The 57,671-nt window shown below is 44.3% G+C and carries 52 protein-coding genes (2 of these 52 cut by a window edge); 19 read left to right on the forward strand and 33 right to left on the reverse strand.

Annotated elements, in window-relative coordinates; genetic code table 11:
* Positions 1 to 440, forward strand: partial view of a PDR/VanB family oxidoreductase gene (locus tag ACXAGV_RS14690; protein ID WP_474873899.1) — the end only. Its footprint begins 514 nt before the window's first position; 440 of the gene's 954 nt are visible here — the last part of the coding sequence; its start codon lies off the left edge, out of view; the stop codon is at positions 438 to 440.
* Positions 441 to 525: 85 nt separating this feature from the next.
* On the opposite strand, the gene ACXAGV_RS14695 is transcribed toward ACXAGV_RS14690, so the two are convergent.
* From ACXAGV_RS14695 to ACXAGV_RS14720, 6 genes are read right to left on the reverse strand one after another with little or no spacing between them, the layout of a single operon-like run.
* Positions 526 to 1,659 carry an FAD-dependent oxidoreductase gene (locus tag ACXAGV_RS14695; protein ID WP_474873900.1) on the reverse strand — a complete coding sequence of 378 codons (1,134 nt, stop codon included), beginning with the start codon at positions 1,657 to 1,659 and terminating at the stop codon, positions 526 to 528.
* Positions 1,656 to 2,018, reverse strand: coding sequence for a Rieske (2Fe-2S) protein (locus ACXAGV_RS14700; protein WP_474828753.1), 363 nt, complete (start codon positions 2,016 to 2,018; stop codon positions 1,656 to 1,658). The genes ACXAGV_RS14695 and ACXAGV_RS14700 overlap by 4 nt, the downstream gene beginning before the upstream one ends.
* A 9-nt stretch (positions 2,019 to 2,027) precedes the next feature.
* Entirely contained in the window at positions 2,028 to 2,951 is a 924-nt protein-coding gene (locus ACXAGV_RS14705) for a VOC family protein (protein ID WP_474805522.1), read from the reverse strand.
* A 12-nt stretch (positions 2,952 to 2,963) separates the two neighbouring features.
* The gene (locus tag ACXAGV_RS14710; RefSeq protein WP_474834257.1) at positions 2,964 to 4,121 is read right to left on the reverse strand and encodes an alpha/beta hydrolase family protein; all 1,158 of its coding nucleotides are present in this window, start codon (positions 4,119 to 4,121) and stop codon (positions 2,964 to 2,966) included.
* A 53-nt stretch (positions 4,122 to 4,174) separates the two neighbouring features.
* Positions 4,175 to 4,963 (reverse strand): cyclase family protein, encoded by a 789-nt coding sequence (locus ACXAGV_RS14715; RefSeq protein ID WP_474834255.1) that lies wholly within the window; start codon positions 4,961 to 4,963, stop codon positions 4,175 to 4,177.
* Positions 4,956 to 5,945 carry a fumarylacetoacetate hydrolase family protein gene (locus ACXAGV_RS14720; RefSeq protein WP_474873901.1) on the reverse strand — a complete coding sequence of 330 codons (990 nt, stop codon included), beginning with the start codon at positions 5,943 to 5,945 and terminating at the stop codon, positions 4,956 to 4,958. Before ACXAGV_RS14720 ends, ACXAGV_RS14715 begins: the two co-directional genes overlap by 8 nt.
* 150 nt (positions 5,946 to 6,095) lie before the next feature.
* Between ACXAGV_RS14720 and ACXAGV_RS14725 the strand changes: the two genes are divergently transcribed.
* The 3 genes from ACXAGV_RS14725 (at position 6,096) to ACXAGV_RS14735 (ending at position 8,476) form a co-directional block, all read left to right on the forward strand.
* The gene (locus ACXAGV_RS14725; protein WP_474803097.1) at positions 6,096 to 6,995 is read left to right on the forward strand and encodes a LysR family transcriptional regulator; all 900 of its coding nucleotides are present in this window, start codon (positions 6,096 to 6,098) and stop codon (positions 6,993 to 6,995) included.
* 247 nt (positions 6,996 to 7,242) lie between these two features.
* Positions 7,243 to 7,644, forward strand: a complete 402-nt coding sequence (locus tag ACXAGV_RS14730; protein WP_474803094.1) for a protocatechuate 4,5-dioxygenase subunit alpha — start codon at positions 7,243 to 7,245, stop codon at positions 7,642 to 7,644.
* The gene (locus ACXAGV_RS14735; protein WP_474803091.1) at positions 7,637 to 8,476 is read left to right on the forward strand and encodes a class III extradiol dioxygenase family protein; all 840 of its coding nucleotides are present in this window, start codon (positions 7,637 to 7,639) and stop codon (positions 8,474 to 8,476) included. The genes ACXAGV_RS14730 and ACXAGV_RS14735 overlap by 8 nt, the downstream gene beginning before the upstream one ends.
* Positions 8,477 to 8,567: 91 nt before the next feature.
* Here the strand turns inward: ACXAGV_RS14735 and ACXAGV_RS14740 are convergent, their stop codons facing one another.
* Genes ACXAGV_RS14740 through ACXAGV_RS14765 form a run of 6 tightly spaced genes read right to left on the reverse strand, consistent with a single transcriptional unit; the run spans position 8,568 to position 14,279 of the window.
* Complete coding sequence (locus ACXAGV_RS14740; protein ID WP_474873902.1) at positions 8,568 to 9,536, reverse strand: aldo/keto reductase; 969 nt, start codon at positions 9,534 to 9,536, stop codon at positions 8,568 to 8,570.
* A gap of 30 nt (positions 9,537 to 9,566) precedes the next feature.
* Positions 9,567 to 10,505, reverse strand: coding sequence for a Gfo/Idh/MocA family oxidoreductase (locus ACXAGV_RS14745; protein ID WP_474803085.1), 939 nt, complete (start codon positions 10,503 to 10,505; stop codon positions 9,567 to 9,569).
* Between the two features lie 35 nt (positions 10,506 to 10,540).
* Positions 10,541 to 11,431, reverse strand: coding sequence for an amidohydrolase family protein (locus ACXAGV_RS14750; RefSeq protein ID WP_474803082.1), 891 nt, complete (start codon positions 11,429 to 11,431; stop codon positions 10,541 to 10,543).
* Entirely contained in the window at positions 11,428 to 12,447 is a 1,020-nt protein-coding gene (locus ACXAGV_RS14755; RefSeq protein ID WP_474857220.1) for an amidohydrolase family protein, read from the reverse strand. The genes ACXAGV_RS14750 and ACXAGV_RS14755 overlap by 4 nt, the downstream gene beginning before the upstream one ends.
* 21 nt (positions 12,448 to 12,468) lie before the next feature.
* The gene (locus ACXAGV_RS14760) at positions 12,469 to 13,587 is read right to left on the reverse strand and encodes a 4-oxalomesaconate tautomerase (protein ID WP_474834244.1); all 1,119 of its coding nucleotides are present in this window, start codon (positions 13,585 to 13,587) and stop codon (positions 12,469 to 12,471) included.
* Between the two features lie 5 nt (positions 13,588 to 13,592).
* Complete coding sequence (locus tag ACXAGV_RS14765; protein ID WP_474803073.1) at positions 13,593 to 14,279, reverse strand: 4-carboxy-4-hydroxy-2-oxoadipate aldolase/oxaloacetate decarboxylase; 687 nt, start codon at positions 14,277 to 14,279, stop codon at positions 13,593 to 13,595.
* 124 nt (positions 14,280 to 14,403) lie between these two features.
* Here ACXAGV_RS14765 and ACXAGV_RS14770 point away from each other — a divergent pair, with 124 nt between their 5' ends.
* Entirely contained in the window at positions 14,404 to 15,600 is a 1,197-nt protein-coding gene (locus tag ACXAGV_RS14770; RefSeq protein WP_474873903.1) for a LysR family transcriptional regulator, read from the forward strand.
* Positions 15,601 to 15,610: 10 nt separating this feature from the next.
* On the opposite strand, the gene pobA is transcribed toward ACXAGV_RS14770, so the two are convergent.
* Positions 15,611 to 16,825 carry a 4-hydroxybenzoate 3-monooxygenase gene (pobA, locus tag ACXAGV_RS14775; RefSeq protein WP_474873904.1) on the reverse strand — a complete coding sequence of 405 codons (1,215 nt, stop codon included), beginning with the start codon at positions 16,823 to 16,825 and terminating at the stop codon, positions 15,611 to 15,613.
* 127 nt (positions 16,826 to 16,952) lie between these two features.
* Between pobA and ACXAGV_RS14780 the strand changes: the two genes are divergently transcribed.
* Positions 16,953 to 17,864 (forward strand): helix-turn-helix domain-containing protein, encoded by a 912-nt coding sequence (locus ACXAGV_RS14780; protein WP_474873905.1) that lies wholly within the window; start codon positions 16,953 to 16,955, stop codon positions 17,862 to 17,864.
* 334 nt (positions 17,865 to 18,198) lie between these two features.
* Here ACXAGV_RS14780 and ACXAGV_RS14785 read toward each other — a convergent pair whose 3' ends face one another.
* Together ACXAGV_RS14785 and ACXAGV_RS14790 are read right to left on the reverse strand one after the other, a co-directional pair.
* Positions 18,199 to 18,618 (reverse strand): DUF6691 family protein, encoded by a 420-nt coding sequence (locus tag ACXAGV_RS14785; protein WP_474873906.1) that lies wholly within the window; start codon positions 18,616 to 18,618, stop codon positions 18,199 to 18,201.
* A gap of 20 nt (positions 18,619 to 18,638) precedes the next feature.
* The gene (locus tag ACXAGV_RS14790; protein WP_474873907.1) at positions 18,639 to 19,067 is read right to left on the reverse strand and encodes a YeeE/YedE family protein; all 429 of its coding nucleotides are present in this window, start codon (positions 19,065 to 19,067) and stop codon (positions 18,639 to 18,641) included.
* Positions 19,068 to 19,347: 280 nt separating this feature from the next.
* On the opposite strand from ACXAGV_RS14790, the gene ACXAGV_RS14795 reads away from it, so the two are divergent.
* Together ACXAGV_RS14795 and ACXAGV_RS14800 are read left to right on the forward strand one after the other, a co-directional pair.
* Positions 19,348 to 21,108 (forward strand): BCCT family transporter, encoded by a 1,761-nt coding sequence (locus ACXAGV_RS14795; protein WP_474873908.1) that lies wholly within the window; start codon positions 19,348 to 19,350, stop codon positions 21,106 to 21,108.
* Between the two features lie 177 nt (positions 21,109 to 21,285).
* Positions 21,286 to 21,915 carry a hypothetical protein gene (locus ACXAGV_RS14800; protein WP_474873909.1) on the forward strand — a complete coding sequence of 210 codons (630 nt, stop codon included), beginning with the start codon at positions 21,286 to 21,288 and terminating at the stop codon, positions 21,913 to 21,915.
* A gap of 59 nt (positions 21,916 to 21,974) precedes the next feature.
* On the opposite strand, the gene ACXAGV_RS14805 is transcribed toward ACXAGV_RS14800, so the two are convergent.
* On the reverse strand, positions 21,975 to 22,223 hold the full coding sequence (locus tag ACXAGV_RS14805; RefSeq protein WP_474857235.1) for a DUF2960 family protein: 249 nt from the start codon (positions 22,221 to 22,223) through the stop codon (positions 21,975 to 21,977).
* 353 nt (positions 22,224 to 22,576) lie between these two features.
* On the opposite strand from ACXAGV_RS14805, the gene ACXAGV_RS14810 reads away from it, so the two are divergent.
* The 3 genes from ACXAGV_RS14810 (at position 22,577) to ACXAGV_RS14820 (ending at position 24,312) form a co-directional block, all read left to right on the forward strand.
* Positions 22,577 to 23,458 (forward strand): DUF6731 family protein, encoded by an 882-nt coding sequence (locus tag ACXAGV_RS14810; RefSeq protein WP_474857236.1) that lies wholly within the window; start codon positions 22,577 to 22,579, stop codon positions 23,456 to 23,458.
* A gap of 2 nt (positions 23,459 to 23,460) precedes the next feature.
* Positions 23,461 to 23,904, forward strand: a complete 444-nt coding sequence (locus ACXAGV_RS14815; RefSeq protein ID WP_474857237.1) for a hypothetical protein — start codon at positions 23,461 to 23,463, stop codon at positions 23,902 to 23,904.
* Positions 23,905 to 24,102: 198 nt separating this feature from the next.
* Positions 24,103 to 24,312 carry a hypothetical protein gene (locus ACXAGV_RS14820; RefSeq protein ID WP_474857238.1) on the forward strand — a complete coding sequence of 70 codons (210 nt, stop codon included), beginning with the start codon at positions 24,103 to 24,105 and terminating at the stop codon, positions 24,310 to 24,312.
* Between the two features lie 80 nt (positions 24,313 to 24,392).
* Here the strand turns inward: ACXAGV_RS14820 and ACXAGV_RS14825 are convergent, their stop codons facing one another.
* The 6 genes from ACXAGV_RS14825 to dcm all read right to left on the reverse strand — a co-directional run bounded on the left by ACXAGV_RS14825 (position 24,393) and on the right by dcm (position 36,041).
* A complete protein-coding gene (locus ACXAGV_RS14825; RefSeq protein ID WP_474857239.1) occupies positions 24,393 to 26,522 on the reverse strand; it encodes a 3'-5' exonuclease in 2,130 nt (709 codons plus the stop codon).
* A gap of 98 nt (positions 26,523 to 26,620) precedes the next feature.
* Complete coding sequence (locus tag ACXAGV_RS14830; protein ID WP_474873910.1) at positions 26,621 to 28,084, reverse strand: hypothetical protein; 1,464 nt, start codon at positions 28,082 to 28,084, stop codon at positions 26,621 to 26,623.
* Positions 28,085 to 28,106: 22 nt separating this feature from the next.
* Complete coding sequence (locus ACXAGV_RS14835; RefSeq protein ID WP_474873911.1) at positions 28,107 to 29,633, reverse strand: DUF5710 domain-containing protein; 1,527 nt, start codon at positions 29,631 to 29,633, stop codon at positions 28,107 to 28,109.
* Positions 29,633 to 31,447, reverse strand: a complete 1,815-nt coding sequence (drmB, locus tag ACXAGV_RS14840; protein WP_474857242.1) for a DrmB family protein — start codon at positions 31,445 to 31,447, stop codon at positions 29,633 to 29,635. The genes ACXAGV_RS14835 and drmB overlap by 1 nt, the downstream gene beginning before the upstream one ends.
* A complete protein-coding gene (locus ACXAGV_RS14845) occupies positions 31,440 to 34,565 on the reverse strand; it encodes a helicase-related protein (protein WP_474857243.1) in 3,126 nt (1,041 codons plus the stop codon). The genes drmB and ACXAGV_RS14845 overlap by 8 nt, the downstream gene beginning before the upstream one ends.
* A 192-nt stretch (positions 34,566 to 34,757) precedes the next feature.
* Positions 34,758 to 36,041, reverse strand: a complete 1,284-nt coding sequence (gene dcm, locus ACXAGV_RS14850; protein ID WP_474857244.1) for a DNA (cytosine-5-)-methyltransferase — start codon at positions 36,039 to 36,041, stop codon at positions 34,758 to 34,760.
* A gap of 144 nt (positions 36,042 to 36,185) precedes the next feature.
* Here dcm and ACXAGV_RS14855 point away from each other — a divergent pair, with 144 nt between their 5' ends.
* Positions 36,186 to 37,076 carry a type II restriction endonuclease gene (locus ACXAGV_RS14855; RefSeq protein ID WP_474857245.1) on the forward strand — a complete coding sequence of 297 codons (891 nt, stop codon included), beginning with the start codon at positions 36,186 to 36,188 and terminating at the stop codon, positions 37,074 to 37,076.
* A gap of 22 nt (positions 37,077 to 37,098) precedes the next feature.
* Here ACXAGV_RS14855 and ACXAGV_RS14860 read toward each other — a convergent pair whose 3' ends face one another.
* The 3 genes from ACXAGV_RS14860 to ACXAGV_RS14870 form a co-directional block, all read right to left on the reverse strand.
* Positions 37,099 to 38,124 (reverse strand): HNH endonuclease family protein, encoded by a 1,026-nt coding sequence (locus tag ACXAGV_RS14860; RefSeq protein WP_474857246.1) that lies wholly within the window; start codon positions 38,122 to 38,124, stop codon positions 37,099 to 37,101.
* A complete protein-coding gene (locus ACXAGV_RS14865; protein WP_474857247.1) occupies positions 38,117 to 38,725 on the reverse strand; it encodes a hypothetical protein in 609 nt (202 codons plus the stop codon). The genes ACXAGV_RS14860 and ACXAGV_RS14865 overlap by 8 nt, the downstream gene beginning before the upstream one ends.
* 105 nt (positions 38,726 to 38,830) lie before the next feature.
* On the reverse strand, positions 38,831 to 39,523 hold the full coding sequence (locus ACXAGV_RS14870) for a class I SAM-dependent methyltransferase (protein ID WP_474873912.1): 693 nt from the start codon (positions 39,521 to 39,523) through the stop codon (positions 38,831 to 38,833).
* Between the two features lie 111 nt (positions 39,524 to 39,634).
* Here ACXAGV_RS14870 and ACXAGV_RS14875 point away from each other — a divergent pair, with 111 nt between their 5' ends.
* The 3 genes from ACXAGV_RS14875 to ACXAGV_RS14885 all read left to right on the forward strand — a co-directional run bounded on the left by ACXAGV_RS14875 (position 39,635) and on the right by ACXAGV_RS14885 (position 45,547).
* Positions 39,635 to 41,728 (forward strand): TonB-dependent siderophore receptor, encoded by a 2,094-nt coding sequence (locus ACXAGV_RS14875; RefSeq protein WP_474873913.1) that lies wholly within the window; start codon positions 39,635 to 39,637, stop codon positions 41,726 to 41,728.
* Positions 41,729 to 42,151: 423 nt separating this feature from the next.
* Positions 42,152 to 44,878 carry a TonB-dependent receptor plug domain-containing protein gene (locus ACXAGV_RS14880; protein ID WP_474873914.1) on the forward strand — a complete coding sequence of 909 codons (2,727 nt, stop codon included), beginning with the start codon at positions 42,152 to 42,154 and terminating at the stop codon, positions 44,876 to 44,878.
* 141 nt (positions 44,879 to 45,019) lie between these two features.
* Positions 45,020 to 45,547: a hypothetical protein gene (locus ACXAGV_RS14885; protein WP_474873915.1), complete on the forward strand. Its 528-nt coding sequence runs from the start codon at positions 45,020 to 45,022 to the stop codon at positions 45,545 to 45,547.
* A gap of 65 nt (positions 45,548 to 45,612) precedes the next feature.
* Here ACXAGV_RS14885 and ACXAGV_RS14890 read toward each other — a convergent pair whose 3' ends face one another.
* On the reverse strand, positions 45,613 to 46,833 hold the full coding sequence (locus ACXAGV_RS14890; RefSeq protein WP_474873916.1) for an acyl-CoA dehydrogenase family protein: 1,221 nt from the start codon (positions 46,831 to 46,833) through the stop codon (positions 45,613 to 45,615).
* Between the two features lie 222 nt (positions 46,834 to 47,055).
* Between ACXAGV_RS14890 and ACXAGV_RS14895 the strand changes: the two genes are divergently transcribed.
* From ACXAGV_RS14895 to ACXAGV_RS14910, 4 genes are all read left to right on the forward strand, one after another.
* Entirely contained in the window at positions 47,056 to 47,991 is a 936-nt protein-coding gene (locus ACXAGV_RS14895) for a LysR family transcriptional regulator (protein ID WP_474873917.1), read from the forward strand.
* A 167-nt stretch (positions 47,992 to 48,158) separates the two neighbouring features.
* The gene (locus tag ACXAGV_RS14900) at positions 48,159 to 48,920 is read left to right on the forward strand and encodes an MBL fold metallo-hydrolase (protein WP_474873918.1); all 762 of its coding nucleotides are present in this window, start codon (positions 48,159 to 48,161) and stop codon (positions 48,918 to 48,920) included.
* 201 nt (positions 48,921 to 49,121) lie between these two features.
* Positions 49,122 to 50,507, forward strand: coding sequence for a YcjX family protein (locus ACXAGV_RS14905; RefSeq protein ID WP_474873919.1), 1,386 nt, complete (start codon positions 49,122 to 49,124; stop codon positions 50,505 to 50,507).
* A gap of 2 nt (positions 50,508 to 50,509) precedes the next feature.
* Positions 50,510 to 51,604, forward strand: a complete 1,095-nt coding sequence (locus tag ACXAGV_RS14910; protein ID WP_474873920.1) for a DUF697 domain-containing protein — start codon at positions 50,510 to 50,512, stop codon at positions 51,602 to 51,604.
* Positions 51,605 to 51,702: 98 nt separating this feature from the next.
* Here ACXAGV_RS14910 and ACXAGV_RS14915 read toward each other — a convergent pair whose 3' ends face one another.
* The 7 genes from ACXAGV_RS14915 to thiC all read right to left on the reverse strand — a co-directional run.
* Complete coding sequence (locus ACXAGV_RS14915) at positions 51,703 to 52,929, reverse strand: threonine/serine exporter family protein (protein ID WP_474873921.1); 1,227 nt, start codon at positions 52,927 to 52,929, stop codon at positions 51,703 to 51,705.
* 229 nt (positions 52,930 to 53,158) lie between these two features.
* Positions 53,159 to 54,292: a 2-iminoacetate synthase ThiH gene (gene thiH / locus ACXAGV_RS14920; protein WP_474873922.1), complete on the reverse strand. Its 1,134-nt coding sequence runs from the start codon at positions 54,290 to 54,292 to the stop codon at positions 53,159 to 53,161.
* A complete protein-coding gene (locus tag ACXAGV_RS14925; RefSeq protein WP_474873923.1) occupies positions 54,289 to 55,059 on the reverse strand; it encodes a thiazole synthase in 771 nt (256 codons plus the stop codon). Before ACXAGV_RS14925 ends, thiH begins: the two co-directional genes overlap by 4 nt.
* 1 nt (position 55,060) lies before the next feature.
* Positions 55,061 to 55,270, reverse strand: coding sequence for a sulfur carrier protein ThiS (thiS, locus tag ACXAGV_RS14930; protein WP_474802998.1), 210 nt, complete (start codon positions 55,268 to 55,270; stop codon positions 55,061 to 55,063).
* Entirely contained in the window at positions 55,257 to 56,012 is a 756-nt protein-coding gene (locus ACXAGV_RS14935) for a HesA/MoeB/ThiF family protein (protein ID WP_474873924.1), read from the reverse strand. The genes thiS and ACXAGV_RS14935 overlap by 14 nt, the downstream gene beginning before the upstream one ends.
* On the reverse strand, positions 56,005 to 57,627 hold the full coding sequence (gene thiE, locus ACXAGV_RS14940) for a thiamine phosphate synthase (RefSeq protein WP_474873925.1): 1,623 nt from the start codon (positions 57,625 to 57,627) through the stop codon (positions 56,005 to 56,007). Before thiE ends, ACXAGV_RS14935 begins: the two co-directional genes overlap by 8 nt.
* Positions 57,624 to 57,671, reverse strand: the 3' portion of a protein-coding gene (gene thiC / locus ACXAGV_RS14945; RefSeq protein ID WP_474873926.1) for a phosphomethylpyrimidine synthase ThiC. The gene runs 1,863 nt beyond the window's last position; the window shows 48 of its 1,911 coding nt (coding positions 1,864-1,911); its start codon lies off the right edge, out of view; it ends in the stop codon at positions 57,624 to 57,626. Before thiC ends, thiE begins: the two co-directional genes overlap by 4 nt.

The following is a 57,671-nucleotide window of genomic DNA, read 5'->3' on the forward strand; positions in this document are numbered from 1 at the left end:
GCGTAAAGGACTATTTGAAAAGTAAATCTACCCATATGCCTATTTATGTGTGCGGCCCTCAGCGATTTATTGACGATGTTATAGAAAGTGCACTTGCGCTTGGTTGGAATGACACGCTAATAAACCGAGAGTACTTTTCAATCGATAAAAGCAGTCTTGAAAGTGACGAAGATAAAGCTTTTGATGTCGAGATAAAAAGTACCGGTCAAATAATTCATGTTCCTGCAGATGAAACCATTCTTACCACATTAGAAGACAGCGGCATTTTTCTTCCTGTTGCGTGTGAAGAAGGGGTCTGCGGAACCTGCGTAACTAAAGTTCTGGAAGGTGACGTCGAGCATCGTGATGTGTTTTTAAACGAAGAAGAAAGAGCGGATGGCGCCTTGATGACACCGTGTTGTTCGCGAGCAAAAGGCACAAAGCTGGTATTGGATCTTTAACTTTAACAGGTTTTAGTTTTTTATATTTAAAGCAAAAAAGCTAGCAGTGAACTGCTAGCTTTTATTTTATAAGCACTTTAAAGGTTTAGATAGGCTGTGCTAATGCAATGATAGACTCGCGCATAATTTGTGTGTGTTCGGCTTTATCGCCACCTTCGATTTCTATCTGACATAAGCGAGCAGAATTTTCGACAACCATTCTACAGCGCTCCCAGCGTCTTTCTAAGAAGGAAGTGAGTGCCTGTTCAACTGTAACATCCTTTGCTAACTCTTCAGCTAAAACGATGGCACTTTCAATGCCTATGCACGCCCCTGAAGCTAAATGCGGAGTGGTTGCGGCCACAGTATCACCAATCAGCACCACTCTTTTTCTATGCCAGGGGGCAGGTACTAAAAGATTTCCCAGAGCTCGAAAATCGATAAGTGAATTTTCATTCAGCATATCTTTAAACTGATTAACCATGGGGGCAGGGAAGGTACCCATTAATTCTTTCAGTTTTTCAACGTAAGTGGCAGGGTCGTATTTAGGTCTTTCCTTTTTGTCTTCTGTCAAAAACAAGTACATTTCATCTTTAGACATAGGGTTAACACCAACTTTCAAGTGCGGACCTACCCACATCATCGTATTTTTTACTTCAGGAAGTTTTGGCAGCACAGCGCGCCACACACCTTGGCCGATATATTTTGGTGCTTCAACTTCAGGAAATACATCTTTACGTACTTGCGAGTGCACGCCGTCTGCACCGATAACTAGGTCGTAGGTTTTGGTCGTACCGTCGGTAAAACTGACTTCTACTCCCTTATCGGTATTAACCATTTCTTTATAGGTACAGCCTAAGCGCACATTCGCGCCAGACGCCAGGGTTTTCTCGGCAAGGATCTTCGCAAGGGTGGGGCGCATAATTGCGCCTGCGCCTGGTATGCCCTCAGCGTTGGCAACAGAGGGAGTAGGGACATGCGCTAAGTGCAAGCCGTGCGGCGCAAATACATCTAATCCGTTATGTGCATGGCCTTGCTCTAAAAACTCATCCAATATCCCAATCGTTTTGAATGCTCGTAAAGTTGCACCGCCAATGCTGATACCCGCGCCGTCTGTACGCCAGTTTTCATCTATCTCTACTAAGTCTGTTTCTATATTGCGCTTTCTTAATTCGATAGCGGCGGTCATACCTGAAAAACCGCCCCCAATTATTAAAACATTGCTCACACTTGATTTCATAATTTAAAGGCCTTTATTGTTTTTTTTGAAATCCAAATTTGTTGGTTCGATTCAATCCGTATTGGTATTTTTTGAATTCGCTGATGTTTACAAGGTCCTTGAATACAAACACCCGTCGCTATGTCGAACAGCGCGCCATGTGCAGCACAAACAATATGCTCGCCTTTTACATCAGTGTACTCATGTCGTTTCCATGGAAGTGTAGTACTGTTGTAATGAGGGCAAACATCCAAATAAGCGAAAAATTGGTTGTTTTTTCGAGTAACGAAAAACGTATCTTTTCCATTTTCGCTTATTTTAAACCCTTTTGCCTTCCCCTCCGGGATCTCTTGGGTACTGCACACTAAGTGTTCGTCCATAACGGCAGTCTATTTAGCAGGTGGTCCACCTGAAGGTGCCCACTTCTCTCTATGTTCTAACAAAAAGATTTGAGAGTAGTCTGGCCCCATGTTCGCTGCGCGCTCCTGCCACGTGTCGTCATGTTGATCCATATCGGCATCAAATTCCATATTGCAACCAAACGGACTTTTGAAATACCAAAACCAATTCGACCCATAAATGTGGCGACCGGGCCCCCAAAAGCTCTGATAACCTTTGTTCACCATGTTTGTGCCCGCCCTAACAACATCTGTCGGGCCGCCAAGGTGGAACGTAAAGTGCTCAATACCCTTCATGTGAGGTGGGGTCTTTATAAAGAACAACGTGTGATGGTCTGTTGTACCTGCTGGGCGCATAAACGCCCCAACACCATTAAATCGGTCAGTGGTTTTAAAGCCCAGGCGCTGCTCGTAAAACTGTTCCATAGCGGCTGAGTCAGGCACAAAATATACAACGTGAGATAATGAGTGGATCTTCGGTGGCGTTGATTCGTCTACTCCGTTCACATTCACACCACGGTTAATATCGCCCGGCGCATTTATTTTTTCTGACCGTAAGTCTGTTGTGTTGCGAAGGGTAATTTGAAAACCTAATACAAAGCCTAAATCGTCGACAGCTTCAATACTTCCGTCAGAAAGTACTTTTACTTCTCTGTCTTTAGACAATTCGGCGTTAATGGCATCTAAACTCGCTTGATCCGGAACACCGTAAACCGTTTTTCTAATGCTAGCGCCGGTTTCTAACGGTGCAGGTAATGAAGGGTCGTCTTTCAACCGAATTTCTAGGCCGGTACCGTCTTGAGCAACAAAATTGTGCTCATCTACTTGTTTAAGCCCATAATCCAAAACGAATTGTGTTGTTGCATTTGTGTCATCTACACCAAAGACTAGCTTGTCTAAGCCAATAATATTCATCGTTTTTTCCTTCTAGGCAGTACGTGCGTTAAAGGTTTCTGCAACCCAGTCCGCAATGTATTGACCCGCGTTAGCACTGTTATCGAAACTCGAGTGTTGAACACCACCTTCTCGCTCGGTAAAAATCTTAAGTTCGCGTTTCGGGCTGTTTACAAGCTGCTCATAGGTTCTTTCTGCCCATTTAAGAGGGATTTGTGAGTCCTTCGAACCATGGGTGACCAAAAATGGCACTTTGATCTTTTCAATTTGCCCGTCTAAGTGAACTTTCTCGGCGATTTCCATGAATTCTTCCATGGTTTCTGCACCCCATACCCATTTCACGTGCGCCCAGTAATGCGGCACTGGGAAATCACCTTCCTTTTCTAAGCGGCGCTTCTGAACATCACGCCAGTCATGGTTTGCACCCCAGCATACACCCAAGGCTAAACGTGGCTCGTTAGCGACTGCGCGGGGGCAGAAATAACCGCCTAACGATACGCCTTCCATGCCAATGCGATTGCTGTCTATCTCTTCGCGCTGTTCAAGCCAATCAACAGCTGGAGACGTCCAGTGCTCGCTGTCGTAACGGGCGTGAAGGCCTTGCAGTCTTAACGCTTCACCTGTTCCAGGCTGATCTAAAATCAACGAAGAAACCCCACGCTTGGCCAGCCAACCCGGTAAGCCAACGCGATATTTCATTTCTTTGGTTGAGTCTAAGCCGTTAACTTGGATTAACACGGGGGCGGGGCCTTCTACATTTTCAGCTCTGACATACAGTGCTGATATGTGTTTGCCTTCATAAGGAATTTCCACACGCTCGCAGTTTTCTTTGCCCAAGGTAATAGATTTTTGAAAAAGCTCGAGCTGATGCTTATACAACTCTAGGCGTCCTGGCGCTTTGTGGGCTTGTAGGCGTTCGCACGTAATTAAGTACGAGGAAGCACGGTTGTATTTTTCAGCCGCTGAAAACAGTCGGCCTCGGCTTTCATCTTCTTCAGCAAGCTCGACGAGTTTATTTGCCATTTTTGCCCAGGTATCACGAAATGCCTGCACACCTTCTTTGTCGGGTTGTTTTGCCGCTTCTTTTAATGGCGCACACATTTCTTCAATTTCGCCAATACGTGCACCCATTTCTATGGCCAGGTCGACTGACAGGTTCCAAACATAGTTTGTCGGGAAATATTTAAACATTGTAGTTTCCTGATTTTTCTGCGGCGCAAATGCGCCAAGTTAGCTCTGATAATTTATTTTTTTATAAATGCAACTGCGCGAACAAAGCCTGCAGAGGCGTGTTTAATTTTGTAAGGAAAACAAGAGATCAAAAATCCAGTTGCGGGCAACGCTTCTAAGTTGCTCAATTTTTCCATTTGACCGTAACCAATATCTCGACCTGCTTTATGGCCTTCCCAAATTAAGGAGGCATCGCCGGTCTCGGCAAAGCGTTCACGTGTGTATTTGAAAGGAGCGTCCCAACTCCAGGCGTCAGTGCCCACCACTTTTACGCCTCTTTCAAGCAAATACATTGTGGCTTCGCGGCCCATGCCGACCCCTGCGTCTAAGTAACCTGGTTCACCAAATATCTTGCCTGCACGGGTGTTAACCACAACAATGTCCAGCGGCTGTAAATCGTGATTAATGCGTTGCAGCTCTTTTTCCACATCGCTGGCAGTAATAATGTAACCGTCTTCAAAGTCGCGAAAGTCCAGCTTTACGCCCGGTTGGAAACACCACTCCAGGGGCAATTCATCAATACCGAATGCAGGCTTACCGCCATCAGTAGTTGAGGCATAGTGCCAGGGTGCATCCATATGGGTGCCGCTATGGGTGGTTATTGCAAGTCTTTCTGCCGCCCATGATTCGTTGCCAGGTAACTGATCGAGGGTCAGCCCCGGAAACATTGACGCCATTTCGGGCCAGCCTTCCTGGTGGTCCATGTAATCGATTTTGGGCAATAAAGGCGGTGGGTCGGTGTGTGGGTTATTGTCTAACGTCACCGACAAATCGATAATTTCGTATTCTCTTGGGTTAAACATTTGAGGTCTCCAACTCTACGTTTTGGATAATGTCGCCAAACAAGCTGAAGCCATTTTTATCTGGCGCTCGCATCGTTATTGTTTCGCCCACTTTTAAGAAAGGCGTATTGGGTTCGCCAAATTGAACAAGCTCTTTCGCGCGGAGTTCTGAAAGGCAGGCTTGGCCTTTGTTAGGTGTGTTATCAGATACCGTGCCCGAACCAACGACTGAGCCAGGTGGAAGGCTTCGTGCTACAGCAATATGTGCGATGAGTTGGTCAAACCCAAAGAACATCTTTGCGCCATCAGGTGCACCAAACCACTCGTTGTTTCGGTGGATTTCTAAAGGTGCACAGACTTTTGAATCTTGCCAATGCTCACCAAGTTCATCTGGCGTAACGGCAATAGGTGCGAAGGCTGTGTCTCCTTTTGCTTGTACAAAGCCGAAACCCGTTTTCATTTCGCGGGGGGCAAGGGCACGGAAACTGACGTCATTTAACATGACGACCAGACGAATGCTCTGCTTGGCCTCTTCTTGTGATGCGCCTACAGGAACATGGCCAGTTATTACGCCGAACTCACCTTCAAAATCGATACCGTGTTCTTCTTTTGCGGCAAAAAGCGGTTCGCGTGGACCCCTAAACGAAATGCCAGAGCCTTGGTAAACCAAAGGGTATTTGTCGGCGCCTTCAATAGGATCTAAGTTGAAGGCTCTTTGCATTAAGTGCCCGTGATTTAAATAGCAAGAGCCGTCAAGCCAGCTCCAAGCGCGGGGTAGGGGCGCTAAACATTGCTCGGGCTTAAAGTGAGACGCATTATTCGCGTTCCCACTATTAAGTAACTGATATCGCTCGTTAAGCTTGTCATAACACGCATCCCAATTATCCAGTGCAAACTGCATAGTTGGGGCAATATCACTAACCTCTGTACACAAACTATGGTCCTTAGAAACAAGTACTAGCTTGCCATCAGGCTCATTGCTTTTGAGTGACGCTAACTTCATTGAATAAAGTCTCTTCGTAATTAAAAGTTTTAATTATTGTTAACAGAAGATGGTAGTATTCAGAGTTACTAAGCAAAAATCGTTTGTGCCGATACGTGATATCTCAAAAACCGTTGGTACAAAATAGGTAGATAAGTTCTCGGGGTAGAAATGCGGTACGAAAAACTAGACTTAAACCTGCTGGTGGCGTTAGAAGTTTTGCTAGAAGAAAAAAACATTACGAAAAGCGCTTATCGACTGCACCTTTCGCAGTCGGCAACAAGTGGTATTTTATCTCGTTTGAGGGACTATTTTGATGATGATTTGCTTGTACAAATGGGTAAGCAAATGCACATCACGCCACTTGCCGCTGAAATGCAGCAGCCAGTCAGCGAAGTGCTAAGCACTATTAGAAACCGCATTATAGATAAGAAAATAAACACACCAGAATTATCAAATCGCAATTTCAAAATTATTGCGTCAGACTATGTAATGCAGGTGGTGCTGGCTGATTTATTGGCCTACGTCACGAAAGTAGCGCCGAACATAACATTTGAATTTATGTCTACTTTTGCTGGTGATTTAGACAGCCTCGCAAAACAAGGCGCTGACCTTATTATTGCCCCTTCTGCTTTCATGCTCGATGGCTATTCATCCCAAGAAGTTTTAGATGATGAGTTCGTTTGTATAGCGGATGAAAACAACAGCAAGCTAAATGGCCATATTACCCTAGAACAATTCTCAGACATTGGCCATGTAACCATTGGCTATGAAAAAGCGAGTCAATTGAGCATAGAGAAATGGATGGTAGACTCAGATGAAGTTAACCGCCGGGTAGAAGTCATCGTCAACGATTTCTCTAGTATGTTTTTTACAGTGATAAATACCGAAAGGGTGGCCCTAGCACCAAAGCGTCTTGCTGAAATTAACGCAAAACATCTCCCTATAAAGATTTATGATATTCCGTTTAAAACGCCACAGTTGAATGAGTCTATGATGTGGCACCCAAGTTTAAATAACGACCCGCTACACAAGTGGCTGCGAGAACAAATTCTTAAACATAGGCCCTAAAAGGTTATAAAAAAGGCTCTACGACCTAGTATTACTGCTGCCTAACTCCCACACAGCCGTTGGGCCTTGCTCAATACAGCGTTAACCGTTGTCCCATAATGGTTAACGCTGTATTTGTACCAAAGCCATGCGTTTACTCACCTTCGACAAAAATCTATGAAATGTACAAATATTGATGCGCTTTCGCCATTATAAAAGCAGGGCGCATTCATATAATAGAGGTACGTTTTAATTTGGAATACGTCTAATGACTTGGCAGAAAAAAGATTACGAGGACATTCCTGGTACCTATGTGTTCGATGGCAAGCGCGCTCACCCTGCTTATGCTCTAAATAAGCTACTGTTTTCTTTTAACAACGAAGAAAACAGAACGGAATTTGATAAAGACCCTGCAGCATATTGTGACAAGTATGGTGTTAAAGGTGAGTATAAAGACGTCGTGGTAAATTCTGATTTTCTACAAATGCTTCGATTAGGCGCCAACATATACTTCATGGCAAAAATGGCTATTCCTCGCGGCGTGTCTGTACAAGACGCAGGTGCAGCTTTTCAAGGTATTACAACGGAAGAATTTAAGCAGAACTTGGTGGCCAAAAGCGACGGTCTTATAGAAAAAATTAAGAAAAAAGGAGACTACTGGAATGGCTAAAATCATTGGTGGAATAACCAGTTCGCACATACCTGCCGTTGGCAACGCTATTACTGAAGGTCTTCAGCAAGAGCCTTATTGGAAAAGATTTTTTGACGGGTATGGACCTGCGAAAGACTGGTTAAATGAAGTAAAGCCAGACCTGGTTATTGTTGTATACAACGACCATGGCTTAAACTTTTTCTTAGATACCGTTCCGACCTTTGCTTTAGGGTGTGCAGATGAGTATCACAATGCTGATGAAGGGTGGGGTTTAAAGCCGGTTAACCCGTTTAAGGGTAATGCACCACTTTCTTGGCATATCGCAGAGTCGCTTATTGAACAAGAAATAGATATCTGCACTTGCCAAGAAATGAAAGTCGATCATGGTTTTGTTAATCCTATTCGCGCGTTGTTTGGCGATTGCGAGGAGTGGCCGGTAGAAGCTATTCCGCTTGCTGTAAATACAGTACAGCACCCAGTACCGACTGCTGCTCGTTGTTTAAAATTGGGCAAGGCGTTGGGTAAAGCACTGGAGTCATATCCTGAAGACCATAAAGTTGTGATATTGGGTACGGGCGGCATGTCGCACCAGCTTCAAGGCGAACGAGCCGGTATTATAGACGTCGACTTTGATCTTGAGTGCATGGATAAGATAGCTGAAGAACCTGAATGGATGACGCAGTTTTCAAATGCTGAAATTATGGAGCGAGCGGGAACAGAAGGTATTGAAACCATCATGTGGCTGGTCATGCGCGGTGCGCTAAAAGACGATGTTAACGTGATACACAAGCACTACCATGCACCTATTTCAAATACGGGCGCAGGTGTGTTGGTTTTAGATAACCGCTAAGATAACGCGGCGTACATAACGCCGTAAGCATAGCGTAAACAAAAAAGCGGCGAGTACATGTGAAGTACCCGCCGCTTTTTATTTAGCAGTATTAAAATTCTTCTGTGTCTATATCAGCCTGTGCAGCGGCTGGATATCTTGGGCCTTGCACCGTTTCTTGATTAATTAACTGACCGGCGCGCACTAATATATTGCTATCAATGGTTAATTCGCTCGCCCGCAAATTCTCCTCTAAATGAGTGATAAAGCGGGTGCCGGGTAAAGCGTGTATATAGTCTGCTTGTTTCAAAACCCAATGAATGGCCAGTTGCGCGGGTGTGCATTCAGCTTCATTTGCTAAGGCTGCAAATTGGGCGAATATACGTCGGTTTTGCACCCAGTTTTCACCTTGGAACCGAGGCATTCCCCGCCTAATATCACCACTATCTAAGTCATCAATATGGGCAAATGTATTACTTAAATATCCACGTGCTAAAGGGCTAAAGCCAACGAAAGCAACGTCTAGTTCTTCGCATTTTTTCAGAACCGCAATTTCTGCATTACGTGTCCACAGTGAATACTCTGTTTGCATCGCGGCTATTGGATGAATGGCGTGCGCTCTAACAAGCGTTTCGGCAGACGCTTCAGACAAACCAATCGCGCCAATCTTGCCTGCTTTAACCGCATTTGCCAACACGCCAACACTGTCTTCTACCGGCACGTTAGGGTCAATCCTGTGCAAATAGTACAAGTCGATAAAGTCGGTTTGTAAGCTTTTTAACGCATTATTAAGCGTAGCCTCTATAGCTTTAGGCGAGCCATCAATAGTGCGCTTGCCGTTCACGCCAGTCATCCCGCACTTACTGGCCAGCAAAATCTTGTCTCTGAAGGGTTTCATCCCTTTTCCGACAATGCGCTCATTTTCTCCGAAGCCATATAATGCCGCAGTATCAAAATGATCGACGCCTAAATCATAAGCCTTGTGTAGTAAATCGATAGCATCATTTTCGCTGAGTTTGCCAGAATAGGCATGGCTAAAGTTCATACAACCAAAGCCAATCTCACCCACCTGTTTACCCAAAAGATTACGCGTTTTGATAATCGCCTCCCACTACGCTAGCTGTTGCTCAAGGTCATGAAGCACTTTATAGCAGCCCAATACGCTCGCCACGCTAGCATTGGGTTGGCGGCCTTCTTTTATCGCGCTAATAAATTCGCGGTCTTGTAGTTCAATACCATTTAATGATACATCAACGGTAGACACATCAATTGGTTCTTCATGGCCGTTAACAAGGTCGTCGTATCTTGCGATATAAGTGCCGTTGTCGCAGATGTATCGGAAGAATGTACCTAACGGTCCGTCATTATTGAAAGATAGTGAAAGGGTACAAATGGCGCCATTTTCAGCTTGAAGCTGAATTGACATATCCATAGCAATACCCAGTTCAGGGTGAATCGGCCCCTGTACGGCGTTCGCTTTTACAATAGGCGAGCCTGCTTGGTAGGCAAATAAATCAACCGTATGAGCAGCGTGGTGCCAAAGCAAATGGTCTGTCCAAGAACGAGGCTCACCTTTCGCATTAATGTTTTTGCGACGAAAGAAATAAGTTTGAACGTCCATTTGCTGAATATTCAATTCACCCTTGCGCAAACGCTTATTTAGCCATTGATGAGACGGGTTAAAGCGGCGAGTATGACCCACCATGCATACCAAATTAGACGCTAGTTGTGCATCCATGACGGCTTGAGAGTCTTCCCAACTGTCGGCGAGTGGTATCTCAACTTGTACGTGTTTGCCCGCCTGCATGCATAAAATAGACTGCTCGGCATGCATCTGGGTGGGGGTGCAAAGAATAACGGCATCGGCATCAGAGGTTAGTGCCTCTTCAAGTGTGGTGTACACATGGGGAATCTTGTACTCATCGGCAACCGCTTGCGTTTTTTGCGGGTTTCGGCCCACTAAACCGACAACCTCAGCATCATCAATTTTGCTCAATGCATCTAAGTGCTTTATGCCAAAAGCGCCAGGACCTACAACTATAATTTTCATAAAATCTTCCTCAATTTCAAAAGCAGTATCGAGCCTTAAGACCAATAAAGCTTCATTGGGTTATCAACCAAAAGTTTGCGCTGTAATCTTTCTGTAGAGGCAATAAGCGGAATGAAATCAACCAGCTTTCCGTCATCCGGCATGTGACTTTTCATATTCGGGTGAGGCCAATCTGTGCCCCAAATAACACGGTCTGGAAAGCGTTCAACCACTTCTCTGGCGAAAGGGATGACATCGTGGTAACCGTTACTCGGTCCAGCCAGTGAGATTCGCTCTGGGCAACTCACCTTCGACCAAAAATTGGTGTTCTCTGTCATTAGTTTTAGAAATAACCCAAACTCTTCACCGTCTACCGGTTTACTCACGTCGGGACGACCCATGTGATCAACAACAACCGTGGTAGGCAGTGCGGTAAAAAACGAATAAAGCTCTGGTAGTTCTTGGGCTTCAAAGTAAATAACAATATGCCAGCCAAGTTCTTTAATGCGGTGCGCTACCGTATTTAATGCATCAAACGGCAGGGCATCGACTAAACGTTTAACAAAGTTAAAGCGCACGCCTCGTACGCCAGCTTCGTGCAGTGCATACAACTCTTCATCTGAAATATCAGGTTTTACGGTGGCAACGCCTCGCGCAAGTCCCTGAGAGTTGTTTAGCGCATCAACTAATGCACGGTTGTCGGCGCCGTGACATGTCGCCTGCACAATAACATTTCGGCTAAAACCTAAATAATCACGCAGCGCCCACAACTGCCACTTAGATGCGTCACATGGCGTGTATTTTCGCTCAGCAGCAAAAGGAAATTGTTCACCAGGGCCAAACACATGGCAGTGCGCATCTACCGCGCCTTGCGGTAATGTAAACTGTGGTTTCGACGGTGATGGGTGCCAGTGTAACCAATCTGGATCAACGGTAAATTTGCTCATAGCCCCATTCCTTTTAGTTTGGCATCTAGTCGAGGGTATACCCTACGAGCATTGCCAGAAAATATTAACTGCTTATCTTCTGTTGGAATATCCAACGCATCAATATAGCGTTTTGTGTCATCAAAATAATTACCCGTTTGAGGGTCAATACCTCGCACTGCGCCAATCATTTCTGAGCCGAATAGAATGTTTTTAATGTCAATAACATCGAATAACAGATCTATCCCGGGTTGATGGTAAACACAGGTGTCAAAATACACGTTTTGCATTACATGTTCATCGAGTGGAGGCTGCTTTAGCATATCAGCTAAGCCACGATAACGCCCCCAGTGATAAGGTACGGCACCGCCGCCGTGTGGAATAATAATGCGCAGTTCGGGGAAGTCCTTAAATAAATTACCCTGTAAAAATTGCATGAATGCCGTGGTATCTGCATTCATATAATGAGCACCCGTAGCGTGGAAGTTCGCGTTACACGAGCCCGACACGTGGATCATGGCTGGTACATCTAGTTCTACCATTTTTTCATAGAATGGATACCAGCTTTTGTCCGTTAAAGGCGCTGATGTCCAATGGCCACCGGATGGGTCTGGATTTAAGTTGCAGCCTACAAAGCCCAGCTCATTAACACAGCGCTCTAGCTCATCTATAGAGTTTTTGATTGGAACACCGGGTGACTGGGGTAATTGGCACACACCAATAAAGTGTTGAGGGTACAAATCGACAACGCGCTTAATCAGGTCATTGCATGCGCTGGTCCACTGCTTTGATACTGCTTCATCGCCAACGTGGTGCGCCATCGCAGATGCGCGCGGCGAAAATATTGTCATGTCTGAACCACGCTCTTTTAGTAACTTAAGCTGGTTTTTCTCAATACTTTCTCGAATTTGGTCATCGCTAATATAAGGAACTTCAGGCAGCGCCTTGCCATCTTTAAACGCTTTAATTTGCGCCTCTCTGAAAAGCTGTAGTGGCTCGGGTGCAGTGGTGTAATGTCCGTGGCAATCAATGATCATGTTCGGTCCTCTTTATCGTTTTTATTCATGAGCTAGTGTAGGGTCAGAGTCGGGAGCAAACACCGTTCCCTGCATGAGCAGTCTGGCTGTGCGCAGTAAAGCGGCGCGCTTCACTTCAAATGTTTCGAATGCATCAGCATTTGCGACCTCCATATCTACCTTGAACGCTCCCGTTGGATGCTCAATTGCAAGGGGCACAGCAGATTGCAATTCGTTATCACGTTTAGCGCAATGGCGGCGATAAAGGTCGTAGGCAACGGTGCCTTTTGCCAAGCAAGCCGTCGCAACGCTAACTGAGCCTAAAACGCCAATAGCGTCGTGTACTCTGTGTGGAATAAAGGTACGAGTATTGATATCTCCGCCATTTAGAGGGGCAGAAATGATCGTCATCTTAGGGACCGTTTTGGCCGTGACATCGCCTAACTGCATCATTTCGCCAGCCTTAAGCCTGATAGCTTCTACTTTTTGTTTTAAGGCGGCATTACTTTCTAATTGTTCTGGTGTTTCGCTTCCCTTAAGTCCCAGCGAGTGAGCATCAATTAGCACGACCGGCATACCATTATCTATACACGTAATGTTAATTTCTTCTACGGTATTTTGAGCGGCTCCAGTAGGGAATAAGCTACCACAGGAAGAGCCTGCAACATCTAAAAAGTCGATATAAACAGGGGCGGCGGTATTAGGTACGCCGTCAATACTCGCACTGCCTTCGTAATTGACCACGCCGTTAGGCGTTTGAACTCTTACTACAGCGAACGTGTTGGTATTTACCATGCGAATACGTACATCGGTTGTCGTATCCTGCGCTTTTACTAGCCCCTGCTCAATAGCAAACGCACCCACGCCGGCAAGGATGTTTCCGCAGTTTTGCGTATCGCTGACCTGGGCTTTATCTACCGCTACCTGTAAAAATAAGTAGTCAACGTCGGCTTCTGGATTAGACGACGGGTTCACAACGGCCACCTTACTTGTTAGCGGGTGACCACCGCCCACACCGTCTATTTGCCGGCTATCGGGGGAGCCCATAACCGACAATAAAAAGGCATTTCTACGATGAACATCAAGGGGTAAATCTTTGGCTAAAAAATAGAGTCCTTTAGAGGTTCCGCCCCTCATTAGGCACGCAGTTACGGCTTTCATAAGTGCTATTGCTCACCGTGCTTTACATAGCGAAGGCCTTTAGCTGCCAGGCGTTCGCGCATATTATAAATATCCAGACCAAGCTCACCTTGTTCAAGGCGTTTGCGTTTGGACTCTTCGTTTTCTACGCGCAGCTTAACCTTTTCAAACGTGTCATCTGCTTCTTCTTGTTTAACCACCACAACGCCATCATCATCAGCAACAACAATATCCCCAGGGTTTATCAAAGCACCTGCACAAACAACAGGTACATTAACACTAGCAATCGTCTCTTTTACGGTGCCTTGTGCAAACACGGCTTTAGACCACACAGGGAACTTCATGTCAGTTAAGGTAGCGATATCGCGAACACCTGCATCAATAATCAGCCCTCTTACCCCTCTTGCTTTTAACGATGTAGCCAACAGGTCACCAAAAAAGCCATCTGAACAAGGGCTGGTTGGCGTAACAACCAATACATCTCCCGGCTGACACTGCTCAACCGCGACATGAATCATCCAGTTGTCTCCCGGCGCTACTTGGCATGTAACCGCAGGGCCGGCTATTTGAGCAGGTCGATAAATAGGGCGCATATCTTGCGCTAAAAGCCCCTTTCTACCCTGCGCTTCGTGAACGGTAGCAACCTCTGACCCCTGATATTTTTCAATGGTTGACAGAGAAGGTCGTGGGCAGTCTGTTACGCAAATAGCCATTAGGGTATTCCTTTAATATTGAAGTCTCTCGATTATGGATAACTCGGCGCTGAAAAGAACGTTAGATTGCTGCCCTTTGCTATTAATTTTTTCTATAATGACTAAAAAACATTAGGGGCATACGTTGATTTTTAATACGCGTCACTTGCTTAGTGCTATGAAAGTTAGAGAGTTCGGTACGCTAACCGAAACGTCTCAGCATATTCATTTATCACAATCGGCCTTAACGCAAGGCATCAACAAGCTGGAGTCTCAGCTTGGCCACACAATTTTCGAACGCACCCAGTCAGGTATGTTTACAACAGATGTAGGCGATGTTTTTTTGAAGCGGGTAACAAGAGCGTTCGACTATTTACTGTCTTTTGCCAATAACGTGTTTGAAAAAAGTGCGAAGAGAAAAGAAGGGTTTTTACGGCTGATTACAACCCGTCAACTTATTGCATTAATTACGGTTGTAGATACCGGAAATTACACCAACGCAGCGACAAAGCTGGGTTTAACGCAGCCAACGCTGGGTAAAACGATTAAAGACCTAGAATTTACGCTTGAACAAAAGTTATTTCGTCGAATTCCCACTGGTGTCGAACCAACGTGGAGAGCAAAGCAGCTTGCTCGTCTTGCTCATTTATTTGTAGCTGAAATTGAACAAGGGCTACAGGAAGTCAACGAGTTCGTTGGGCAGCGCTCTGGCAAAATACGTATAGGCAGTTTGCCGCTGGCAAGGGCAAACATAGTACCTATGGCGGTGTTGCGGTTATTAGAGGAATATCCCCAAGCAGAAGTGAGTATCGTTGACGGCCCATATGAGGAACAACTTGTTGGCTTGCTGCAAGGGCAAGTTGATATCATTGTAGGGGCATTGCGTGCCCCCAACCTTGATAACACAATCACGCAGCACAAATTGTTCGACGATAAACTGCACGTTGTAGCGCGCAAGCACCATCCTTCTTTAGCGACCATAGAAGAGGGGACTTACGCTTCCAACATAAGTAAATGGCAATGGGTTATTCCCAAAGCCGGTACGCCAACGCGAAAGGTTTTTAATCGCATGTTCGAGCTTGAAGCTATGCCGGTACCCAAAGATATTATCGAATGCAGTACTATGATGGCGATCCGCGGGATCTTGTTAAAAAGCGACAGAGTAACCTTGTTATCTGCAAGGCAAGTTCAAGACGAGGTCGATGCTGGTTTGCTTTATGTAAGCCCCAACCCCTTGCCAGATAGCTGTCGAGAAATAGGCTACACACTAAGACGCGATTGGCAGCCAACAGCACTTCAAAGACGCTTCCTTGAAGTGCTAGATGAATATAAACGTAACTGAACGTCTGCGACTAATTACTTAAGTTTTCATAGGGCATGCCTACATACTGGTTGGCAATAACCTTTTTCCCTTCCTCGGTAGACGTGTAGTAATCCAGCTCAGAGTTCATGAATCGCTGAAATGTCTCTGGGCCCATATCGTTGACATGCTCATTATCGAAATTATGCAGCATGTTCGAGAGCCACCACGAAAATCGTTCGCCGTGCCATACCCTTCGTAATGCAATTTTTGAATAGTCTTCAATATGTGAGTTGTCGCCTTCAAGATAAACGCGACAAAGTATTTTGTACAAAGTTGCCACATCGGATGCTGCTAAGTTTAAGCCTTTTGCACCTGTTGGGGGAACAATATGTGCAGCGTCTCCAACAAGAAAAAGTGCACCGTATTGCATAGGTTCGCAAACAAAAGAACGCAAAGGAGCAATACTTTTTTCAATGCTTGGCCCAGTTATGAGTTTTTGGGCAACATCTGCAGGTAAGCGCTTTTTAAGCTCATCCCAGAACCTTTCGTCTGTCCAGTTTTCTACCGCGTCAGTGGCAGGCACCTGAAGGTAATAGCGCGAACGCGTAGAAGAACGTCTGCTTGCTAAAGCGAAGCCCCGTTGGCTTTTGCAATAAATAAGTTCTTCACTAACAGGCGGCGTATCGCTCAGCACTCCTAGCCAGCCAAATGGGTAAACTCGCTCGTGCTCTGTTCTTTCCGACTCAGGAATAGTTTTACGAGAAACACCGTGAAAACCATCACATCCAGCGATATAGTCGCAATTTAGCTTGTAAACATCGTCCCCTTTTTTGAAAACCACATTGGGCGATGCGGTATCAATGTCGTTCAAAGTCACATCTTCAACTTCGTAGAAGCTGGTTAACTTTGCGGCCTCGCGCGCTTCCATAAGATCTTTAGTGATTTCGGTTTGGCCGTAACACATAACAGCTTTGCCGTCTGCCAACGCTTTTAAATCGATATGGACCGTTTTATCGTCAATGGCAATCTCGAAACCATCATGCACTTCACCTTCTTTGTCCATGCGAGCACCAACGCCGGCCTCTCGCACAAGATCGGTAAATCCCTGTTCCAAAATGCCCGCTCTAATACGACTTAAAATATAATCTTTGTTTGCTCTATCTATAACAATGTTATCTATGCCTTGCTTAGCTAAGAGTTGACCAAGTAATAAACCAGAAGGGCCAGAGCCAACAATAGCTACTTGTGTGGTTAATGTTTTCATCTTCACTACCTTTGCGAATATTGTGCAAATAGTGTGAAGTTAAATGCGGTAACAAATTATTAACTTTTCACTCATTTTATTGTACTTTTCAATCAAGTTAATAATTGTGTTTAATATGGTTTTTAGAATGACATCGCAAATTCATCAATATCCAAACTACGACCTATATGGGGAAAGTGGGCTTATAGAAAGGCCGGGGGCGGTGCATTTGGAAGATATCTCCACGCGAAGTGAAAGCCTGGACTGGGTAATAAAACCGCACAGACATGCACATTTATTTCAAGTGTTGTACATTTTAGATGGGCAGGCAAACGTTACGTTAAACAAAAAAACATTCAGCATAAGGGGGAAATGCGCAGTAGCTATTCCTATGGGGGTAGTACATGGCTTTACATTTCAGCCAAACATTAAAGGTTTTGTACTGTCTGTTACAAGCGCTATCTTGAGCGAAGAAATGCAAAGTGCGCAAGACACCGCCATAAACAACCTTTTCCATTCTGCTCATGTGTTTCAAGAAGACAGTCCGCAGTTTAATAGGTTAACGCGATACTTCATTGATATTCGCGACGAGCTAAAGCGTGCCTTACAAAATCAAGACCAATCATTGCTGTTGTTAACAAAGCTTGTGTTGTTAACCCTTCAACGACTAGCAGATGAGCAGCAGCTTGAATACAGTGCTGGGCCACACGAAGCGCGCATATTGACCAAATTTAAAAGGCTAATAGAAGAGCACTACCTAGAGCACTGGCCCTTATCCAAATATGCCAGCGAACTATTTGTTTCTATGTCTAGCTTAAATCGCCTATGTAATAAAAATTTAGGAGAGTCACCCAAAAACATTATTCAAAGGCGATTAATTGACGAAGCGAAGCGGAAATTGGTTTACACCCAACAACCAATACAAGATCTATGCTACAGCCTTGGCTTTAAGGATTACCCCTACTTCTCAAGGTTTTTCAAAAAACACATAGGCATGACGGCGGGTTGTTATCGACAATCTTTTCAAAATGCTCCTCGGCAGAAAGGCAAACCTGAATAGGTAATGACTAACGCTGCTTTTTTCTTGATCACAACACATCGCAAAATCGTTATACTGAAATTCACTACTTCACTTTTAAGCGTACCCACGTGTCACTAACGTCGCCTCAATCTTTACCTAGCCCCAGTTTTGCTCAGTCACTGCTTTGTTTTGGCGTTATTGTCGTTATCATGGCTGCATGGGGGAGAGGTTTATTAAAAGCGAAAGCCGCAAATCGTTAAGTGAACTATTTGCACGTTTTGTTAGTGGTTGCCACGGTTTATCCTCTAGAGGGGATAATTACGACTTTACCCCCTCTAGAGGATAAAGCCGCAAGGAAAGAAGCAGTTATGTTTTAAGCCGATTTAGGCTTCAACCAATGCTGCGCCAACATGCCAATAATCATCGCGCCAACAAACATCAGCACATCAGTTTGAAGCGAGGCAATAGCAACCACGGCAGGACCTGGGCAAAAACCACTAATACCCCAGCCAATGCCAAAAGCGGCAGAGCCTAATATCAACTTAGCGTCGATAGTTTTGCTGGTTGGTATATCGAACTTATTCGCAAACATCGGCTTGCTGCGCTTGCGCACCCAGTACATACCTGGCGCCGCCACTAAAATAGCGCCGCCCATTACGAACGCTAACGTGGCATCCCAGTTGGCGCTTAAATCTAAAAAGTTAAGCACGCGGGCAGGGTTACTCATACCTGAAATTAGCAGGCCTAAGCCAAACAGCAGCCCACAAAGTAGCGAGGCGATAATTGCTCTCATAATATTCTCTCCTCGGTTAATTACAGGTGCCTGATAATTGTGGTGGTAAGTACGGCCGCACCCATAAACGTGAGCGTGGCAACAATAGAGCGGGGAGATAATCGAGATAAGCCTGCAACACCATGGCCCGATGTACACCCAGAGCCAAGGCGTGTGCCAAAGCCTACGAGTAAGCCAGCTACAATCAACCATGCCGAGCTCATTTGCGTTTGAACCTGCAAATCGCCAACAAACACCATGTAAAGCACGGCAGATAAAACAACCCCTATTAAAAACGCAAGCCGCCAGTAGCGTTCAATGCCGCGCTGTGTCATCGCGCCTGCAGCAATACCTGAAATACCTGCAATACGGCCTAGGGTAAGCAGTAATAAAACCACCGATGAACCAATAAGCAGCCCGCCTGCTAAACCGGCAAGCGGCTCGAAGGGAGTTGATGTCCAGTTTTCCAATGTGCTCTCCTTTAACCTTCTACAACTAAAAAACGTAAAGCCTGAATTTTAATATAGCAATATTCTAATATGTGTAATTCTACGGCTAACTCACAAAAAAGTCTGTTAATTCAATCGTGCAAATACACCAATCTGCCCCGTCTTAGTATTTAACGCTTTATCTCACTAATAGCTGCAATAAAACAAGCAAGTCGTTAATCTGTTAAACTATTTTAAAAGATTGCCCGTTTAAAGCGGTACAGCATAATGGCGTCTATAAAAATAAAACAAAGGATCGTGTATGAGTAGTAATACCCGAGATGCAGCCTCATCAAAGGCTGGTACTGAACAGGAAACCGCGTTTAGCGTAATCGATAAGCCTACGTTTTTTGGCTCTCTTATTCTTCTTCTTTCCGTCACCATCCCCCTTATCATTTGGCCCGACCAAGGCGCACAGTGGGTAGCCACGGCCAAAGAGTTCGTTACAAGTAAACTTGGCGTTTTATACCTATTACTCGGTGTGGGCGCAGGTGGCTTCATGGTGTACATCATGTTCAGCGATATCGGCCAAATAAAACTGGGCGAGCCTGAAGAAAAGCCTGAGTTCTCGCCCGTATCCTGGGCTGCTATGCTGTTTTGCGCCGGCATTGGGGCGTCTATCTTGTACTGGTCAATGATCGAGTGGGTGTATTACTACCAAGCGCCGCCGTTTCACATAGAAGGCGAAACCCCTGAAGCCGCAAAATGGGCCGCGGCCTACGGTATATTCCACTGGGGGCCGTTAGCCTGGGCTATCTACCTTATTCCTGCGGTACCCATTGCTTACTTCTACTACGTGCGTAACCACAGCGTACTTAAAATATCCGAAGCCCTAATGCCGGTAATAGGCGAGAAAATGGCTCACGGCTGGCTAGGTAAAATTATCGATATCAGCTTTATCTTCGGCATGCTAGGCGGCGGGGCAACTACGCTTGGCTTAGCGGCACCTATGATAAACGAAGGGGTGCACGAACTATTCGGTGTACCTAAGTCGCTAACTACGCAGGTGGTGGTGCTAATAACCTGTACCGCCATATTCGGCTACAGCGCGTATGTAGGCCTTAAAAAAGGCATTAAACTGCTGTCAGACATTAACTTTTGGCTGGCCGTAGGGTTACTGCTATTTATCTTCATTGTTGGGCCCACGCTATTTATGGCCAATACCGGCCTAGACGCCCTTGGCCGAGTAATGAGTAACATCATTAAAATGGCCACATGGCTAGAGCCCTTCGCTGAATTTAACGGCTTTGAAGACACGCACTTCCCACAAGACTGGACCATTTTCTACTGGGCCTGGTGGCTGGTGTTTGCGCCAAGCGTAGGATTGTTCATTGCCCGTATTTCAAGGGGCCGTACTATTCGCGCTATGGTGGCAGGCTCTATGTTCTTCGGCACCATGGGCTGCTTCCTATTCTTCATGGTAATGGGGAACTACGGCCTGTATTTACAGCTATCGGGTGAACTAGACGTAGTTACCATACTGAATCAAGAAAGCCCAACAGCCGCTATTTTTGCCATGCTGCATACGCTGCCGCTCGACTATTTAGTTATTTCTGTGTTCACGCTACTGGCGCTAATATTCACCGCTACCACGTTCGATTCCATTTCTTACATCTTGGCGGCCGTAGTACAAAAAGAGGTAGACGAAGAGCCATTGCGCTGGAACCGTTTATTCTGGGCCTTTGCGCTATCTTTCATGCCTATTGTGCTTATGTTTGTGGGCGGGTTAGAAACGCTGCAAACCGCATCGATAATAGGGGGCGTACCGCTATTAGCCGTAGCCTTTATGTTGTGTATTGCCATAGTGAGGGCCGCAAACTACGACATGCGTTACCAGCCCGACTATTCGGTAAAAGAAATCAACATTGGCGAGTTCCCAGACGACGACCCGTGGAGCGAAGAGGGCAGCTGGGATCTTGAAGAGGAAGCCGAAGAAGATGTGCCCATAGCTGCAAAACCCAAACCGCGTGGGCCGAAAGACCACATTGAAGGCGACCCGCACAGCAGTCCGTCGAGGCTTTAGCTTTTAGCCGTTAACTAATAGATAGTGATCAAGTTCTGAAGCAGAGCGCTGCCAAAAGGCGGCGCTTTTTTTTCATTTTAACGCCGCACAATTAACTTTCACAAAAAGCGTGCTGTGTTAACGTAGCCACCATAAATAGCCTAATTTTTTAGCAACACCTTTCAAGCAAATAGCAGCATGTCAGTAAAGAATTACCAAAAATTCTACCAGCCACTAAGAGCCGTGAACTCAGAAGACTTCGGGCGCTGTTTTTATTGCGGCTGCGAAACTGCACGCCAAGATTTTATCCCGCCCATAAAATTCATTCACGACTGGCAAAGTGGCCATCTACAGGCCGACTTCATCGCTGTACCTTCATGCAACGAATGCTTCGACCTATTAAAAAACGAAAACAACGGCACCCTAGAACCCAGAATAAACACCTTAAAAAAGCGATTGGCTGAAAAGTACAAAAAGGCAATTAGGGTGTATAACCACTGGAGCATGGAAGAAATTGAAGAAATGGACGCCGCATTTCAAATAAGCCTAAAAGGCGGTATGCGACTAGGCAAAGAAACCCTTTCACGCCTTCAATTTTCTGGGTTTGACTATGAAGTGAACGGCAACATAACGCGGGTGGCCAAACCCCAGCACCAAGTGTTTAACGTGTTCGACGAAGAGTTTAACAGTTTTAGAGAAGCACTAGCCTTTGCCAGCGCTACTTACAAAATAAAGAAGAGCCGACTAAGTCAGTTATATTTCGACAACGATGAAAGCTTTGATAGGGCGATTGAGGCTTTTCATGAGTTGGTTGAGGGTAGACCCTGACAATTTAACTGATGGTTTTGTGCTCCGTAGTCAGAGGTTCGAACCCTATCGGCCCACCATTATTCTTGAACGTTCTTTAAGAAGTACAAATCAGAAAACCCCATCTTTGCAAATTCGGTATCTCTGAAGTTTCTTACGGTTTTTTTGTCTTTGCTGATAGCAGCAAGTTGCTGTTCAGTTTGCAGAAACTGGGAAAGGTCTATTCCCTCGGCATCGGCCACAGCTTCATGCATATTTTGATGGCGGCTGTAAGAAAAATTTATCTCTTTCGCCACACCTTTAAACTTATAACGTACTTTATGGGCCATGTTTTACTCACGTTGGTCGATGTAATTCAAAAACGGTTTAACAGCTATTATAAACTCAATTAGCGCCAATAATTACCGTATTAAAAAAGCGGGTGGCAAATTCATAGCGAGATATGTTTAAAGTATTCGAAGGAGAGTTAAATGGCTTTAGAGAAATTCTAGCCTGTGCCTGCGCTATCTATAAAAAAAAGGAAAGCTTACTAAGCTAACCTTATTTTGACCATGGTGAAAGCTTTGATAGGGCTATTTGGTGTTTGTGTGGGCTGTGTTAATATTGACCGCCGCAAAAGCTATAACTCATAACGACAACAATGTAATATTCATTGCGTACATATAACTGAAAGGACTCACCTTTGGCTACACTCACAAAATCTTATATTGTTGATTTTTACGCCCCTGCAATATTGGGGGATAATGAAAGGGATGTGAGCGTATCTGGCTTATTAATTGAGTGTGCAAAGACATCATTAATTAGAGAACATAAACTCGGTCAATACGTATTTCAAATCAAAAACGTCGTAAGGAACGAAAATATTCTTCACGGTGTTTTTGTTAAGTTTCGAGAAAACGACCTCCCTCATATCGGAAGCAGGACTTCCCTTCAAGAAAAAAATATAATGTTAATGGAAGGGGAAGGCTTAATTGAAAAAAACTACTTTATATATGATCTTCGGCTGAACGTAATTACATTCCAAGTCAACTCATCGGCCTGTAATATTCACCAAGTTGCACAGCTATTCACAGCGTTGCTGGGGGAGACTGTAATGTTCAATCCTATACTTACGTTAGATGCGGCAGAACGCTTATTAAACAATGATTTGCGAGCCAAGAAGCTTGCGTTAAGTGTAGCTGCGCCTAAGAACCCTCAACTGTATAACAGTAATGATTTTTCAAACAATGTTATGCGGCTGTTGACATCGACTGAGGGGGTTTCGCTATCCTTGACAATATCTGCAAATAACCAAGGGCGAGGCTTAGGCCAAGTATTAGCTGATACCGTAAAAGCAGGAATGCTAGCCTTTACGAACACAGACGACATAAAAGTACGAGTTGGGAAAGTATGGTTTGAGGATGGCTCTGACCCTATAGATTTAGTTGCCGACAGAATAAGAGGAAAAACTTGCGCGATAGCTATGTACGGCAGGTACCCTTTGGAAAAAGATATCCTTACTTCGTTAGACAAAGTAAGAGAGGAGCATGAGGTTCATATTCGAAAGGTCTTAATTGGAAAATAGGTATGGCAGAAAAGAAACAAAAATATAGATATTGGCCGTACATAAGGGTCGTGATGTCGTCTATGATTGCATGTATAGTTTTTTTCGCAATCGATGGGTTTGATAAAAACAAAATTAGTAGTCTTCTTGGTGCCGTTGCAACTAATTCCGTGACTATTATGAGTATCATGATTGCAGCATTGGCAATTTTAATCTCTATTTCTGGTAGCAAGCTAGTTAAAGAAATGAGTAAAACGGGCCACATGAAGGTATTAATTGATAGCTTATCTTTTACCGCTTTAGCTTTTTTTGTGAGTGCAATAGTAGCAGGGATTGGACTGTTCACAACTGGAACAACTTCTCAACTTATATTAGTTTTTTCTTCTTCTCTTTTGTTCTTCTCTTTGTTACTCCTTCTTGCTGCAGGATATCGATTATATCAAACTTTAGTACACCTTCATAAGTGACTCTAACTTCCCATTCTATATAAGCTTTTAGTGCCTTTTCCTATCAAGAGCTGAGGCTATTTATGGGAGTTTAAACATTGGAACTTCCAGTGATTCGTGTGTGGCTGAAAGTTTGAATAACATTATGGTACCTAGGTACAGTTATCCTAACTGTAAAAAGTTGATATCTTCTCATAAAATGATTTAAAGGTTAGTTCTATGAACCAGATGTCAGTAAATGAGTTATATCAATTAATATATAGAAAAAACTTACAACTAGACAGAGCAGAGGTATTGCTTTCAAACTTGCTTGCCTTAAAAAGCGAAGACTACAAGAGTTTTGCTGTACCTTTTGAAGATGTGATAACAACTTTGGAAAGCGTGATTTTTATCCTCGCTAGCAACAAGATTGTGGATAATTGGAGTTAACCCACTATTTTTATCAAGTTAGATGTAGCGTGGTAATTTAAGATTTTACGTACGCTCTGCACCTAATCTTAAGGCAGACGTCAAACGATGTAAGATAAATAACTGCTCGGTGTCCCACTACTAGATAAGTATAACTGCTTAATCGCGCGTGTTGCTGCTACATGCAGTAGTGCTCTTTCATTTAGTTCGCGGGCTTGTTTTTCAATGTGGTCGTCAGTTGAAGTGAGTGCTTGTTTAAGTGGAACTACCCCTTCGTTAATCGATGAGATGAAGACATACCGAAATTCAAGGCCTTTTACACGGTGCATCGTTGCTAAACGTACACCTGGAAGTGTCCTCTCATCGCCGTTCTGCTTTAATTCGACTATTGTTAAACCTGCCTGCTTCAAATATGCAGCTATTTTATCACGTAACCCTATAGTTCTTGTTACTACACAAATATCTGCTAGCTCAACTCCATTTTCAAGAAGGGCCTTAATATTTGTGTATATCCAATTAAACTCTTCGGTAGTGTCTTTAAACAGTCCGATTGTTGGCTCAATTCCCTGTGTCAAAGAATAGTTGTTCGTATTACTATCAAGGCTGCCATCTAAATCATCTATTTGAATGCCTTCGAGAATTAATTTTGCGTAGCGTTCAATTTGTTCTGTTGTACGATAATTAATTTTAAGTTTGTTGCCACGGCCTTTGATATTTATCCCAGATTTACTTAAAGCAGCTTGGTTTGCGTAAATTCTCTGGTGCCCGTCCCCAACTAAAAATAAATCATTATTCTGGCTCGGCACTAATACCCTTAACATTTTTAACGTTTCAGTGCTCATGTCTTGCGCCTCATCAACTATAACTGCTCTATACTTGCAGTTTAGCTTTCCCTTGCTTATTAGATTTGCAAGATCGAGCGTAGCTTGATTGAATAGTTTATAGCTTTTTTCCTCAAGTAAGTTCTTAAAAGTTTCGAAAACTGGCCAGACTTTTTTCCGTGTCGTTCTTGGCAATCTAACGCCTCTTCCTACTCTAGCAGCTCGTAAATATTCGTTTATAGTGTTGATTTGCTGCGGAATAATTACCCTATCTAGTTCTTCCTGATAAAAGCTTTTCGGCAATGTAACATCAGGTGAAATTTGCTTAAGTGCTCGCTGCCAGAAAAAATCATAATTACTCATCGTTTTATATAGCAGTTTAAAGCTGTACCTAGCCTCTTTTAGCGTCTGAGCAATCCATTTATCTATATTCTTTACCTCTATTCTTTGTAACTCTTCGAGAGAGCAGATTTTTTTTAAGTTTTGATATATATCGACAGATAAGTTAGATGTATAGGTAGTAAATAGTAGTTTTTCATCGTCTTTAAGTACATTGTTCACAAGCCATTTAGCCCTGTGCATCGCTACTACTGTTTTACCTGTTCCGGCTCCCCCTAAAACGCGAGCTGGTCCGTTCCAATATTTTTCTACTAACTTCCTTTGTGAAGAATGTAAAAAAATACGCCAGTGCTCTAGCGGGCGGTCAAGCATAGTTCGTAATTCTTCTTCACCCTCTACTACTTTAAATATGCGCTTGGAGGCATTACGCAATAGTGCTTTTTCAATGTCGTTAGGGTCAACTTTATCTTTAGTAGATTTACAGTATTCTGCCTCTAGCTGTTCCCAGCTCTCGCCCATTGCTGCCAAATAAATAGCTTCAAAAGCTTCTACAGGCAATTTATCCTGAAGTTTTTCAAGTTCTTGCTCATTTGTGATGGCTTGAACGATGTCGATGTACTCTTCTGGAACACCAAGTTTAAGAAGCTGTTTTTCACTTAACGTAATGGTGAGTTGCGATAAACGGCGTTGGTCACTAACTTTTATGACGTTTGAGTCAAAGTCACTTTTTTTATCTACAGTTTCGAATACCTGCATAGCACCATTATAGGTGTTTATTTGACACTTTTTGCGCCTGGCCCAGTTATAAGCATCGTCATGTTTAGCTACATATAGTAAGAGGAATGTGGACCCTTGTTCAGGCTTTCGGACAATGCCTCGGAAATTTTGATCAATTCGAACTGAACGATATGCTTTGTCTGCCGCATCAATAATTTTTTCATAGTTAATACCAGGAGACTTGGGGTCATTCTGAAATTTTGTAAAAAACTTTAAAACCCCGCTCTGCGCTTTTCTAGGAATTTTAGCAAACGCACTTAGGCATTCAGAAGAAATTGCTACCTTTACATCCATGCACTCATCCCATTCGAAAGTTTTTCTGTATTCATTGCAGCTCTAAAACTCTCAAGCCAAACTGTGGCTTAAGTCCCGTATTCCAATTTTTATAAAAATTAAGATAAGAATGGGGACTTATTTGCAACTCTTTCAACGTCGTTTATTGTTTTTATGACCCTAACAAGGCCTTCTTTCATGTCATTCGCTTCCCACCACCCTTCTGGTGCGACCCACCATAAATTACTATCATCTGCTTCGAACCTAGAGTCTGCGGGCAAGCTTGCCTGAAGCTTCAAAAGTTTGAACGCTGCACTAGGCCCGACCATTTTTGCCTTAGGCCGCGAAGCATCTACTATCATTAGCTTTAAGTTTTTCTCAGCATCTACATGGAGTGACAAGTCGCAACCTGCTCTAGGGTTAAGCCCTGATATACGATACACTTTTATAGTCTCGCTTGATTTAGTGTTGTCCGCATATAACCATGATAAGCAGTCTTTTTCTTCTAAAGGTAGTAAGCCTAGTTCAGACTCTTTTAAATCTGATGCTTCAAGAGCATTCGCTTTTTGATTGGCTTCTAATTCATTTAATGAAGTGACACTAAACGATGAGTGCAAATTTTTATTAAGAATACTTGCTCTGAAATCATCCAAAAAAGAACGTGCAGATGGGTTTTGAGCTCTCTTACTATGGTCAAGATAACTGAAACCAAATCTAAGGGTTGCAAACTTCATAGCAAGGCGCTCTACTTCGTCACCGACCTCAATGGAATTATTTGCCCTCAGCGCTTTTATTTGGCGAGGTTCGGGATTAAGTAAAACTAAAATTGCAGCACGGAGAGCTGGTTTTCCACCATCAACGAACGGTGCATTAGATAAGTCGCCTGTCAGCGCTAGCTCAGCTGTAGCGAGCCATTGCGTAAGCTCACTTAACTTTTCACTTCTAGTCTTAATTATATCGTTTATAATTTCGTGAGCATTCCAACCTGCGTCATTGTTGAATTTTAAGCAACTATGCAAAATGCACTGAGCTACAAATACTTGCAGCTCATCGCTACCATCTATCCCTAGGATTTCGATCTCAGGAAATTTATCTTCCCTATATATTTTGAGCACCTCATCCTCACTTAGTGAACCTTTGCAAAATTCCTCGAAGATAAGACCACAAAACGCATCGACTTCCAGTAACTCTCCGGTCTTGGCCGTATTATAGTCAACCTCAGGCTCTAAAAATTGGCCAGTAATTTTGTGGCTCTCAGTGGGTTCTATCAAACCTAGTTCGAGTGTCTCAACATTGTAATTGCTATATGCTCTCAGCTTAAAATTCTCAAGTGCTTCTTCATCCACAAACATAACCTTTTGGATAAGCTTTATGGGCCAATAAGGCTGCGTAATTGATGTTGCGAGCTGAATTATAATATGCTGATTATTTATAGCCTTGAGGCCCACTAAAGCTTGAACTTCAGCTTCTTCAAGCAATTTACGTCCTTCGATGCTGAAGGCTATTGAAGAGGGCAAGATTTCGAATGCCAACACTAGTCTTGTAAATGCTTTTCGGTTGAGAATAATAAATTTTGAGTTCATAAGCTTTTGGTCACCAGTTCAACTATTGATATTCTATCAAACCTGTATCTTTAGAAGGTAAATGATCGAGCACAGAAGTGTCGCACGTATTATTTGCAGAAATCATTAGTATTAGCTCAGTGCGCGCTCGCGAGCACATTACATACATATTCATCTTAAAGACATCAAGGTTACTATCGTCAAATTTAAAGTTTTCCATACATGGTATAAATACAGTATCAAACTCAAGGCCTTTACAGCTTCTGCGATTGAGTACGGTAATTACACCTTGCCGCGTGTCGTCAAAAACCAGCTTATCACTACCCTTTGATGATTTGCTCGTATAGGTTTGAACGCGATATGACGGTAGTGATTCGGTAAGATGATCTTTAAAAAATTTTCGATCTTCCTCTGAATCAACTATTACGCCAACCTCTAAAGCTCCTCTAAACTTCAACTGCTTCGAAATTTCAATTGCTTGTGACTTTGCATCAGGCAGCTTAAATAGCTTCGGTACATTACCGACTCTAGAAGGTGGTAGGGGCTTGCCAGTATCTAGCCCAACGAAAAAGAAAGAAGCTAGATCAGAAATTTGACGAGTGTTTCTAAAGTTTTTTGTTAACTGGAATTTGTTTTCGTCCTTAATTTTCAACGCGCTACTAATCTCAGCGATGCTAGAATTTTGGCCTTCCTGTAACCTTTGATTTTCGTCTGCCAAAATAGTAATCCCGCCTTCAGGGAGCTCTCTTGCGGCCAGTCTCAAAAATCGAAACATTTCAGGGCTGAAATCTTGTGCTTCGTCGATAATTAGGTAACCCCAATCTTTTTTTTGTTTTTCGTCAATTTCTAAAAACTGGTCTATCATAGTATCCCAGTCGTACAACCATTGTTTTAGTTCTGGAGGGCGGTAATTTTTATTTTTTTTGGATCCCCCTACCTTTTGTTCTTTCTCACAGCGCCATCTAGCGAATTTTTCAGGATCTTCGTTAAAAGTTTTACTGGATACTAACCATTTTTTGGCCGGACCATCCCAACGCGCACCTGCTGCTTTAACCAGTTGGCGGTCAGAATATGAACAGTTAACAACCATGAAATCAACTTCTTGCCATTGTTCTAACGCTTTAGGGTTAGCCGTGCCAGCATTTTTCTCTACATACCACTGTTGTCGAGCGCTGTCCCATTTGCCACCAAGCGACTTAAAATCTTCTTTTTCTTGAAAAGGTACATCGTAATATACCTTTTCGGTTGCTGTGCTTTCTTCGCTTTCACCGCTAACTTGAGCAATTTTTAGCGATTGCCACCACTCACAAAGCCAACTATGGAAGGTTTTTGACGATATGTTTCCTTCCATTTGTTTGGCCACATTTTCTGTATAACGCCTTAATACACGGTTATACATTAAAACAGCAGCTTTGGATTTTTTTCGTGCTACCGCATTAGCTCTGAGAAAAGCTATTACAGTTTTTCCGGTACCGGGAGGTCCTGTAACAAGTACGGTACCATCTATAGGTGCATCTTCAAATACATCCTGTTGCTCTTCTGAAATTTGGCGAGAGTTAGGCATTCGCATTAGTCATCACCCTCCGCCGCTTTCTTTAACACTTCAGAAAATAGGCCAGCGCCATTGTGATCACCAATGAGGAGCTTACGATCTAGCAGTAGGTTGTTGAACTCGCAGCTTGTTTCGGAAACTAAAGAGCATGAATGACATGCTGCTCTATTTAGCCCAGTAATCCCTAGTGACTCTGACTCACTACATACAGGATCGTTAGAGCACCAACTGGCTGCTTCTAAAGCTGCAATAATTGCAGGATATAGTCGGTTAGCTTCCCCTTGTTGAATAAGTCCACCGAGGCTACCCTCTGAATCGCCGTCCGCTGTATATATTAGTACGCCAGCTTGACCTTCACTTGCATAGATGCGCTCTCGAAGCGCACCACTAGAATAACCGCTCTCAAAGCTTAGTTGTCTGATGAGTAGGTGTGCAAACGTGTGAAGAACGATAAGCTTGGCCGTCGGCTCTGGAAGGTAGTGATTGACTAGTGACTCCCAGATTGTTTGTGCATTTTTTCTTCGTAACTGCACAAAAGCTTGGTTATCTAGTTTCCAACTTTCAAGCTCATCTTGGTTGAATTCTATAAAAATACCCTCTCCAAAAACTTCTATAGCGGGTAGCCAGCTATACTCAGTGCGGTTATCATTCATAATAACCGCTTTTTCTTCATTAGGTTTGACGCGGTTAAATCCTAAAAAAGCACGAACTTCTCGCAACTTGTCAATTAATACGGTTCTTTTTATTAATCTTTCACAATTAAAAGTGTCTGCACCTTCCGTGCTTGCTACGCGCGCTTGAAAAGTATTCGAGAGTAAGGCTTGTAAATTCCCCGAAGTTAGAATTTGCCATTCTGCGACTCTCAACCCCTCGTCTGAAGGGATAGTGAATTTTTCCCCCTTTGCAGCGGAAGCTTCTACGGCTTCCAAGACTGCATCAGCGCCGCCTTCAATGCCAAAATCTTCAGCGATTTCATCAGCTATCAATCGAGCTCGCGGTCTCTTCCCTCTAGCAAGGGCGTTCATCAGGTCTTCATAATCATCGGAGCCTTTGAAAATATCAAGTATTGAGCCATTTGCCTGCTTAGAAGTTGCTGGAATATCAAGTGCTGAACGAATAATGGGGTAATACAAGTTGCTAGCGCCACGTTGTAATACATGAAGCTCTTGTTCATCACAGGTAGATTCATTGTTCGCTTGGTATTCCCAAGGTTGTTTGCCTGAACAGCGAACTTTTAGTGCCCCTTTCTGCATAATATTGGCAAGGTTATTACTTGCACCGCAATTAGGGTTTTTACAACGTATTTGTAAAGATCCTAAACCGCTTCCCGATTCAGCCTTGGCTTCAAAATAAAGGTTACTCTCCGGCTTTTCACACATGGATTTTTCATTCATATGTGCCCACCGATCCCAAGGAACGTCTTGTAAATGCCCAGATTCACAAGCTACGACAAAGCGCATTGGCATCATCGTTCGGCCCTGACATGAACTATTTTTACAAATAGGGGCGCCAAGGTCGTTAGTTTTATCGTCTGACTTCCATCTTCGCAGGTGGCGACACCTAGGGCAAAATAACCACCTTGGAAAACGATATGACATCAGTGAGTTTTCGGCGTGTTTCTCTGTGTGCCAGTCTTTTATTACAGGAGGCTTCTTGAGTGCCCGAATACCTATCGCTTTGGTAAGGCGCTCTAACTTAATATGTTCAAGTTTCTTTGGCCATTGATTAATATCGATCATTAACAGTGACTCATCCCCTATATCGACGATTGCGCCTGGGCCAAACGGTGAAATCAATTGGGAACTGCGGTAGCTTCGTGAAATATCAGTCATTGTATTCGCCTCGAACAAGAATCGAAGTTTCAGTATCAACATTTCGCATCGAGTTGAGTGTTTTCCATGCTTCTTCGTGTTTATCGCTTTCAAAAGATTTGAATAGCGGTCTAAATTGAACCGAATTAGAGAAGTATCTGTTAATTGGGTTTTCGTCTCTTGTTGCTCTATCGTGCCAGTCATCGATTAACGCGTTAAGGTGTTTGAAAACTGCGTCCTTTTCTCGTTTAGAGACCCCATTCATGGCTAGTAATAGCCTAGCCTCAAGTTTCTGTTTAATTGTAATAAACTCTGATGACGCTTTATCAAAATACACAGCACTTTCATTATCTCTTAAATATCCAGATATACGCACAGCTGCTATTAACGCTGCGTGCAGCGCTCTTTCAATGGCAGGCATTGCCCAAGGTGTAACACTAGTGGGCTCGACATAGCGATAAAGCGCTTGATGATAGGTTTTAAAGGTTTCGTAATGGGAACGATCGCGTGGCTTTGAAGCTGAATATGCAGTTACCACAAGGCCCGGAGGCCGCTTTTTAGAGCGTCCAACTCTACTAGACGCCTGAATATACTCAGCTGTAGCTTTTGGCTGACCTGCGATTAACATTAATCCGAGACGCCCAATGTCTACACCGACAGAGATCATATTTGTACAAGGCAGGGCATCAACAGCATCATTTCCCACAGTTTGCTCTACCTTTGCCAACACTTCAGGAATTCTTGAACCTTTGACGTTCGCGCTTAATTCTTCAACGTTTTCAACTTCTCTAAGATCATTCTGATTCTTAGAAATTACTTTGATACGTGCTGGAATATCATCTTGCGCCAGCGTCATTGTTTTACCTAATTCTCTACGCGAGTTGTGATAAATAGGGAGCGTCCAATAGCTGTCTAATATTTGCCCGTCTAGCCCTAGTTCAACTGGCGCTTGTAGCATTGCCGCGCCAATTTGGACCATAGCGGTCTGGCTGGTATGCCCTGCTGGCATCATTCCAATGTAGAGCCTACCGGGGTTAACTTTATCTTCTTTAGAAAAGAAGGAGTCAGCTTGATCTGTTCCCGATGGGGGGAATATGTTTACTTTGCGTCCGAATAACCTATTTACTTGCTGTGCCGCGCTTCTAATGGTTGCTGTTGCAGCTATTACTTTTGGCCTTCTTCCCATTAGGTCGAAAACTGTGTCAAAGCCTGCTTCATATATACCAGCTATAGTACCGAGGGGTCCTGAAATAAGATGAAGCTCATCTTGTATAACTAGGCTGGGTGGAAGTTTCGCACCATTACCAAAGAAAGCACTAGCTTCGGCCTTCCAAGTCAGCCTTGCAAATTTATCTATAGTGCCAATTAAAAGGGTTGGAGGTGAAGCATACATGGCCTCATCGACAACCTGAATTGGTAGGCCGTCGTGAAATTCACAATGGTCACTTGGACAGTAAAACTGGAAGCTAGTCTTTGTGCTTTTTACTCCATAATCTTCGCAAAGCTCACTATGACGTGTTGGGAAAATTGTCGTACCGCACCATGGGCAAGATTGAAGTTGAAAGGGGTTCTCGGGTTGTTGTGCATTGCGCTGCGTTTTAAAAAGTGTATAAGCAGTTTGAAAATCGTTGGGCGCACTAGCGCTACCAACCCACAAACCAAGGGTGAACCGTTCACTGCCTAGAAGTGCGCTTTCAGACTGGCGTATTTGTTCCAAAGCACAAATTAATGATCCTGCTCGCTGAAATTGCTGAGATGTGAGAAGTCTTAATGTGTACCGTTTTATTACTGCGGTTCCACCACCACTCATACCTTCTGCTAATCTGCGGTAAAGCATTTCCCAAGCGGCAACAGCTAAATATGCTTCAGTTTTTCCGCCTCCCGTGGGAAACCAAAGAAGGTCGACATCGTCGTGAGTGCAAGAGAGCTTACCTTCTGCATCTGGTATCATTGATTCTAATGCCAATAGCTGAAACGCTAACTGGAAAGGTCGCCAAGTGAAGTTAGCTCTGATGTCTTCTGTAAAGTAGTCTTGTTTAGTATATCCCCAATTCCTTGCTTTCGCAGTATTTGTTAACGAACTATGAACCATTTGCATTAACATAGCACGATTCGCTAAACGAAAAGCGAGAAGAGCTTTAGAGTTATTGCGCAAACGTTCAATGCCATCATACATACGGTCAGCGTTTATTCGTAGCCGTCCAATAACTCTTTCTTTAGCCTCTTTATATTGCGATGGTAGTTTTTCATTGTCTAAACTATCAATCCAGTCAGTATACAAATCTATCAGCTCTTCGTAGCCGGCTAAAAGTTCGGTGGCGCTAGCTTCATTCTCGTCTGCTATACGAGTTATAGATAGAATATTCGTATTTAGTTTTTTTGCTTGCTGCTTGTCCAAATCGGTTGTAAAGCCTTTAATTTCATGACAAGGCATTGGGGATGTTACTAGCTTTTTAGGCGGAGTCGTGTTTTCATCCCATTCGACGGAAATGCCATGGCCGACAGCCCATGGTTTAAGATTTCTATATATAAGAGCGAGGTCTTGCTGCTCCTCGTCAAGTTTAAATCTATCGCTGGTCGGGTACTCTCTAAGTTTACCTTTTGTAACATTTATCTCGATGCCACATTGATAAAGACACTCTTCGGGTTTTAATGTATCGCCAGACTTAATGTTATTCGTTAAAGCTAAAGTTACGATTTTTGATTTCGCAAAACTTTTAGTATTTACGTCAAGACGACCGTAATTCCCAAAGATTTCTTCACACAACTTTAGGTTTTTATTTACTTGGAGTGGAATGGTAAGCTCAAGTGGCTCGCGTCGCCATTCGCTTGAATCGCCTTTGGTGTATCGGCCACAGGAGATAGTAACTTGTAGACAGGAATTTTCTTCTACAGCAAACGACAGCGACATAGATGATGGCTTAAAATCGTTACTGAGAGCTTCGGTGCTCGACTTAGTATCTTCAGTTTCATCTGTCTCGTCGCGGAGTGCAGAGATGGGAAATAGCGTACCCATCAAGTAACGTTTATGCGGTATATCGTCTTTGAGAAGCTCTTGAGGGCCATTAACTGGGCCAATAAGTTGAGCCCTAAAATAATCAACTAGCTGACGACGTGCATCAATGAACTCTGATTTCAATTGAAATCCTCCCTGATATACAATTTTGATTCTACTATAGTCGCATTTATTTTATTACCACTCAACATCTTTATTATAATCAATGGCCTACGCCGATAAAATTGTTCGATAGGTAGCGGTTGTGCGGACCTTTGGGCTTTTTGAAGTTACAGTTTACATATATTGTCTCTTTCGAAGGTAACAATTCTGCCTTTAAAACTGGCGCGCTTGCTCTGCTGATTTTAAGGTTTTTACTAACTCTCGGGCTAACGCCCTTACAACAGAAACGCAAACAGAGTTGCCAAATTGTTTATAAATTTGAGTGGGCGATACAGCATCTACGACAAAATTTTCGGGGAAGCCCTGCAATCGTGCACATTCTCGCGGTGTGAGTTTTCTAGGGTTCTTTCCTATATTCTTTTGGTCGATTAATATTTCGGAACCATCCTTGTAATATCGAGCACTTAAAGTGTTTGTGTACTCACTTTCGGCGTTGAAAAGAGAGTAGCCAAACCCATTCCCTTTTTTCTTGTGGGCTTCCTTGCGCTTTTTGTGGCCCGCCCATAAGGTGTCTGAGATGGTATAGCTATCCTCTTTCATGATTGTTATGTCTTCTAAGATATCCCCTACTTTTGTTTCTTTTCCTTCGGGGGATGGCCAGTTGAAGATGTTTTCAAAATGCGTTTTACTAGAAAAATAATCTTTATCAAACCCTATAATGAAGACTCGCTCTCGATTTTGCGGGACGCCAAAGTCCTTGGCCCTTATAACTTTGAAGTCAACCCAGTAATTGAGCTTTTGAGTTAACGCTTTTCTTGCTTCTTTAGACATAGGCACATCAGCTGGTATGTCTTGCGAGTGCTCCCCTCTTAGTATCGAAAGAATTGTCTTTAGCGTTCTGCCTTTGTCATGCCCCACAAGCTGCTTTACATTTTCTAGTAAAAATGCCTTAGGTCGTTTTTCAGAGAGAATTCTTTGAATCTCGAAGAACATAGTGCCTCGAGTATCATTAAAGCCACGCTTTAACCCTGCTTGTGAAAAAGCTTGGCAGGGAAATCCCCCTAATAAAACGTCATGCTCAGGTATATCTGTGGATGAAATTTTCGTTATATCCCCTTTAGGAACTTCACCAAAGTTAGCGATATAAGTTTTCTGTGCAAACTTATCCCACTCGGACGTAAAAATACATTTTCCACCTTCCTCCTGAAAAGGTATTCGAATGCCACCTATCCCTGCAAACAAATCAACGAAAGTGAAATCAAAATTTGCTTCGCTTGCACTGAATGGGGCACAGTCTCTTATACTACGAAGTCGCTCTTCTAAACAGGCTATGTCTTCTAGTTTTCTTTTAGAAGGTTTATGTTCGCCTGTTTCCCAACCTCGGACAGTCCGCTCACCAGTCGCATTCATACCTAGTAGGTTAGCAAACTCGGTTCTACCAAGCCCTAAATTAACTCTTGTCAGTTTAACAAAATCAGCTATTTCGATATCTGGCATGTTCTTATTCATCGCAAATTTTATCCGGTTTTTGACCCGGATTTTACATCATTCAAATATTGTTTGCCAACGTGTAATACCAATTGTCTTGGATTCACAATTTAAGGTGACTATACTTTAGCTGCACGTAACAATGGAATGATTATGAAATACAAAGATTTGAATAAGATTATAAGTATACCCGAACAAGAGAAGGCTGAGTTCAAGAGCTTAATAAAAAAGTACCGGAAGCAACTTATTAGCCCCCCATCGCTTACTGTCGAGCAGGTATTTGAAGAGCATCGCCCAAAAATCGAGCTTGTGAAGAAAACAAACGAAATCTCAGAATTAATACACTTTCTTCGTGAAACTGCTTACAAGTACTTTTTGGCAGAAGAAGCTGAGTTTAACGTTGCAATATTGAGACACATCACTAGTAACCTTAGTACACCTGCCGACATCTTCGATACTATTTTACACGAAACAATAGATTTCCAAGCGCAGCCTAAGAAGGTTGTGGAACAAATACAGCGTTTATGTGGTGAGTACGCTGGCCGTATTAGTCCATATATATATGAATTATGTTTGAGTAATACTCAATCGCGAAGATCTAGGGCAGGAAAAACCTTTGAAGCGATTATTTACAAACTATATGAAACATATGACTACGAGTTCTCCTCCCAAAAACAAATAGGTAAAATAGCTTTTAAAGATAAAGGTCTTGGAAAAATAGTCGATTCGCTATTACCCAATATTGAAGCTTTTGATCAAAGACGTGACAAAGTTATTATTGGAACGATGAAAACAACTTTAAGAGAGCGGTGGCAAGAAGTTATAGAAGAACTTCAGCGAACCGGTTTACCATGCATACATTTACTTACAATGGATGATAACATAAGTAGTTCAAAAGCAGAGCAAATGGGAAGACACAACGTAATCATAGTAGTTCATCAAAATGTAAAAAATGAAGCTCACTTAATTAATAAAAGAAATATAGTATCATTTGAAACATATTTTTTAGAAGAAATTCCTGAAACGATGAGATATTGGTATTAGTATTAGCCCCCACCGCTATATACTAGAATCCTAAAGCTCCGGCCCTCTCTGGCTCCCACTTATGTATTATAGAGAGGCTGGAGCAGGTATATGCATCTTGCAAGAAACCAATACGTTGTTTTTCAGTAACGCCAGTTTGTAGCATCAGTGTTTCTCTTAAAGGATGGTGACTTTTTATTAAATATTCATTTCGTAGATGTAGCCTTTCCAGTAAGTTTATAGTAGGGATACGGTCAAATTTACCATTAGTGCCACGATTACATTCTTTACATGCTAAAACTAAGTTCGCTATACCATCAATAACCTTTTTGTCGGCACAGTCCTTTAGTCGGTGCGGAAAGAAATGATCGACTTCTGCTATTTCAAAGGAGTATTTTTTAAGTGATATTTTTCGAAAGCAATAAAAGCACTTTCCTTTTTGATATCCGTTGAGTGCGCTGCGACTGGAAGTTATATCTACTCTCTTCATATTATTGTTTTGGGTATGAAGTAAATCAGTTTCTTGGTCGAACGCTATTTGAACAACGTTTTTTGAGATTCCAAGCGACCAAGCTGTTTCGACAAGTCTCCACCTAGAATCAGTTTCTTGATTAAGATCATCAAAGCTAGCGGATTCTGCAATTTTAAAAAAGTTGTCGGTTAGTAGAAGCCCTCCCATGGATTTTCTTTCGTCATAGAAAAAACGATTATTTATATTTTTATTATGGACATTGTGAAATGCCCCAAATACATGATTAAAACCAAATCTTGCTGTAGCCTCTATGAGCTCGTTTAGCGAAATCTCTTCACGATTATACTGTCTACAATAATCCAAGTACCTACTCGAACTGGTGGTTGTTTGCTTATCGTTTTCTTTTAAGTGAGAGCATATATGAGCAGAAAACCTAGGAGCAAGTTCTTCAATACTTATTATCTCATTTTTAGTATTTCGAAAGTCATAGAGGGCTTTAGCGAGAGCGAATTTATAAGAGGCAACGTTCCTTCCAAACAATATAATTGCTCTCCAATAATTTTCATTAGTTGGGTTGATTTCATAGAACTTATTCACTTTTATTTATTCCATTTCTAAGTGAGATTAATCTTAAATGAAGAGGGTTATCACCACCAAAGAAAGGATTCGGATGTTTCTTACGTTCGTTGCTATAACTAAATATAAAGTCCCGTAGCCACTCTAAATCGTCACTAATTCCTCGTGGGATCATGTTTGGTCTTTTTTCCCATTCCCAACTGTCCTCATACCCCTCTTGGTACCTATAAAACTCTCTTATCAAAAAAGCTTTAAGGAAGGTTAATTGGCCATGACTATCCCAAATTTTTGAGAATAGTGTTTCATTGTCAGAGGTATATTCCTCATTTATACAACGCTTAACTATAGCGAGTTGCATCGACGTTGTGGTCGCATCTAAAACCGTGTTCAAATAATAAATGGCACCTTCCCAATAACTTCCGAACTCGAAAACGGCTTCAGATTGGTCTCGATACTCAACTAAAGGATAGGCTGGTACTGAAATTGGATCTCCTTGAAGACCTTTTCCATTTAAAATTCTTTTTATCTTCTCGATGTATGCATCATGCCAATCAATATCACCAGTTAAGTGTGGAGCTGAAATATACTGATAATGTTTATTATTAATCGAAAAGTCAGACATTCTTCTTTACCTCATTACAGAACTCTTTAAAGGAATAATTAGAAAGGAATTTTATGAATGTGGAATCATCAATATCGCTAAAGTACAAATGATAAAGTTTAATCATTAGTCATGTTGACACACTTCAACCGTAACCCACTTCACATCATCTCGCTTCAAACCATCCTGACTTGGGACAGGGTTTAAGTTGCGTGCAGTAAGTCCATTGCTTTGTGCTAAAGCCGCCACTTCCTCATAGCTTACAGGGTGCATGGGCCGTGCTTCATCGTTTGGGCCGAACCGAAGGCTTATGTACATTGCTCCATTTTCTGAAAGTAATTCTGCTAACCGTTTCAATGCAGCTGGTCGTTCATCTTTAGGTAAGTGCATCCATACCGCTGAAAGCAGTATTAGGTCGTATGTTTTTGGCTGTTGGGGTAGGGCGGTAAGCGCGGGTAGGCTGGCGTTACACCATGTAACGCTGTTATGTGAATTGGCTTGTGCAAGGTTTCTTAGCTTATCGGCAGGCTCTGCGGCTGTTACTTTCCACCCTTGCTCGGCTAGCCAGTTGGCATCACGGCCACTGCCTGCGCCTACATCTAGCGCGGTGCCTGCTTTGGTATTTTGTAAAAACGCTTTCCAATCGCCGTGCACACTTTCGGCGTCTACCGAGTTATACAAATCGTAATAGTGCTTCGCTTTTTCGCTGTAATGCGTAATGGTGTTTGTTGTACTGCTGGTCAAAACGTCGATGCCTCCCTGATCTAAAGTACAGATTATCGCATTACCCTCAGCGCAGCCAGCGTTTAGCGATTTCACTTTACGCCGAATTGTAAATAATAACAATTATCATTTAAATTAAGTTTAAGCTGTTTTATACTCCTGCCCCGAAAACATATAAACCCTTCAAAACCAATAGCAGAGAAAACCATGAAATTAAGCAGTTTATTTGCACTTACGCCTATCGCGTTTGCATTGTCGGTAAATGCGCAAACTACGCAAAACGATACGGTAGAAGTTAAAGAAGCAGACGTAGAAAAAATTCGTATTGTTGGCGTTCGTCAAAACCGTGTAAGCCGCGGTGCAACGGGCTTAACCATGGAAATTAGCGAAACACCTCAGTCTATTAGCATTCTGTCTGAAGACTTAATGCAGTCGTTTGGTGCGTTTAACATTAACGATGCGCTAAAGCTTGCGCCGGGTATTAACGTAGAAGAGTGGGAAACTAACCGTACTAACTACACCGCCCGTGGTTTTGAAATTAAAAACACGCAAATAGACGGTGTTGGCCTGCCGAACGACTGGGGTATTGTTACCGGTTCTGTAGAAGCTTACGGTTATGAAGAAATTGAGGTTATTCGTGGTGCCAACGGCCTGCTAACCGGTGTGGGTAATGCGTCGGGTACCATTAACTATGTGCGCAAACGTCCAACGAATGAAGAGGGCGGTGAAATTGGCGCAAGCATTGGCTCGTATAACTTCAAGCGCGTACAGGGCGACTATTCAATGCTGCTTACTGAAGACGGCAGCTGGGCAGCCCGCGTAGTAGCAAGCGTTGAAGATAAAGAGTCGCACTTAGATGGCCTGGAAAACGATCGCAGCTTTGTGTACGGTGTTATCGACGGCCAGTTAACCGACAACGCTACCGTAACCTTTGGGTTGTCTTATCAAGATGCTAATACCGACGGCAACACCTGGGGCGGGCTAGTATTTAACTATACCGATGGCACCCAAGCCGAGTGGGACATTAGTGATACCACAGCACAAGAGTGGTCGAAATGGGATACCGAAACTACCAATGCGTTTGTAGAGCTAGACTACGTGTTCGATAACGATTGGCAGTTACTACTTAGCTATAACTACCGCGACTTTGAAGATCAAAGCAAACTGTTTTACGCCTACGGCGCAATTGATAAAGACACTGGCTTAGGCCTTGTTGGCTGGCCGGGTCGTTACGACTCAGAGCGCGATTCTCATCTTGTTGAAGGTCGTGTGTTTGGTGATTTTTCGCTGTTTGGCCGCAATCATGAAGTTAACTTTGGGGTAAGCCACGCTACTAGCGATGACGTGTCTTTTGTTCACGCATTTGATTACGCTGCAACTCCTGCCTATGGCCCAACGCCTGCGTTTCCTTATGCGCTTGATGCCATTGCCGAGCCAGATTGGTTAGCTGCTGCTGAGTATTCAAACATTGAGCAAAACCTAACCCGTTACTTCGGTTCTGCGCGTTTTAGCGTTACCGATGCAATGCATGTTATTGCTGGCTTTAACGCTATTGATTTTGAGCGTACAGGGCAAAACGCTGGCGCGGTTATCGATAACTCAGAAAGCGAAGCCAGCCCTTATGTTGGTGCTACTTACGCAATCACTGAAGATGTGAACGCGTACGTAAGTTATTCAGACGTGTACCAGCCGCAAGAACAGTACGACATTAACGGCCAGTACCTAGACCCTACCAAAGGTCAAAACTTTGAAGCGGGCGTGAAAGCCCAATGGTTCGATGACCGTTTGTTAACCACGTTTGCTTACTTTACTGCAGAGCAAGATAATTTGGCGGCTTACGCAGGCACCAACCCAGACACGCTTCAGTACTACTACAAAGGCGTGTCGGTAGAGTCTGACGGTTTTGAAATTGAAGTCGCCGGGCAGGTCACCGATGCACTGCGTGTTAATGCGTCTTACACCGCTATCGACGTAGAAGACGAGCAAGGTAACGATGCTAACCTATGGGCACCCCGTGACGTAGTAACCTTCCAGCTAGCGTACACAGTGCCACAAGCACCAGAGGTGGAAGTAGGCTTTGGTGGTCGCTGGCAGTCTGAAATAAGCAATGTGGATTATAACGTTGAACAAGGTGCGTATTTCTTGGGTAATGTGTATGCATCACGCGCGTTTACTGAAGATCTTACCGTTCGCATGAACATCAATAATATCTTTGATAAGAAGTACATCAATAGCCTTCACACCGTAGGTTACTACGGCGCAGGCATTAACGCCCAGCTAAGTGCTTCGTATAGCTTTTAATTAGACGCGCGTCATGAACGAATAAAGGCGCGCAGCACTGACAATAATCCTGAAAACTACCCTTCAGTAATTCTTACTCTTATAACACCAAGCCACTGCCTTGATTAAAATTAGGGCAGTGGCTAGTGTGTTTAATCTGCTTTTATAAGCGCTGCATGTTGTTGTGTGCGGCGTTTTCTTGACTCTCCTTAATAACAAAGCGTTCTCTTATCCTAAAGGCTAATATAATATTCGTCTAATGAGTGATAATTATCTCGCAAAGGTGTATTTTTTAGTTGATCTATTCTAATTTAGATGTGCATATTAGTTTGGTTGTATCACATTTTATTCAACAACCGCTAATAAGCGTTGCCTACGCCAATAATAAAAATAATCAAAAAACTTAAAACACTTAAAAACCACAAGTCTTGAAGGAGAAACACATTGGATCAAGGTAACTTCCCTAAGGGGAAAAAACTTAATCGAATAACCTCAGCCATTATTGCTAGTTCATTACCGTTTTTTGCGGCAATGTCAGCGCCTACTTTTGCACAAGAAGCAGAAGAAAAAGCAGAAGATTTTGAAAATATCATTGTAACGGGTACACGCATGAGCAACCGCTCTGCAGCCGACTCGCCAGTGCCGGTAGACGTAATTACGGGTGAGGAATTTCGCCAGAACTCGTCAAGTGACGTACAAGATATGTTGCGTACAAATGTACCGTCGTTCGATGTAAACACCCAGCCAATTAGCGATGCGGCTACCATTGTGCGCCCGGCTAACATGCGCGGCCTGTCGCCAGATAACGTGTTGGTACTGGTAAACGGTAAGCGCCGTCACCGTGGCTCTATTATCTCTTTCTTAGGTGGTGGTATTTCTGATGGGGCGCAGGGTGTTGATATTTCGGCAATTCCTTCGCTAGCTTTAAAACAAGTAGAGGTACTGCGTGACGGTGCATCGTCACAGTACGGTTCAGATGCTATCGCCGGCGTACTTAACTTCTTACTTCGCGATAACGACGAAGGGTTTGAGTTCCGCGCTAACTACGGCTCTACCTATGAAGGCGATGGCGACAACTACACCATTTCAGCCAACGCCGGTTTCTCGCTAGGTGCAGACGGCTTTGTGAATATCACAGGTGAAATTCGTGATGTTGAAGGTACCGTGCGCTCAGTAGTGCGTGACGACGTACAAGGTATGGTTGATGCGGGCTATTTAGCTCAGTCAGATTTTTCTACCATCAACACCTATACCAATGAAGTGCCACAGTATTGGGGCCAGCCAGACGTAGAAGACGACTATAAAGTTTTTATTAACTCAGCGTACGAGCTAAACGACAAAGCTGAACTATACCTATTTGGTAACTACGGTAAACGTACGGTTACCGGTGGTTTCTTCTACCGTAACCCGGTAACTGAAGGCAGCCAGCGCGGCGGTGTATATGCAGGCCCTCTGGTTGACCCACTAACCGGTTTAGAAGATCCAGACGGCGTACACTCAGTACTTGTTGGTGACCTTGATGGCGTTGGCGTAGGTGGAAGCTGTATCGACGGTATTCCAATTGGCGGTAATGGTAATGTATTCCCAGATCCAACTTTCCTAGCGCAAGTACAGGCAGACGATAACTGTTTCTCGTTCATTGAAACTATTCCAACGGGCTTTGTACCTCGCTTTGGTGGCGACAACGAAGACATGGCGTTTACCGTAGGTGTGCGTGGTGACTTAGAAATTGGTAACGGTTTAGGTTACGACTTCAGTGCACAGCGTGGCTCGAACCGCACAGATTTCTTCATTAAGAACACAATTAACGCCTCTTTAGGCCCAGCAACGCCGCGCGACTTTGTACCAGGTGGTCAAGAGCAAACTGAAACACTAGTTAACCTTAACTTTGTGTACGGTGTTGATGTAGGTTTAGCGTCTGACTTGAACGTTGCGTTTGGTGCAGAATACCGTAAAGAAGAGTTTGATTTGTTTGCGGGTGATGAAGCGTCTTATGCGCTTGGCCCACTAGCAAGCCAAGGCTTCTCATCTAGCTCGAACGGTTTTGGTGGTTTTCCTCGTGATACTAGCTCGTCACAAGACAGTAACGCGGTCTATATTGACTTGGAAGCTGACGTAACAGACCAACTAACCTTGCAAGCAGCGCTGCGTCGTGAAGACTTCAGTGAGTTTGGTGATACTACCGACTTTAAACTGGCCGGTATTTTCCACGTAACGGACGACTTCCGTTTACGCGGTGCATACTCAACCGGTTTCCACGCGCCAACAGCGGGCCAGGCAAGCATTACTAACGTTACCACGCAAAACGTGAATGGTGTGCTAATTGACCAAGGTACACTGCCATTATCATCGGCGGCAGGTCAGCTAGCGGCTGACTTCATTGAAAGCCAAGGCAACGGTCGTCCAGACCTAGGGCCAGAGGAAGCAGTGAACTTCTCACTCGGTGCATCAATTGATGTGGCAGATATGAGCTGGACCATCGACTTCTACAACATTGAAATGGAAAACCGTGTTGCACTAGGTGCTAACGTAAACTTCTTGGATGCGCTTAACTTCGCCGGTGGCGGTACCGACTACGCAACCGTATCTGAAGCGCTTACCGAGCTTGATGCATCGGGCATTATCGACCGTTCAGACTTTATCGGCTTAGACGACCTATCACAGTTCCGTTTCTTCTCGAACAGCTTCGACACCACTACACGCGGTATCGACATTGTAGGTAACTACAGCTTCGATTTATGGGAAGGAAATTCACGTATTACGCTAGCGGCGAACTACAACGAAACCGAAGTAGACGATGTAGGCACGCTTAACCCAATCGGCGAAGGCCGTGTTGCTGCAATTGAAGACTTACTGCCAAACCTTCGCGGTAATATTTCTTGGACGCACACGCAAGGCGCACTTCGCACCCTAGTTCGCGCTAACTACTACGGTGGTTGGGACGACACGGGTAACGGTGTAGATGGTATTGATGCGGCTATTTTGATAGACGTAGAAGCCAAATACTCTTATAGCGAAAACCTTGATCTTGTTGTTGGTGTGAACAACCTGTTCGACGAATACCCAGAAGAAAACCCAAGCGCAGGAAGCTTAGGTCAGCTTTACTCAGAAGCTAGTCCGTTTGGTTTCAATGGTGGTATGTGGTACGTGCAGGCACGTTATACTTACTAAGTCATTTTTAGCCAGATAAAACGCTAACTAATTAGTTTATAAACAAAATTGAATACCGCTTCTTGTTATAAGAAGCGGTATTTTTTTGACTAAAATTTATCCAAGTGCTAGCTTGAGAAATGTACAAGTAAAACAACGAGGATGTTAATTGTGATAAACCTACGTAAATACGGGCTTCATGCCATAAAAACAGCTGCGCTTTCGCTAGCGCTTGCAGCAAGCTTTCAAGTAACTGCGCAAAACGATAAAGAACGCGTTGAAAAAATTGAAGTATTTGGCCAAAAGACCACACCGCAATTAAAGAAAGCTTTCGATAATCAGCGCTTCGAATTCCTAGAACTTTACAACAGTATCAATGACGTCGCAAAGTTCGATGTTATCTGCAAGTATGAAAAGCCCATTGGTAGCAAAATTGCTCGCAAGAGTTGCGAGCCCCGCTATGTGAAAGACTTTCGCGCAATGAAGATTCAAGCTTCTTCTACAGGCCCAGGTATCGACTTTAATCGCTTACCTAGCGATGACGATATTCGCTTTCTTACTAACGACACGCGAGAAGAAGCTTTTGAGCATGTTGCAGCATTAGTTGCAACACACCCGGAACTGTTCGACAGCTTCAGCAAGCTAGACGCGCTACATCAGCGCATTAAGCAGCGCAAAGAAGACAACTAGTTTTTTAGGTCCTTCTGACCTATAAAAAATGCGGCATTAAGCCGCATTTTTTGTGTTAGTTTTTGCTACTGATACTTTTTAAGCTCTAGGCGCGATACCATACCTTTGTGTACTTCGTCAGGGCCATCAGCTAAGCGAAGGGCTCTTGCGCCAGCCGCAAAGCGTGCTAGTGGGAAATCGCTACACATACCTGCGCCGCCGTGAATTTGCAGTGCCATATCCACTACGCTTTGTAGCATGTTTGGCACAACCACTTTGATGGCTGAGATCTCTGTCATAGCGTGTTTAACGCCTAAATTATCTATCTTCCACGCCGCGTGAAGGGTAAGCAAACGCGCTTGCTCGATTGCCATGCGAGCATCCGCCACACGCTCTAAGTTACCACCTAAGCGGATGATAGGCTTACCAAAGGCAACCCGTTCATGGCCGCGTTTGAGCGCAAGCTCTAATGCTTTTTCGGCCATTCCGATAGCACGCATGCAGTGGTGAATACGACCCGGGCCCAGGCGACCTTGTGCTATCGCAAACCCTTTGCCTAAACCCATTATAATGTTGTCTTTACTTACACGAACATTATCAAAGTGCATTTCGCCATGGCCGTAAGGCGCATCGTAATCGCCGTAGGCATCTAGCATACGCTTTATTGTAATTCCTGGTGTGTCTAGCGGCACTATCACCATACTATGGCGGCTGTGCTTGTCGTTATCTGGGTTTGATAAACCCATGAAAATAGTAAATGCCGCGTTAGGGTGGCCTAAGCCTGTCGACCACCATTTCTTGCCGTTAATAACGACGTCGTCACCATCTTCAATGATGGTGGCGGCCATGTTGGTAGCATCAGACGATGCAACATCAGGTTCGGTCATGCCAAACACCGAGCGGATCTCGCCAGCCAGTAAGGGTGTTAGCCACGTTTCTTTTTGTGCATCGCTACCAAAGTGATACAGCACTTCCATGTTGCCGGTATCAGGCGCATTACAGTTGAAGATTTCCGGGGCAAACAAGTATTTACCCATGCGTTCAGCCATTGGCGCATATTCAAGTGTGGTTAGCCCCTGACCTAGTTCAGCATCTGGCAGAAATAAATTCGCCAAGCCTGCTTCACGTGCTTTGGCTTTTAGTGCCTCGGTGCCAGGATGTAGCTTCCAGTTTTTCCAATCGCCGTGGTTATTTTCTTTATGATGAAAGTCGTAAACTTCATTTTCAATTGGCGCTATATGTTCAGCAATGAAGTTATCAAGTTTTTCTAATAAGGCTTTGGTTTTGTCGTTATGTGAGAAATCCATAGGGTACCTTTATCTTTATATTGTTCGCTTTAGTTTGTAATGCTTATCAGCAGCGTATTTAGGCTTTGCATCACATGGTTATTTGCTTGTAAAGAGCGCACTAAATTCATGTTCCTTAGCTATCGATGAACGTGTGCGAAAGTGCTTTGTTAGCTTCATATTAGAGAAACTTGCTCAGTGAATGAAATGAAATATAATCCTTAAGTGGTGTGAATTTTATTCATGGTTTGGCCAATGCTTGAAGACAGACAATTTGAAAAACTCGATTTGAATTTGCTGAAGGTGTTTGAAGCCCTTTGGCAGCATAGAAACATGACCCGGGTGGCTGAAGCGCTGCACATTACGCCGTCGGCAGTTAGCCATTCCATGCGCAGGTTTCGGGATATTTTAGGCGACCCGCTTTTTGTAAAAGAAAAAAAAAGTATGCTGCCCACCGCAGCCTGCGAACGGTTAGCTCCCGCTATATTGCAAGCCTTGAGCGATATTCGAAAAGCGCTAGGGGAGTTTGCTGACTTCAACCCATTACACAGCCATCAGCGTTTTGTAATCGCCATGCAAGAATCGTTAGAATTAGGTGTGTTGCCAGTTTTACTCTCTACCCTTGAAAAGCAGGCGCCTAATATCGAAATAGTAAGCACTCGCTTACATCGTGACAGCATGCTGGCTGATTTAAGCAACCGAAACCTTCACTTAGTTATTGATATTGGCCGCGCCGTTGCAGCACCCATTTCCCATTCTCTCTTACGTCGTGATACCTACAAGGTGCTTATGAATAAGCAAAACCCCTTGGCGCAGAATTTAGATAAGAAAAAGTACGTGGCTGCACGTCATATTACGGTATCTAACCGCGCTAAAGGCGCGTCGGTAGAAGAAATTGCACTGCAACAATTAGGCGTAAGTCGGCCCTCTTTATGGCGTTGCCAAAATTACCGCGCGGCAGCAGATGTGGTGGCTAACACTGAGGCTTTGTTAACCTTACCGGGTTCAGTAGCCGATGCAGTAAGCGACGATAACCTGATAAGCACTAAGCTGCCTTATCAAATACCTGCACTGGAAACGCACCTTTACTGGCATAGCCAGCAAGAAGGCGAGCCGGGGCTGATGTGGCTCCGCGATTTAATGCTACACTTGTTCGCTGAATCTGGTCTTACCAGATAGGTTCTGATAGGATTTGGCGTAATTATAAGTTCTAACCCGCTGCCAGTAGAAAATGGGTTTAATACGCTATGTAGCCGTGTATCGAAAAGCGCCTAGAGAACGAATGCACAGTTGCAGCAGTTGTCACTGTTGGTAAGCTCGCACGTACTGGTGAACAGGAAGCAGTAATGAAAATTCATACATTATCAGGCTACATACAGCATATTTATCTTGTTGAAGACAGCAACGGCTTGCTGTTGCTTGATGGCTGTAGCCGAGCCGACGTAGACAATGTATGCAAATACATTACGCAAACCTTGGGCCGACCGTTAACTGACTTAAAGCTTATTGTGGTCACCCACATGCACCCCGATCACGCAGGTGGCGCTATTAAGTTGCGTCAGCGCACAGGTGCGCAAGTGGCGTCTCATCCTAAAGCGGTTAATTGGTACGCTGGTTTTGCAGGGCGTACTGCTCACGGTATCGATTTGCTGTTAACTTGGTGGGTGGCAAATCGTATTGGCAAACCAAGAATGCCCATTTGGTATAACCCAATTTTAGCGCCAGACATGACGCTTAAAGACAACCAAACGTTGCCTGGTTTTCCCGACTGGCAAGTAATGTACACGCCGGGTCACACCGATCATGATTTAACCCTTGCGCACATTCCTACGCAGCAGGCCTACATTGCTGACGTGCTAGTGCAGGTAAAGGGCGAACTCGTTCCACCGTATCCGTTGTGTCACCCGAATCAATACCGTGAAAGCTTAAAAAAGCTGGCGCAGTCACAAATTGATACATTCTTTTGCGCACATGTACCGCCAACGAAAAAGTCGGATATTGATTTTGAGCATGTTATCGAGAATGCACCTCGCAAACCTAAGAACCACTGGCACTCCAGCAAAAATCGTATAAAGAAAAAGCTCTTCAATCAAACTCGCGAGCATTAACTTGCAGGCTAAGGGTAACCTGGCTTTGCCTGCTAAGTGGCGTGTTTAAATGGCACTGCCCTTGCTTTTAAACGTACAAAACCTCATTACTCTTATATCGCGAACTTTATATTAAAGTAAGTGCAGCCCCTCTCGGCACGTTATGTTTGTTGAGATAGGCTCAAAGGTATAGGAGCTGCAAAGGCAGAATATAAAACAATAATGCAGAAAAATATCGCTACGCTTTTTGACAAAACTCGGGAATTAGCGTCGCTAACTGGCGACAAGCTAAGTAGTGCGTTTAATAAAGAAACGCACCGATTCACCATTACTGGGCTAAGTCGAAGTGGTAAGTCCATGCTATTCACCAGCCTTATCACCATGCTGAAAAGCCGTAGTGAAGAGGGCTATGCGTGTTTGCCTTTGTTGCGATATTTACCGCCTTCCCACGTGCTTGATATGCACATAGCGCCTATCGAGGGCTATAAACCCTTTCCACATTTGCAGAATATTGCTGATCTTGAAAACGGCCAGTGGCCAAAAGCTACCGAAGAAGCGTTTGGCTTTAAGTTAGTGGTACGTTTAAAAGAAACGGCTTCGCCGAAGCGCCATGTTTTGCCTCATAGCGAAGTGGTGTTTGAGTTTATCGATTACCCAGGGGAATGGGTGACTGACATTCCTATGTTAAGTAAAACCTATGCCCATTGGTCAGACTCTGCGTGGGCGCAGCTTAGCAGCGGGCCGCAACAATATTTTGCCAGTCAGTGGAAAGCCTTTGTTAATCAGTTCGACTTTGAACAAGAACCTACAGAACAGCGCATTCAGCTGCTTGTTAACGCCTACCGTGATTATTTAGTTGAAGCTAAAGCGAACGGTATATCTTTGCTGCAGCCGGGCAGTTTCTTATTGGAGTCGAGCGACTTTGATTGGCAGGCTTTTGGCTTTACGCCGCTACCGTCTAGCATTACCAGCGACGTGTCGCACCCGTGGTTTAAAATATTTGATAAGCATTTTTCGAAGTTTCAAAGTGCTTGGCTAACGCCGTTGAAGCAGTCCATTTTTAAAGAGACGGATAAGCAAATTATTCTAGTGGACTTGTTTGAAGGGCTAAACCATAGCAGGCAGCATTTGTATCAGTTAAAGGAAACCTTAAGCCATTTGGCCGATACCTTTGTGTATGGGCAAAGTAATTGGTTTTCGCGCAATGTGCTGAAAAAAGAACAAATAGGCAAGGTGGCGTTTGTCGCCACTAAGTCTGACTTGGTGCCGGTAAATCAGCGCGGTAATTTACTTAATTTGCTTACCCAGATTACCGAAGGGGCCAGAGCCCGGTTCGATGGAAAACCTATCCAGTTCGAGCACTTTTTAGTGTCTAGCATGCAAGTCACTGACGACGGCAGCAATGAAGACGCTATTCGCTATAAAGACATTGATGGCCGTTACGTTGAATCTACGTTTGAACCCATTCCTAGCACACTAAAAGATATGGAAGAGGGCAGTCATTTCCCGGTACCAGATGTGAGTGTGCCCAGCGATTTCAAAGCACGTATTTTAGCGGGTAAGGGCGTGGACAGATTGCTTCAGTTTTTACTGGGCAAAGGAGAATAAGAATGAGCGATAAACCTTATACATTTGATGAAACCCCAGAGCCGTCTAGCGCGCCCAATGCCATCAGTTCGTCCAATATGAGCAGCTCATCTAATATAAGAAGCGACGCGCTTGATGGCGCGAATAGCGACCAGCAAGGTAATGCAGATACGCAATCTCAAAAAGCGTCTCAGGAAGACCAACAAACTAGTGGGGTAAATAGACCACAGTATAAAGCCAAGGTTAAAACGCAAACCTTAGATATTGCGCAGCCTGAAACCAAGCTTCCGCAGCAAGTCAGTGAAGACGTGTGGGAAGTAGGTGCGAAAAAAGATGGTATTTCGTTAGGTGCCGCAACCCTAGGGTTTGGTGTTGTGTCGCTAATTGGCTTTTTTGTTTTTGAAGCCTATACCACCCTTGCTGCGAACCTTTCTGAGCACCCCATAGGTACAGGTGTTTTGGGTGCGCTGCTAGTGGGGTTTGTTAGTTGCTTCAGCTTTTTAAGTTTTAAAGAATGGCGCGGCTATAAGCAAGTAAATACAGCGATGGAAGATGCTGGTGTTATCCGGGAATTGCTGGCAAACAAAGGAAATGAAACATCGCCGCAACAAATAGACCGCGTGTTAAGTCAGCACGGCAAACGCTTTTCTCGCGGTTCTTACGCGGCCCATTGTTTCGACCGTTACAAACAGCAATTCCAAGACGATATGACAGGGCCAGAACGACTAGGCCTGTACGAAGATACGGTATTGAAACCGGTGCAGGAAAAAGCACACAAGGTGTTGAACAAAGAGTCGGTAACGGCAGGAAGCCTGGCGTTTATTAGCCCCAACAACCTTATTCAAACCTTTGCAGTAATATGGATTAGCTTTCGCACCATTCGCCGTATGGCTCGAGTGTACGGGTTACGACCAAGCACAGCGGGTAACTGGAAGCTACTAAAAGTACTGGCACAAAATATTGCTGCGCAGGGCGTATTCGACCTAGCCACCGACGAAGTAGCCAACCAGATTGGCGGCAGTTTGTCAGCCAAGTTTATGGAAAACTCGGCTGAAGCCATAGCCGCTGGAGCGCTTAACGCCCGTTTAGGGCGGGCGTTGATCAAGCTGCTTAAATAGCACGTCTCGCCCAGTTGTTAGGCTGCGCTTGCAATTGTGCGCAGCCTAATGGTACCAGTCGCGCTCTAACGCGAAACCCTCAGGTTACTGCATTAACGTTATAGCGCCTTTTTGGTGGGCATAACCACGTTAGCAAAGATAAGCCCAGCCACTAGCGACATAAAGATCAGAAACACCTCTTGCCCTAAATGATCGGCCTTTACAAAGTCTTGGCCGGTCATAAACGAGTTCAAACCAATATAGGTTTTAGACCCCGGCACCAACACGATAAGCCCGTGCATAGCCACAATAGTTGCTGGCTGATTAGCTATGCGCGTAAACGCATTGGCAAAAATACCTAAGGCAAATGCACCCACAAACGCACCAAGCCCAGGGCTCATGTAATCTGAACTCCACGCGGTAGCGCTATAAGCAATAAACGCAGCAGCCAGTGCCCAAGGTATGTGCTTAATACGGGTTCTAAATATTGCAACTAGCGCAATACAAAGTAAAAACACAGCAAGCCAGGTAGCCCAGTAAGGCAGGGATTCAGCTGGGGTATACACGTTTTCACCAAACACACTGAAACCAACCGAAACACCTAAGAATGCACCGAAATACAGTTTAAATAGCTGCATTATGGCGTCCATTGTACGGGCTGTACCCGACACCATATTTCGCGATGAAAGCTCGGCTAAGCCCATCGTCAGCGCAAGCCCGGGCACAAATACAATGACGGAAGAAAGCACAACCAAAGGAATATTAATGCCCGGGTCAACGTACTGGCTTATGGCACAGGTTAAAATGCCGCCTACAAATGCGGTAACAGGCTCTAGCATTAGGTTTACGCGCTTCGAGCGCTCTGCCCATAACGTCCACAAATAGGCCACAATTCCCAGCGCAGCAGACCAACCTATTTCGCTCCAGCTTGCACCCATTAGCATAGCGAATGCGCCGGTGGCCATGGCAAATGCCGTACCGGTAGATAGTTTACCGTAGGGGCTGCCCATCGCATCTATTTCATTTAGGCGCTTATCGGCTTCTGCTAGCGAAAGGTTTCCCGATAGTAGCTCGCTGGCTAATTCATCGGTTAGCGACAGCGCATTCATATCTAAATCGCCTGGCTGCAATCGCGCCGAGTGGTTGTATTCGTCTTCGTGACGGTCGCTCCAGATAACGAAAGTAAGCGAGGTTGGAGTAGAGATAAAAGAGGCATGTACGCCTAAATACTCAGCCACGTCGCCAAGGTAGGCCTCTAGCCGAAATGCAGGCGTACCGTATTTGTGAAGCATTTTTCCAAGCTTCACAATAAATTTTCGAATTTGAATAAATTCAAAAGTATCCAACGCCAATTCCTTAACTTCTGATAAATGTAATATGGGATAAATAAGACGAAAAAGCCAGACGCTTAAAAATAGCGTCTGGCTAAAATTTGGGCGGATTCTACGGAGGGTTTTACATGAAAGCAAAACAAATTTTTTATTTGTTTTGCCTTAAAAAAACTAATGTTTGATGGGGTGTAAATCAGCGCTCTAATTACGCATTGACCATTAGTAGGCACCCAGTATGGTAAGCCTAAACGCGTACTTCAAATGACATCCAATCCTTCCAAACAGGTTCTAGGCCTTTTCTAGCAATTGCGTTTACCACGTCTGGCACCGAACGGTTGTCGTCTATATCAAACTGATTTAATGCCTGTGAAGGTTCGCTATAGCCGCCCGGCTGCGTTTGGGAAGCTGCACTCATTGATGTTATCCCCAGCGGCATTACGCCGTCTCTAAATGCGGCCGATTCACGGGTAGAAAGCGATAGTTCAGCTTGTGGATTAAACAATCGGTGGGCGCAAATCAGCTGAAGCAAGTCACGTTCGTTAGGTAGCTTGCTATTGGTAAGCGTGCTACCGCCAGTATTGTTACCCTCACAACTTCGAAGCCTAGGAAAGGCAATGGACACGCGGCTTTGCCAATAGTGCTGCTGTATTAATTTGCCGTGAAGGGCGGTCATAGCACTATCAACCCGCCAGTCGCCTAACCCAAGTAGCGCACCTATCCCTATTTTATCTATACCGGCTTGCCCTATGCGATCGCTGGCTTCTAAGCGCCATAAAAAATCCTGTTTTTTACCCCGGGTGTGGTAGTTGGCGTAGTGCTGGGGTGAATAGGTTTCTTGATATACTAAGACAGCATCTAAACCTTGGTGTTTCAGGGTTTCGTATTGCTCCCTTTTTAGCGGCTGCACCTCCATCATAAGGTAGCTTACCTTGTCGCGAATGGCGCTAAGGGTTTGCTCAAAATAGTCTATGCCCACTTTGGTTTCGTGTTCGCCCGTTACCAGTAACACCTGAGAAAAGCCCATATCTTTAATAGCTTCAATCTCGGTAAGCACTTCACTTATAGATAGAGTTTTGCGCTTTATCTTGTTGCTCATGGTAAAGCCGCAATAGGTACACTCGTTGGCACATAGGTTCGACAGGTACAAAGGCACGAATAGCTGCATGGTATTGCCAAAGCGATGACGGGTTAGCGCCTGCGCGCGACTTGCCATGGCTTCCAGATAATGTGAGCCGGCAGGTGAGATCAGCGCCATAAAGTCATCGAGTGTAAGTGTATTGGCGTTTAACGCTCGCTCTACGTTACTCGCGGTTTTACTGTTAATTGACATAGCTAGATGAGCTAAGTCTTGCTGCATTAGCGCTTGTGCTACCTTCATACCGCTGGCTCCAAAAAGGCAGTAAGTGGGCTTGATGCCTGCGCAAAGTTGCTGGTTGCCCCTAGTCCTGCTTCAAACGCTTTTCGGCCTGTATCTACCGCACTTGCAAAGGCAGCTGCCATGGCAACAGGGTTTTGGGCAGTGGCAATAGCTGTATTTACCAATACCCCATCTACGCCCATTTCCATTGCTGCCATGGCTTCACTAGGCTTGCCAATACCTGCATCTACAATGACCGGAATAGAGGCTTGTTCAACAATAATTTGCAAAAAAGGCTTAGTTTGTAAGCCTTGATTACTGCCTATAGGAGCGCCTAACGGCATAACAGCTGCGCAGCCTACTTCTTCTAAACGTTTACACAAAACGGGGTCTGCGCCGCAGTAGGGCAGAACGTGAAACCCTTTCTTTACTAGAACTTCAGCGGCCAGCAAGGTTTCTATGGGGTCGGGCAGCAGGTAGCGCTGGTCAGGGTGAATTTCCAGTTTTATCCATGGGCTACCTAGCGCTTCATAAGAAAGCTCTGCTGCAAATATGGCTTCTTGGGCACTTTTCGCCCCCGAAGTATTAGGCAGTAAAGTAACCCCTAATTCCCGAAGCGCCGTTAGCGTATCGTCTTGCGCGCTATTACTCGCCACGCGCTTCATTGCCAGGGTAACAATGTTACTTTGTGCAGCGGCCACCGCGTCTTTCATAGTGGCGGCGTTGCTGAACTTTCCTGTACCGGTTAAAAGACGTGATGAAAAAGTGTGGTTTGCAAGCGTTAGCATATTAGCCTCCTGCAACTAGGGTGAAGATATCAACGGTGTCGTTATCTTTAAGATAAGTGGTCGGCCATTCTGTTTTACTTACTATGGCAGCATTCCTAGCAATGGCGGTACCGTCGTCATTCAGTTGTTTAAGGGCGATTAACTCGCTAAGTGAGATGGGCGAGATCACGTTCATAGGTTGATTGTTTACGTTTACTTTAATTTGCGTCATTGCACACCTCGCAAGTAGAAGAGGGGGGTAATGCAAAGCTTTGTAGCGAACCATGGCCTGCATTCCCAGTTAGGTAGTGGCCCCACTTGATATCGGCTTGGAAACCTTTTGCTAAAAACAACAAAGCTTGTGTTGCCTGATGACAAGCAGCCATACCAACAACAGGGCCAAGTACGCCTTTGCTCAGGCAGTCTTCACGCACGGAAACCATGTTTACTAGGCACTCGTAACAACCGCACGAGTTTGAGTTTTGCGGCAAATTCAGTGCTTGCCAAGTTAGTCCGCTAGCAGCCGCAATAAAAAGCGGAATAGATGCACGGTAAGTCGCTGTATTAATCTGGCGCCTTACCGTAATGTTGTCGGTGCAATCCAGTACACAAGTCGCAGGCGAAATTAAAGTTGGTAAGTTGTTACTATCAGCAAAGAGGCTTTTATATTGGATGTTTAGATGAGAGTTAACTTTGCGAAGCTCGTTATAAAGTGACTTGGCTTTAAGCTCGCCTAAGTGCATTTCGTTGTAGCTAACCTGGCGCTGCAAGTTACTGATATCAACCGTATCGCCATCTACCAGAGTAATATTGCCAACACCTGCACCGGCTAAATAGCGGGCGGTTAAGCTTCCTAGACCGCCCAGCCCCACAACCACAGCGTGTGCGTTCGCTAAATTAAGCTGGCCGTTGTGAGCGATACAGTCGAGTAAAAGCTGCCTGCTGTAACGTTGTATGTCTTGGTGCTCAAGCAAACCCCGCCTCCTGAACCAATGCTTGGTAGGCTTCCAGCGGATGCTCCGAATGTGTAATGGCACTGACCACGGCAATACCGTCAACACCGGTTTCGGCCACGTCACTTATACGCGATAAGTTAATACCGCCAATGGCAACGGTGGGTATGCCTTCACATAGCTTCACATATTTTGCCAATCGCTCTATACCCTGGGGTTTAGACGGCATGTCTTTGGTATTGGTTGGAAAGATATGACCAAGGGCAATATAAGAAGGGTTTAGTGCGCGAACCCGCTGAATCTCAGCGAATCCATGAGTTGAAATGCCCAGTCTTAGTCCTGCATTGCGAATGGCGTTTAAATCTGCAGTGTCGAGATCTCCTTGACCTAGATGTACGCCATAAGCCCCTAGCTCTATGGCTAGCTCCCAGTAGTCGTTAATAAATAACTGACAATTGGTGTGTTCCACTAACTCAATGGCCTCTTTTATCTGTTGGCGAATGTCTTGTTGTGACCCTTCCTTCACCCTTAGCTGAATGGTTTTTACGCCCGTTGGCCAAAGCCTCGCTATCCACTGAACGCTATCTACTACGGGGTATATGCCTAGGTTCGTATGAGTGAGTGTAGGGAAACGGGCTACATTACCTAGCACACTTTCTGAGGGGAGGTCGCTGTTCGACAAATTCTCTAGGCACAAATCTTTATTGTGAAAAACAGCGCTACCTTGACGAAAGTTTACCTTTGGAAAACTTATAGCGTTGGCGGGAAAACCGTTAGTTCGCGGGAAGTACGTGGGCAAATTAGCCCCATGACTATACGCCTTAGCGCTATCAGTATGAGGCTCGTAAAGGGTCTTTCGCCTTACTTCACACACATAGGCATTTGCTAGAGTGAGCGCATCTTCTATGCAATAGTCGTGAACGATAAATGCTGCAATTGCACTTGCTAACATGCAGCCAGTGCCCCGAAGTTTACCGTTATTGATTATCGGCTGACTAAAGTGAAGGGTGTGCGAGGCACAAACAAAGGTGTCATATGCCTGAGTCTGCCATTCGGCGTGGCCGCCTTTGACGTAAACACTCTTTGCCCCTTTTCCTATTAGCCGGTTTATTGCTGACGCTAAGCTGGTATCGTCGTTTACCGGCAAATTAGACAGCCAAGCGAGCTCGTCGATATTTGGGGTAACCAAATCAACCGTGTTCAGCAACTCGTCAACAACGCTTTCGCTTAAGTCGCTTAACATACCGCCAGATGAAGAAGCCTGCACAGGGTCCCATATCACAAACGGGCGAGGCTTTATTAACGACTGAATACGTGCGCAAAGTAAAAGTGCTTGCTCATCGTTTGCGATAGCGCCAATTTTAATAGCGTGTGGTGGCGTATCTTCGTAAAGCACTTGCCACTGCTGGTTTAACGCAGATGCACTCATGCTTTCTGTACTAAGCAGATGCTGGTTTGATTGCACAGTAAATTGTGTGGTGAGCACACAGGCATGGGCACTTAAATCGGCAAGCGTGATGACGTCGCGAGTTATACCAGCGCCACCGCTTGAATCAACGCCGCCTATACACCATACCACCGGCAGCCTTGCGCTAGGTGGCTCTAGTATGGGTGTGGTTAGGTGGCTGTTTGTCATGGCAGCTCTACCTTGCTATCTGCAGTGTGATAAAGCTCAGCGCC

Source organism: Alteromonas sp. ABH4_453 (assembly GCF_056160665.1).

What these genes read in the sequence shown, in the direction of transcription:
- ACXAGV_RS14815 (WP_474857237.1), top strand. Translation starts at nt 23,461, where the DNA reads ATGGCAGAAAAGAAACAAAAATATAGATATTGGCCGTACATAAGGGTC.
- ACXAGV_RS14755 (WP_474857220.1), bottom strand. Translation starts at nt 12,447, where the DNA reads ATGATCATTGATTGCCACGGACATTACACCACTGCACCCGAGCCACTA.
- ACXAGV_RS14735 (WP_474803091.1), top strand. Translation starts at nt 7,637, where the DNA reads ATGGCTAAAATCATTGGTGGAATAACCAGTTCGCACATACCTGCCGTT.
- ACXAGV_RS14890 (WP_474873916.1), bottom strand. Translation starts at nt 46,833, where the DNA reads ATGGATTTCTCACATAACGACAAAACCAAAGCCTTATTAGAAAAACTT.
- ACXAGV_RS14865 (WP_474857247.1), bottom strand. Translation starts at nt 38,725, where the DNA reads ATGTCTGACTTTTCGATTAATAATAAACATTATCAGTATATTTCAGCT.
- ACXAGV_RS14725 (WP_474803097.1), top strand. Translation starts at nt 6,096, where the DNA reads ATGCGGTACGAAAAACTAGACTTAAACCTGCTGGTGGCGTTAGAAGTT.
- ACXAGV_RS14925 (WP_474873923.1), bottom strand. Translation starts at nt 55,059, where the DNA reads ATGCTAACGCTTGCAAACCACACTTTTTCATCACGTCTTTTAACCGGT.
- ACXAGV_RS14705 (WP_474805522.1), bottom strand. Translation starts at nt 2,951, where the DNA reads ATGAATATTATTGGCTTAGACAAGCTAGTCTTTGGTGTAGATGACACA.
- ACXAGV_RS14885 (WP_474873915.1), top strand. Translation starts at nt 45,020, where the DNA reads ATGTTAATTGTGATAAACCTACGTAAATACGGGCTTCATGCCATAAAA.
- ACXAGV_RS14720 (WP_474873901.1), bottom strand. Translation starts at nt 5,945, where the DNA reads ATGAAGTTAGCGTCACTCAAAAGCAATGAGCCTGATGGCAAGCTAGTA.
- ACXAGV_RS14875 (WP_474873913.1), top strand. Translation starts at nt 39,635, where the DNA reads ATGAAATTAAGCAGTTTATTTGCACTTACGCCTATCGCGTTTGCATTG.
- ACXAGV_RS14745 (WP_474803085.1), bottom strand. Translation starts at nt 10,505, where the DNA reads ATGAAAATTATAGTTGTAGGTCCTGGCGCTTTTGGCATAAAGCACTTA.
- ACXAGV_RS14910 (WP_474873920.1), top strand. Translation starts at nt 50,510, where the DNA reads ATGAGCGATAAACCTTATACATTTGATGAAACCCCAGAGCCGTCTAGC.
- thiE (WP_474873925.1), bottom strand. Translation starts at nt 57,627, where the DNA reads ATGACAAACAGCCACCTAACCACACCCATACTAGAGCCACCTAGCGCA.
- ACXAGV_RS14895 (WP_474873917.1), top strand. Translation starts at nt 47,056, where the DNA reads ATGGTTTGGCCAATGCTTGAAGACAGACAATTTGAAAAACTCGATTTG.
- dcm (WP_474857244.1), bottom strand. Translation starts at nt 36,041, where the DNA reads ATGCCAGATATCGAAATAGCTGATTTTGTTAAACTGACAAGAGTTAAT.
- ACXAGV_RS14795 (WP_474873908.1), top strand. Translation starts at nt 19,348, where the DNA reads ATGAGTAGTAATACCCGAGATGCAGCCTCATCAAAGGCTGGTACTGAA.
- ACXAGV_RS14765 (WP_474803073.1), bottom strand. Translation starts at nt 14,279, where the DNA reads ATGGCTATTTGCGTAACAGACTGCCCACGACCTTCTCTGTCAACCATT.
- pobA (WP_474873904.1), bottom strand. Translation starts at nt 16,825, where the DNA reads ATGAAAACATTAACCACACAAGTAGCTATTGTTGGCTCTGGCCCTTCT.
- ACXAGV_RS14900 (WP_474873918.1), top strand. Translation starts at nt 48,159, where the DNA reads ATGAAAATTCATACATTATCAGGCTACATACAGCATATTTATCTTGTT.
- ACXAGV_RS14715 (WP_474834255.1), bottom strand. Translation starts at nt 4,963, where the DNA reads ATGTTTAACCCAAGAGAATACGAAATTATCGATTTGTCGGTGACGTTA.
- ACXAGV_RS14855 (WP_474857245.1), top strand. Translation starts at nt 36,186, where the DNA reads ATGAAATACAAAGATTTGAATAAGATTATAAGTATACCCGAACAAGAG.
- ACXAGV_RS14700 (WP_474828753.1), bottom strand. Translation starts at nt 2,018, where the DNA reads ATGGACGAACACTTAGTGTGCAGTACCCAAGAGATCCCGGAGGGGAAG.
- ACXAGV_RS14710 (WP_474834257.1), bottom strand. Translation starts at nt 4,121, where the DNA reads ATGTTTAAATATTTCCCGACAAACTATGTTTGGAACCTGTCAGTCGAC.
- ACXAGV_RS14835 (WP_474873911.1), bottom strand. Translation starts at nt 29,633, where the DNA reads ATGCGAATGCCTAACTCTCGCCAAATTTCAGAAGAGCAACAGGATGTA.
- ACXAGV_RS14695 (WP_474873900.1), bottom strand. Translation starts at nt 1,659, where the DNA reads ATGAAATCAAGTGTGAGCAATGTTTTAATAATTGGGGGCGGTTTTTCA.
- ACXAGV_RS14825 (WP_474857239.1), bottom strand. Translation starts at nt 26,522, where the DNA reads ATGGATGTAAAGGTAGCAATTTCTTCTGAATGCCTAAGTGCGTTTGCT.
- ACXAGV_RS14800 (WP_474873909.1), top strand. Translation starts at nt 21,286, where the DNA reads ATGTCAGTAAAGAATTACCAAAAATTCTACCAGCCACTAAGAGCCGTG.
- ACXAGV_RS14905 (WP_474873919.1), top strand. Translation starts at nt 49,122, where the DNA reads ATGCAGAAAAATATCGCTACGCTTTTTGACAAAACTCGGGAATTAGCG.
- ACXAGV_RS14830 (WP_474873910.1), bottom strand. Translation starts at nt 28,084, where the DNA reads ATGAACTCAAAATTTATTATTCTCAACCGAAAAGCATTTACAAGACTA.
- ACXAGV_RS14820 (WP_474857238.1), top strand. Translation starts at nt 24,103, where the DNA reads ATGAACCAGATGTCAGTAAATGAGTTATATCAATTAATATATAGAAAA.
- ACXAGV_RS14785 (WP_474873906.1), bottom strand. Translation starts at nt 18,618, where the DNA reads ATGAGAGCAATTATCGCCTCGCTACTTTGTGGGCTGCTGTTTGGCTTA.
- thiS (WP_474802998.1), bottom strand. Translation starts at nt 55,270, where the DNA reads ATGACGCAAATTAAAGTAAACGTAAACAATCAACCTATGAACGTGATC.
- ACXAGV_RS14805 (WP_474857235.1), bottom strand. Translation starts at nt 22,223, where the DNA reads ATGGCCCATAAAGTACGTTATAAGTTTAAAGGTGTGGCGAAAGAGATA.
- drmB (WP_474857242.1), bottom strand. Translation starts at nt 31,447, where the DNA reads ATGACTGATATTTCACGAAGCTACCGCAGTTCCCAATTGATTTCACCG.
- ACXAGV_RS14780 (WP_474873905.1), top strand. Translation starts at nt 16,953, where the DNA reads ATGACATCGCAAATTCATCAATATCCAAACTACGACCTATATGGGGAA.
- thiH (WP_474873922.1), bottom strand. Translation starts at nt 54,292, where the DNA reads ATGAAGGTAGCACAAGCGCTAATGCAGCAAGACTTAGCTCATCTAGCT.
- ACXAGV_RS14760 (WP_474834244.1), bottom strand. Translation starts at nt 13,587, where the DNA reads ATGAAAGCCGTAACTGCGTGCCTAATGAGGGGCGGAACCTCTAAAGGA.
- ACXAGV_RS14730 (WP_474803094.1), top strand. Translation starts at nt 7,243, where the DNA reads ATGACTTGGCAGAAAAAAGATTACGAGGACATTCCTGGTACCTATGTG.
- ACXAGV_RS14750 (WP_474803082.1), bottom strand. Translation starts at nt 11,431, where the DNA reads ATGAGCAAATTTACCGTTGATCCAGATTGGTTACACTGGCACCCATCA.